The 56,113-nt window shown below is 51.4% G+C and carries 60 protein-coding genes, 4 tRNA genes and 1 other annotated feature (1 of these 65 cut by a window edge); of the genes, 19 read left to right on the top strand and 45 right to left on the bottom strand.

Annotated elements, in window-relative coordinates; all coding sequences use genetic code 11:
* Positions 1-500 precede the first annotated feature (500 nt).
* From clpB to rluD, 3 genes are all read right to left on the bottom strand, one after another.
* The gene (gene clpB / locus ACOZIO_RS15690; RefSeq protein ID WP_421595487.1) at positions 501-3,074 is read right to left on the bottom strand and encodes an ATP-dependent chaperone ClpB; all 2,574 of its coding nucleotides are present in this window, start codon (positions 3,072-3,074) and stop codon (positions 501-503) included.
* A gap of 130 nt (positions 3,075-3,204) precedes the next feature.
* Complete coding sequence (gene yfiH / locus ACOZIO_RS15695; protein ID WP_129991572.1) at positions 3,205-3,942, bottom strand: purine nucleoside phosphorylase YfiH; 738 nt, start codon at positions 3,940-3,942, stop codon at positions 3,205-3,207.
* Entirely contained in the window at positions 3,942-4,919 is a 978-nt protein-coding gene (gene rluD, locus ACOZIO_RS15700; protein ID WP_129954620.1) for a 23S rRNA pseudouridine(1911/1915/1917) synthase RluD, read from the bottom strand. Before rluD ends, yfiH begins: the two co-directional genes overlap by 1 nt.
* Before the next feature lie 130 nt (positions 4,920-5,049).
* Here rluD and bamD point away from each other — a divergent pair, with 130 nt between their 5' ends.
* From bamD to pheA, 4 genes are all read left to right on the top strand, one after another.
* On the top strand, positions 5,050-5,784 hold the full coding sequence (gene bamD, locus ACOZIO_RS15705) for an outer membrane protein assembly factor BamD (RefSeq protein WP_013574066.1): 735 nt from the start codon (positions 5,050-5,052) through the stop codon (positions 5,782-5,784).
* A gap of 282 nt (positions 5,785-6,066) precedes the next feature.
* Positions 6,067-6,411, top strand: a complete 345-nt coding sequence (gene raiA, locus ACOZIO_RS15710) for a ribosome-associated translation inhibitor RaiA (RefSeq protein ID WP_421595488.1) — start codon at positions 6,067-6,069, stop codon at positions 6,409-6,411.
* A gap of 134 nt (positions 6,412-6,545) precedes the next feature.
* Positions 6,546-6,670, top strand: a sequence feature (Phe leader region).
* Positions 6,547-6,594, top strand: coding sequence for a hypothetical protein (locus ACOZIO_RS15715; RefSeq protein ID WP_369794779.1), 48 nt, complete (start codon positions 6,547-6,549; stop codon positions 6,592-6,594). (Overlaps the previous feature by 48 nt.)
* A gap of 53 nt (positions 6,671-6,723) precedes the next feature.
* Positions 6,724-7,878, top strand: coding sequence for a bifunctional chorismate mutase/prephenate dehydratase (gene pheA / locus ACOZIO_RS15720; protein WP_129954618.1), 1,155 nt, complete (start codon positions 6,724-6,726; stop codon positions 7,876-7,878).
* 60 nt (positions 7,879-7,938) lie between these two features.
* On the opposite strand, the gene tyrA is transcribed toward pheA, so the two are convergent.
* The 3 genes from tyrA to ACOZIO_RS15735 form a co-directional block, all read right to left on the bottom strand.
* Positions 7,939-9,060, bottom strand: a complete 1,122-nt coding sequence (tyrA, locus tag ACOZIO_RS15725; RefSeq protein WP_129954617.1) for a bifunctional chorismate mutase/prephenate dehydrogenase — start codon at positions 9,058-9,060, stop codon at positions 7,939-7,941.
* Positions 9,061-9,066: 6 nt separating this feature from the next.
* Positions 9,067-10,143 (bottom strand): 3-deoxy-7-phosphoheptulonate synthase, encoded by a 1,077-nt coding sequence (locus ACOZIO_RS15730; protein ID WP_129954616.1) that lies wholly within the window; start codon positions 10,141-10,143, stop codon positions 9,067-9,069.
* A 290-nt stretch (positions 10,144-10,433) separates the two neighbouring features.
* A complete protein-coding gene (locus ACOZIO_RS15735) occupies positions 10,434-11,024 on the bottom strand; it encodes a helix-turn-helix domain-containing protein (protein WP_129954615.1) in 591 nt (196 codons plus the stop codon).
* Between the two features lie 132 nt (positions 11,025-11,156).
* Here ACOZIO_RS15735 and ACOZIO_RS15740 point away from each other — a divergent pair, with 132 nt between their 5' ends.
* From ACOZIO_RS15740 to ACOZIO_RS15780, 9 genes are all read left to right on the top strand, one after another.
* The gene (locus ACOZIO_RS15740; RefSeq protein WP_421595489.1) at positions 11,157-11,435 is read left to right on the top strand and encodes a hypothetical protein; all 279 of its coding nucleotides are present in this window, start codon (positions 11,157-11,159) and stop codon (positions 11,433-11,435) included.
* Entirely contained in the window at positions 11,432-11,653 is a 222-nt protein-coding gene (locus ACOZIO_RS15745) for a TraR/DksA C4-type zinc finger protein (RefSeq protein ID WP_129954613.1), read from the top strand. The genes ACOZIO_RS15740 and ACOZIO_RS15745 overlap by 4 nt, the downstream gene beginning before the upstream one ends.
* A 647-nt stretch (positions 11,654-12,300) precedes the next feature.
* Complete coding sequence (locus tag ACOZIO_RS15750) at positions 12,301-12,495, top strand: hypothetical protein (RefSeq protein ID WP_129991574.1); 195 nt, start codon at positions 12,301-12,303, stop codon at positions 12,493-12,495.
* 211 nt (positions 12,496-12,706) lie between these two features.
* Positions 12,707-12,910 carry a tail protein X gene (locus tag ACOZIO_RS15755; RefSeq protein WP_217220884.1) on the top strand — a complete coding sequence of 68 codons (204 nt, stop codon included), beginning with the start codon at positions 12,707-12,709 and terminating at the stop codon, positions 12,908-12,910.
* Positions 12,901-13,122, top strand: coding sequence for an HP1 family phage holin (locus tag ACOZIO_RS15760; RefSeq protein ID WP_015695945.1), 222 nt, complete (start codon positions 12,901-12,903; stop codon positions 13,120-13,122). The genes ACOZIO_RS15755 and ACOZIO_RS15760 overlap by 10 nt, the downstream gene beginning before the upstream one ends.
* Positions 13,103-13,612, top strand: a complete 510-nt coding sequence (locus ACOZIO_RS15765; RefSeq protein WP_217138223.1) for a lysozyme — start codon at positions 13,103-13,105, stop codon at positions 13,610-13,612. Before ACOZIO_RS15760 ends, ACOZIO_RS15765 begins: the two co-directional genes overlap by 20 nt.
* Complete coding sequence (lysB, locus tag ACOZIO_RS15770; RefSeq protein WP_377427571.1) at positions 13,613-14,038, top strand: Rz-like lysis system protein LysB; 426 nt, start codon at positions 13,613-13,615, stop codon at positions 14,036-14,038.
* Positions 13,929-14,171, top strand: a complete 243-nt coding sequence (gene lysC, locus ACOZIO_RS15775) for an Rz1-like lysis system protein LysC (RefSeq protein ID WP_421595528.1) — start codon at positions 13,929-13,931, stop codon at positions 14,169-14,171. The genes lysB and lysC overlap by 110 nt, the downstream gene beginning before the upstream one ends.
* A 168-nt stretch (positions 14,172-14,339) precedes the next feature.
* The gene (locus tag ACOZIO_RS15780) at positions 14,340-14,519 is read left to right on the top strand and encodes an ogr/Delta-like zinc finger family protein (protein WP_129954609.1); all 180 of its coding nucleotides are present in this window, start codon (positions 14,340-14,342) and stop codon (positions 14,517-14,519) included.
* Between the two features lie 91 nt (positions 14,520-14,610).
* Here the strand turns inward: ACOZIO_RS15780 and rplS are convergent, their stop codons facing one another.
* The 5 genes from rplS to ffh all read right to left on the bottom strand — a co-directional run bounded on the left by rplS (position 14,611) and on the right by ffh (position 18,203).
* On the bottom strand, positions 14,611-14,958 hold the full coding sequence (gene rplS, locus ACOZIO_RS15785; protein ID WP_013574038.1) for a 50S ribosomal protein L19: 348 nt from the start codon (positions 14,956-14,958) through the stop codon (positions 14,611-14,613).
* A gap of 48 nt (positions 14,959-15,006) precedes the next feature.
* Positions 15,007-15,780, bottom strand: coding sequence for a tRNA (guanosine(37)-N1)-methyltransferase TrmD (gene trmD / locus ACOZIO_RS15790; RefSeq protein WP_013574037.1), 774 nt, complete (start codon positions 15,778-15,780; stop codon positions 15,007-15,009).
* 67 nt (positions 15,781-15,847) lie between these two features.
* Complete coding sequence (gene rimM, locus ACOZIO_RS15795; protein ID WP_129954608.1) at positions 15,848-16,396, bottom strand: ribosome maturation factor RimM; 549 nt, start codon at positions 16,394-16,396, stop codon at positions 15,848-15,850.
* Positions 16,397-16,414: 18 nt separating this feature from the next.
* On the bottom strand, positions 16,415-16,663 hold the full coding sequence (gene rpsP / locus ACOZIO_RS15800) for a 30S ribosomal protein S16 (RefSeq protein WP_015689395.1): 249 nt from the start codon (positions 16,661-16,663) through the stop codon (positions 16,415-16,417).
* Between the two features lie 178 nt (positions 16,664-16,841).
* Positions 16,842-18,203, bottom strand: coding sequence for a signal recognition particle protein (ffh, locus tag ACOZIO_RS15805; protein WP_129954607.1), 1,362 nt, complete (start codon positions 18,201-18,203; stop codon positions 16,842-16,844).
* A gap of 164 nt (positions 18,204-18,367) precedes the next feature.
* On the opposite strand from ffh, the gene ACOZIO_RS15810 reads away from it, so the two are divergent.
* Positions 18,368-19,159 carry a cytochrome C assembly family protein gene (locus ACOZIO_RS15810; protein WP_129954606.1) on the top strand — a complete coding sequence of 264 codons (792 nt, stop codon included), beginning with the start codon at positions 18,368-18,370 and terminating at the stop codon, positions 19,157-19,159.
* A 16-nt stretch (positions 19,160-19,175) separates the two neighbouring features.
* Positions 19,176-20,465, top strand: a complete 1,290-nt coding sequence (locus ACOZIO_RS15815; protein ID WP_129954605.1) for an HlyC/CorC family transporter — start codon at positions 19,176-19,178, stop codon at positions 20,463-20,465.
* A 69-nt stretch (positions 20,466-20,534) separates the two neighbouring features.
* Here the strand turns inward: ACOZIO_RS15815 and luxS are convergent, their stop codons facing one another.
* From luxS to ACOZIO_RS15855, 8 genes are all read right to left on the bottom strand, one after another.
* A complete protein-coding gene (gene luxS / locus ACOZIO_RS15820) occupies positions 20,535-21,050 on the bottom strand; it encodes an S-ribosylhomocysteine lyase (protein WP_129991587.1) in 516 nt (171 codons plus the stop codon).
* Between the two features lie 157 nt (positions 21,051-21,207).
* A complete protein-coding gene (gene gshA, locus ACOZIO_RS15825; protein ID WP_129954603.1) occupies positions 21,208-22,779 on the bottom strand; it encodes a glutamate--cysteine ligase in 1,572 nt (523 codons plus the stop codon).
* An 85-nt stretch (positions 22,780-22,864) separates the two neighbouring features.
* Positions 22,865-23,293, bottom strand: a complete 429-nt coding sequence (locus ACOZIO_RS15830; RefSeq protein WP_129954602.1) for a YqaA family protein — start codon at positions 23,291-23,293, stop codon at positions 22,865-22,867.
* Positions 23,290-23,856, bottom strand: coding sequence for a fructose-1-phosphate/6-phosphogluconate phosphatase (yqaB, locus tag ACOZIO_RS15835; protein ID WP_129954601.1), 567 nt, complete (start codon positions 23,854-23,856; stop codon positions 23,290-23,292). The genes ACOZIO_RS15830 and yqaB overlap by 4 nt, the downstream gene beginning before the upstream one ends.
* Before the next feature lie 320 nt (positions 23,857-24,176).
* Positions 24,177-24,253, bottom strand: a tRNA-Arg gene (locus tag ACOZIO_RS15840).
* A 181-nt stretch (positions 24,254-24,434) separates the two neighbouring features.
* Positions 24,435-24,511: transfer RNA gene (locus ACOZIO_RS15845), tRNA-Arg, on the bottom strand.
* A gap of 109 nt (positions 24,512-24,620) precedes the next feature.
* A tRNA-Arg gene (locus tag ACOZIO_RS15850) sits at positions 24,621-24,697 on the bottom strand.
* 8 nt (positions 24,698-24,705) lie between these two features.
* Positions 24,706-24,798, bottom strand: a tRNA-Ser gene (locus ACOZIO_RS15855).
* A gap of 149 nt (positions 24,799-24,947) precedes the next feature.
* On the opposite strand from ACOZIO_RS15855, the gene ACOZIO_RS15860 reads away from it, so the two are divergent.
* Entirely contained in the window at positions 24,948-25,070 is a 123-nt protein-coding gene (locus ACOZIO_RS15860) for a hypothetical protein (protein ID WP_255466753.1), read from the top strand.
* A 53-nt stretch (positions 25,071-25,123) separates the two neighbouring features.
* Here the strand turns inward: ACOZIO_RS15860 and csrA are convergent, their stop codons facing one another.
* The 6 genes from csrA to mltB all read right to left on the bottom strand — a co-directional run bounded on the left by csrA (position 25,124) and on the right by mltB (position 32,073).
* On the bottom strand, positions 25,124-25,309 hold the full coding sequence (csrA, locus tag ACOZIO_RS15865) for a carbon storage regulator CsrA (protein WP_000906486.1): 186 nt from the start codon (positions 25,307-25,309) through the stop codon (positions 25,124-25,126).
* A gap of 256 nt (positions 25,310-25,565) precedes the next feature.
* Positions 25,566-28,193 carry an alanine--tRNA ligase gene (alaS, locus tag ACOZIO_RS15870; protein ID WP_129954600.1) on the bottom strand — a complete coding sequence of 876 codons (2,628 nt, stop codon included), beginning with the start codon at positions 28,191-28,193 and terminating at the stop codon, positions 25,566-25,568.
* A 138-nt stretch (positions 28,194-28,331) separates the two neighbouring features.
* Positions 28,332-28,889 carry a recombination regulator RecX gene (recX, locus tag ACOZIO_RS15875; RefSeq protein ID WP_421595529.1) on the bottom strand — a complete coding sequence of 186 codons (558 nt, stop codon included), beginning with the start codon at positions 28,887-28,889 and terminating at the stop codon, positions 28,332-28,334.
* Between the two features lie 251 nt (positions 28,890-29,140).
* Positions 29,141-30,205: a recombinase RecA gene (gene recA, locus ACOZIO_RS15880; RefSeq protein ID WP_129991589.1), complete on the bottom strand. Its 1,065-nt coding sequence runs from the start codon at positions 30,203-30,205 to the stop codon at positions 29,141-29,143.
* Positions 30,206-30,312: 107 nt separating this feature from the next.
* On the bottom strand, positions 30,313-30,807 hold the full coding sequence (pncC, locus tag ACOZIO_RS15885; RefSeq protein ID WP_129954598.1) for a nicotinamide-nucleotide amidase: 495 nt from the start codon (positions 30,805-30,807) through the stop codon (positions 30,313-30,315).
* A 162-nt stretch (positions 30,808-30,969) separates the two neighbouring features.
* Positions 30,970-32,073: a lytic murein transglycosylase B gene (mltB, locus tag ACOZIO_RS15890; protein ID WP_129954597.1), complete on the bottom strand. Its 1,104-nt coding sequence runs from the start codon at positions 32,071-32,073 to the stop codon at positions 30,970-30,972.
* 261 nt (positions 32,074-32,334) lie between these two features.
* Between mltB and mutS the strand changes: the two genes are divergently transcribed.
* Positions 32,335-34,881, top strand: coding sequence for a DNA mismatch repair protein MutS (gene mutS / locus ACOZIO_RS15895; RefSeq protein WP_421595530.1), 2,547 nt, complete (start codon positions 32,335-32,337; stop codon positions 34,879-34,881).
* 111 nt (positions 34,882-34,992) lie between these two features.
* Here the strand turns inward: mutS and rpoS are convergent, their stop codons facing one another.
* The 13 genes from rpoS to cysG all read right to left on the bottom strand — a co-directional run bounded on the left by rpoS (position 34,993) and on the right by cysG (position 46,258).
* Positions 34,993-35,979 carry an RNA polymerase sigma factor RpoS gene (gene rpoS / locus ACOZIO_RS15900; RefSeq protein ID WP_013574019.1) on the bottom strand — a complete coding sequence of 329 codons (987 nt, stop codon included), beginning with the start codon at positions 35,977-35,979 and terminating at the stop codon, positions 34,993-34,995.
* 51 nt (positions 35,980-36,030) lie between these two features.
* Positions 36,031-37,053, bottom strand: a complete 1,023-nt coding sequence (gene nlpD / locus ACOZIO_RS15905) for a murein hydrolase activator NlpD (protein WP_421595490.1) — start codon at positions 37,051-37,053, stop codon at positions 36,031-36,033.
* Between the two features lie 242 nt (positions 37,054-37,295).
* Positions 37,296-37,922, bottom strand: a complete 627-nt coding sequence (locus ACOZIO_RS15910) for a protein-L-isoaspartate(D-aspartate) O-methyltransferase (RefSeq protein ID WP_129954595.1) — start codon at positions 37,920-37,922, stop codon at positions 37,296-37,298.
* On the bottom strand, positions 37,912-38,676 hold the full coding sequence (gene surE / locus ACOZIO_RS15915) for a 5'/3'-nucleotidase SurE (RefSeq protein ID WP_165383757.1): 765 nt from the start codon (positions 38,674-38,676) through the stop codon (positions 37,912-37,914). The genes ACOZIO_RS15910 and surE overlap by 11 nt, the downstream gene beginning before the upstream one ends.
* Positions 38,657-39,703: a tRNA pseudouridine(13) synthase TruD gene (gene truD / locus ACOZIO_RS15920; protein WP_165383759.1), complete on the bottom strand. Its 1,047-nt coding sequence runs from the start codon at positions 39,701-39,703 to the stop codon at positions 38,657-38,659. Before truD ends, surE begins: the two co-directional genes overlap by 20 nt.
* Positions 39,704-39,725: 22 nt before the next feature.
* A complete protein-coding gene (gene ispF / locus ACOZIO_RS15925) occupies positions 39,726-40,199 on the bottom strand; it encodes a 2-C-methyl-D-erythritol 2,4-cyclodiphosphate synthase (protein ID WP_129954593.1) in 474 nt (157 codons plus the stop codon).
* Entirely contained in the window at positions 40,199-40,918 is a 720-nt protein-coding gene (gene ispD, locus ACOZIO_RS15930) for a 2-C-methyl-D-erythritol 4-phosphate cytidylyltransferase (RefSeq protein WP_129991591.1), read from the bottom strand. Before ispD ends, ispF begins: the two co-directional genes overlap by 1 nt.
* A gap of 2 nt (positions 40,919-40,920) precedes the next feature.
* A complete protein-coding gene (gene ftsB / locus ACOZIO_RS15935) occupies positions 40,921-41,241 on the bottom strand; it encodes a cell division protein FtsB (RefSeq protein WP_013574012.1) in 321 nt (106 codons plus the stop codon).
* A gap of 167 nt (positions 41,242-41,408) precedes the next feature.
* Entirely contained in the window at positions 41,409-41,789 is a 381-nt protein-coding gene (locus ACOZIO_RS15940; protein ID WP_129954589.1) for a DUF3561 family protein, read from the bottom strand.
* 59 nt (positions 41,790-41,848) lie between these two features.
* Positions 41,849-42,472: an adenylyl-sulfate kinase gene (cysC, locus tag ACOZIO_RS15945; RefSeq protein WP_129954587.1), complete on the bottom strand. Its 624-nt coding sequence runs from the start codon at positions 42,470-42,472 to the stop codon at positions 41,849-41,851.
* 1 nt (position 42,473) lies between these two features.
* Entirely contained in the window at positions 42,474-43,901 is a 1,428-nt protein-coding gene (gene cysN, locus ACOZIO_RS15950; protein WP_129954585.1) for a sulfate adenylyltransferase subunit CysN, read from the bottom strand.
* Between the two features lie 13 nt (positions 43,902-43,914).
* Positions 43,915-44,823 (bottom strand): sulfate adenylyltransferase subunit CysD, encoded by a 909-nt coding sequence (cysD, locus tag ACOZIO_RS15955; RefSeq protein WP_101078459.1) that lies wholly within the window; start codon positions 44,821-44,823, stop codon positions 43,915-43,917.
* 10 nt (positions 44,824-44,833) lie between these two features.
* Positions 44,834-46,258 carry a siroheme synthase CysG gene (gene cysG, locus ACOZIO_RS15960; protein WP_421595491.1) on the bottom strand — a complete coding sequence of 475 codons (1,425 nt, stop codon included), beginning with the start codon at positions 46,256-46,258 and terminating at the stop codon, positions 44,834-44,836.
* Between the two features lie 251 nt (positions 46,259-46,509).
* Between cysG and ACOZIO_RS15965 the strand changes: the two genes are divergently transcribed.
* Positions 46,510-47,547, top strand: coding sequence for an aminopeptidase (locus tag ACOZIO_RS15965; RefSeq protein ID WP_129991594.1), 1,038 nt, complete (start codon positions 46,510-46,512; stop codon positions 47,545-47,547).
* 159 nt (positions 47,548-47,706) lie between these two features.
* Here the strand turns inward: ACOZIO_RS15965 and ACOZIO_RS15970 are convergent, their stop codons facing one another.
* The 4 genes from ACOZIO_RS15970 to ACOZIO_RS15985 form a co-directional block, all read right to left on the bottom strand.
* Complete coding sequence (locus ACOZIO_RS15970; protein ID WP_129954579.1) at positions 47,707-48,444, bottom strand: phosphoadenylyl-sulfate reductase; 738 nt, start codon at positions 48,442-48,444, stop codon at positions 47,707-47,709.
* A 24-nt stretch (positions 48,445-48,468) separates the two neighbouring features.
* Positions 48,469-50,205 carry an assimilatory sulfite reductase (NADPH) hemoprotein subunit gene (gene cysI / locus ACOZIO_RS15975; protein WP_129954634.1) on the bottom strand — a complete coding sequence of 579 codons (1,737 nt, stop codon included), beginning with the start codon at positions 50,203-50,205 and terminating at the stop codon, positions 48,469-48,471.
* Between the two features lie 145 nt (positions 50,206-50,350).
* A complete protein-coding gene (gene cysJ / locus ACOZIO_RS15980) occupies positions 50,351-52,153 on the bottom strand; it encodes an NADPH-dependent assimilatory sulfite reductase flavoprotein subunit (protein ID WP_421595492.1) in 1,803 nt (600 codons plus the stop codon).
* Positions 52,154-52,487: 334 nt separating this feature from the next.
* On the bottom strand, positions 52,488-53,483 hold the full coding sequence (locus ACOZIO_RS15985) for a hypothetical protein (RefSeq protein WP_129991596.1): 996 nt from the start codon (positions 53,481-53,483) through the stop codon (positions 52,488-52,490).
* A 168-nt stretch (positions 53,484-53,651) separates the two neighbouring features.
* Here ACOZIO_RS15985 and queD point away from each other — a divergent pair, with 168 nt between their 5' ends.
* Complete coding sequence (gene queD, locus ACOZIO_RS15990) at positions 53,652-54,011, top strand: 6-carboxytetrahydropterin synthase QueD (RefSeq protein WP_113877448.1); 360 nt, start codon at positions 53,652-53,654, stop codon at positions 54,009-54,011.
* A gap of 130 nt (positions 54,012-54,141) precedes the next feature.
* Here queD and queE read toward each other — a convergent pair whose 3' ends face one another.
* The 3 genes from queE to ACOZIO_RS16005 all read right to left on the bottom strand — a co-directional run.
* On the bottom strand, positions 54,142-54,813 hold the full coding sequence (queE, locus tag ACOZIO_RS15995) for a 7-carboxy-7-deazaguanine synthase QueE (RefSeq protein ID WP_217233984.1): 672 nt from the start codon (positions 54,811-54,813) through the stop codon (positions 54,142-54,144).
* 97 nt (positions 54,814-54,910) lie between these two features.
* Positions 54,911-55,600, bottom strand: a complete 690-nt coding sequence (locus ACOZIO_RS16000; protein ID WP_217138302.1) for an N-acetylmannosamine-6-phosphate 2-epimerase — start codon at positions 55,598-55,600, stop codon at positions 54,911-54,913.
* A gap of 8 nt (positions 55,601-55,608) precedes the next feature.
* On the bottom strand, positions 55,609-56,113 hold the final stretch of the coding sequence (locus tag ACOZIO_RS16005; RefSeq protein ID WP_217138232.1) for a PTS transporter subunit EIIC. It continues 1,049 nt past the right edge of the window; 505 of the gene's 1,554 nt are visible here — the last part of the coding sequence; its start codon lies off the right edge, out of view — the gene reads right to left on this strand; its stop codon occupies positions 55,609-55,611.

Genomic DNA, 56,113 nt, shown 5'->3' on the forward strand with positions numbered 1-56,113 from the left:
CAAACTCTTCAATTAAAAGTTCGATTTGCTTAAACATGTTAAGCGGTGCTCAGAGATTACTTCGTAATAATTCAACTAAATGAATTACTGCTTGGTCACTCTAAGACTTGATATTTTTTGCCACCGAGGTGGCTGATATCGTCTTGTGAGTGCCCACACAGATTGTCTGATAAATTGTTAAAGAGCAGTGAGTTACGCGCTTTCGCTTGCTAACTCGAGGTGGCGTATATTACGCTTTCCTCATTCAGTGTCAACCGTTTATTTCATCCGGTTGCCGCTGTTTTTAATCTTTCCGACCCGGTTACTTCGTGATGTTGTTCACGTTGTTCCCTGTCGATGGAGCGGCATTATAGGGAGTTCTCAGCAGGCCGCAAGGGCTAATTTCACTTTTTTTATCAAATGTTCATAAATCCATCAAACGAATTAATAACGAACAAGAAATGTATAAAAAACGGGCCCCGGATTGCTCCGGAGCCCGTTTAAGACCGCGACTTATCTATTTACTGTCTTGCGATGATGTGATCATTTTCCACATCGACAGTAATTGGCTTACCTGGGATCAGCTTGCCGGACAAGATTTGCTGAGCCAGCGGGTTCTCAATCTCTTGCTGGATAGCACGCTTCAATGGACGCGCACCATAAACCGGGTCAAATCCGGTATTACCCAGCAATTCAAGCGCCGCATCGGTCAGCGTTGCCGAGTAGCCATGTTCTTCCAGACGTTTATACAAACGCTCCAACTGAATCTTCGCGATATTTTTAATATGCGCATGGCCCAGCGGATGGAACACAACGACTTCATCTATACGGTTGATGAATTCCGGACGGAAGCTGTGTGTAACCACTTCCATGACCGATTCTTTCATCTGTGCATAGCTCGCCTCGCCAAAGTGCTGCTGAATAATGTCAGAGCCCAGGTTAGAGGTCATAATGACTACCGTATTACGGAAATCGACCGTTCTGCCCTGCCCGTCCGTTAAGCGACCGTCATCTAACACCTGTAATAAGATGTTGAACACATCCGGGTGCGCCTTCTCTACTTCATCTAATAAAATGACAGAGTAAGGACGGCGACGAACCGCTTCTGTCAGATAGCCACCTTCCTCATAACCGACATAACCCGGAGGCGCACCGACCAGACGTGAAACTGAGTGTTTCTCCATAAACTCCGACATATCGATGCGAACCATCGCGTCATCACTGTTAAACAGGAATGTTGCCAGCGCCTTACACAGCTCGGTTTTACCTACACCCGTCGGCCCCAGGAACAAGAATGACCCGATCGGGCGGTTTGGATCTGACAGCCCTGCGCGACTACGACGAATCGCATTTGATACCGCTTCCACCGCTTCATTCTGGCCGATCACACGGTTATGCAGCTCTTCTTCCATACGCAACAGTTTTTCACGTTCACTTTCAAGCATCCGCGCCACCGGAATACCGGTCCAGCGCGCCAGCACATCGGCAATTTCCACATCTGTCACGCGGTTGCGCAGCAGTTTCATGGTCTTACCTTCCGCCTGGGTCGCTGCAGCCAGTTGTTTTTCAAGCTCAGGAATTTTCCCGTACTGCAATTCTGACATACGTCCCAGGTCGCCAACACGCCGGGCCTGCTCAAGCGTAATCTTCGCCTGCTCCAGCTCGGCTTTAATATTCTGGGTGCCGGTCAGTGACGCTTTCTCAGCTTTCCACTCTTCTTCCAGCTCAGAATATTCACGCTCTTTCTGGCTCAGTTCAGCTTCCAGCATTTCCAGACGTTTCACACTGGCATCATCAGACTCTTTTTTCAGCGCCTGCTGTTCCAGTTTGAGCTGGATAATACGGCGATCCAGACGGTCCAGAGATTCAGGTTTGGAATCCATTTGCATACGAATGCTGGATGCCGCTTCATCTATAAGGTCAATCGCTTTATCCGGTAACTGACGGTCGGAAATGTAACGGTGCGACAATGTCGCCGCCGCAACGATGGCCGGGTCAGTAATCTGCACATGGTGGTGCAGCTCATAGCGTTCTTTCAGACCACGCAAAATAGCAATGGTATCTTCGACAGAAGGCTCAGCAACAAACACTTTCTGGAACCGACGCTCTAACGCCGCATCTTTTTCGATAAACTGACGATACTCATTTAATGTCGTCGCGCCCACACAGTGAAGTTCACCCCGCGCCAACGCCGGTTTAAGCATATTCCCGGCATCCATTGCGCCATCGGCTTTACCGGCACCAACCATGGTGTGCAACTCATCGATAAACAGAATGACATTACCTTCCTGTTTAGCGAGATCGCTCAGAACACCTTTCAGTCGTTCTTCAAATTCCCCGCGATATTTAGCACCGGCCACCAGCGCGCCCATATCTAATGAAAGCACACGTTTATTTTTCAGACCTTCCGGCACTTCACCATTAATGATGCGTTGTGCCAGCCCTTCTGCAATCGCGGTTTTACCGACACCAGGCTCACCAATCAGTACCGGGTTATTTTTGGTACGACGTTGCAGAACCTGAATGGTCCGGCGAATTTCTTCATCACGACCAATGACCGGATCCAGTTTGCCCTGCTCGGCACGTTCGGTCAGATCGATAGTGAATTTTTTCAATGCCTGACGTTGATCTTCGGCATTCTGATCATCCACTTTCTCACCCCCACGCATTTGATCGATGGCAGTTGTCATTTTATCGGCCGTTGCACCGCAGGCTTTTAACATATCCGTTAAAGAGCCACGGTCTTTCATCACGGCCAGAACAAACAGTTCTGAAGAGATAAAGGTATCGGCACGTTGTTGTGCCAATTTGTCACAAAGATTTAAAACACGTACCAGCTCATGGGATGGTTGAACATCGCCGCCGGTACCTTCAACTTGCGGCAAACGCCCCAAAGCCTGATCAACGTCCGTGCGCAGTTTCTGGGTATCTACCCCGGCCGCCGTTAATAAAGGACGCACGGTTCCGCCCTCCTGAGTGAGTAATGCGCTCATCAGGTGAACAGGTTCGATAAATTGATTGTCACGCCCGAGCGCGAGTGACTGGGCATCCGCGAGGGCAAGCTGGAATTTGCTGGTAAGACGATCCAGACGCATAACACCTCCAATACTGAACAAAATTGCTACTGGAGATTAAATGAGGTCAACCCTCACGTTTTCAAGGTTATCTTGGCAGTATATTCAGAGGACTGCTGTTATGCGCGATGGATCGTCTTGATTCGATAGGTTATATCAGCCAAATTAAACTTGCCAGCCGTCCGGTTACGCCGTCGCGCCGGTAAGAGTAAAATTTACGGCTGTCAGTGACTGTGCAATGTTCGCCGCCGTAGATAGCTGTGATGCCAGCCGACTGTAAGCGCAGCCGTGCGAGCAGGTAAATGTCAGCCATAAATTTCGCGCCAACGGGTCTAAAAGCCGCAGATGTCGCACCGTTCACAGCCATAAAGGCTTCGCGAACTTCTCCACCGACCTCAAAATGCGAAGGGCCGATTGCCGGTCCCATCCATGCCATGATGTCTTTGGAAGCGGCGTCAAAACAGGCTACCGTATTTTCTAATATCCCCGCACACAAACCACGCCAACCGGCATGGGCTGCTGCCACTTCATCACCGTTCATGCTGCAGAACAGCACCGGCAAGCAGTCAGCTGTCATTGCTGCGCAAACAACACCTGGTTCGCGGGTATAAGCCGCATCAGCAATTAAAGAAGGACTGCGGGGAATATGCGCCGTTAAACGAACAACGTCGGTACCATGAACCTGCTCCAGCCAATGTGGTGAAGCTGGCAGCCCGCCGAGTTCGACTATACGCTGACGGTTCAAAGCGACATGTTCAGGGGAGTCTCCGACATGATCGCCAAGATTAAGCGCCCCGTAAGGAGGCAAACTGACACCGCCCTCCCGGGTCGTCGCACATGACCGCACCGTTGCCGGTTGCGGCCACTGAGGCTTGATAAGTGCGCACATTACCAGTTCATCTGATCCTTGAACTCTTCGGTATCTGCTTTAAGCGCACTGATCAGGTCAACCATATCCTGGGGAAGTGGCGCATGCCATTCCATCTGAATACCGGTGACCGGATGATAAAGGCGCAGCATGGTAGCGTGAAGAGCCTGACGATCGAATCCGCGCAACATATTAATAAACGATTCCGAGGCACCTTTAGGCAGTCTCGGGCGGCCGCCATAAAGCTGATCGCCTAACAGAGGATGGTTAATGTGCGCCATATGCACACGGATCTGGTGGGTACGTCCGGACTCCAGACGCAAGCGCAGACGCGTATGAGCACGGAAATGCTCCATAATGCGATAGTGTGTCGTCGCCGGTTTACCTGTCGGATGGACCGCCATATGTGTACGTTTGGTGGAATGGCGCGCAATCGGCTCATTCACTGTGCCGCCTGCCGTCATTGTACCAATCGCCACGGCTTCATATTCGCGGGTAATTTCGCGAGCCTGAAGTGCAGTCACCAGATGCGTTTGTGCGGGCACAGACTTCGCGACCACCATCAGGCCGGTAGTATCTTTATCCAGGCGGTGCACAATGCCGCAGCGCGGCACATCAATAATTGCCGGGTAATAATGCAGCAACGCATTCAGTACTGTGCCATCAGGATTTCCTGCGCCCGGATGAACAACCAGATCGCGAGGTTTATTGATGACTAAAATATCAGTATCTTCATACACGATATCTAAAGCGATATCTTGTGGCAGCCAACGCGCTTCTTCTTCAATTTGCGCATCGATTGCGATAGCCTCGCCACCCAACACTTTTTCTTTTGGTTTGGTCACTTTTTTGCCATTGACCGTGACCCTGTCTTCAAGGATCCAATCTTTTATACGAGATCTTGAATAATCAGGGAACAATTCGGCCAAAGCCTGATCTAACCGTTGACCGAGTTGAGATTCGGCCACCGTTGCGGTGAGTTGTACTTGTTGTGCCATATGCAGCTTCTTGGTTAACGTTGGGTTTTCACGGCGATGCCGTTTAAAATAATGTGCTATTGTAGCTGGTCTTTGTCGGGAGCTTAACGGACAGTCTCCCAGAATAACACCTGAGGATAATCAAAACGTCATGACGCGTGTGAAATATCTGGTGGCAGCAGCCACGTTGAGCCTGGCGCTGGTCGGTTGCTCCAGTTCCAAAGAAACGGTTCCCGATAACCCGCCTAACGTCCTTTATGCTACTGCCCAGCAAAAGCTGCAGGACGGTAACTTTAAAGGCGCTATTGCGCAATTAGAAGCGCTCGATAACCGCTATCCGTTTGGGCCTTACTCGCAGCAAGTTCAGTTAGATCTGATTTATGCCTATTACAAGTCTGCTGACTTGCCTATGGCTCAGGCTTCTATTGATCGCTTTATGCGTCTGAACCCAACACATCCGAATATTGACTACGTCATGTATATGCGTGGTTTAACGGATATGGCGTTGGATGACAGTGCACTGCAAGGATTTTTCGGTGTTGATCGTTCAGACCGTGATCCACAGCATGCACGTGCAGCATTCCGTGATTTCAGCCAGCTGATCCACACGTATCCAAACAGCCAGTACGCCACTGACGCGACTAAACGTTTGGTATTCCTGAAAGATCGTTTGGCGAAGTACGAGCTGTCAGTGGTGCAATACTACACTAAACGCGGTGCTTACGTCGCTGTCGTTAACCGTGTAGAGCAAATGCTGAAAGATTATCCGGATACTAAAGCAACGCATGATGCGCTGCCGTTGATGGAAAACGCCTACCGCGAACTGCAGCTGAACACTCAGGCTGATAAAGTCGCGAAAATTATTGCGGCTAACAGTGCAGCGTAATTTTACATGTCCGTAGACAAACGGTAGCTGAGGCTGCCGTTTTTTTTTGGCTTTTTTCTAGGGGGAAACGCAGAAAAACAGGAAAGAATAACGCACTTATCCTATCAATCATGCCTGCTCCTGAATGAAGTCTCAAGGTCTTTCCGGCCATTAATTACCCTGTATCACATAAACGCCAAAGTTGACAAAAAGTGACAAAAAACCGTGAGTTTGGGGACGCATTTCGTAAAAAAGGCTGGTATGTTGGATTCATCGGAGACGGAAAGAAGAGAGGTAAGTTATATGACAGTCAACATTACCAGTAAACAAATGGACATCACCACCGCGATTCGTGAACACATCGAAGGCCGTCTGAAAAAACTGGATAAATGGCAAACTCAGCTCATTAACCCGCACATAATCCTGTCTAAAGAACCTCAGGGATTTGTCGCCGATGCGACCATCAGTACCCCAAACGGGAAACTGGTTGCCAGCGCCACGCACGATGATATGTACTCTGCGATTAACGAAATGACGACCAAACTTGAGCGACAACTCAACAAAGCGCAGCATAAGGGTGAGGCTCGCCGTGCAGAATCCGGCGTCAAAGAACTCAATCTGGAACCGGTGCAGGAAGAAGAGGAATAACCGGGTTATCCGACATGTCAGTAACAACGCGCTCCGAGGAGCGCGTTTTTTGTGTCTGAAGGAAATGTTATTGACACAAGGAAAAGCCTGCGGTTACTTTAAGACTCTGCTCAAACTCATGGAAACAAGGCATACATGAATACCCGTCTGTTTTTCTTCGCATTCTTTTTTACCTTCCCCTGATTGGGAGGCGTTTCGTCGCGAAAGAATGAATGCGAAGACGAACAATAAAGCCTCCTGAAAAGGGGGCTTTTTTTATGCCTGCGTTTTACACATTTTGCTGAAAGAAAGAACATTTAAAAGGGTAACAACATGACCGAGAACTCATTACTGGCACTGCGTGAACGTATCAGCGCATTAGACCTGAAACTGCTGGCTCTGCTGGCGGAACGACGTACGATGGCAATTGAAGTCGCGCAATCCAAAATGCACTCTCACCGCCCTATCCGCGATAAAGAACGTGAAGCAGACCTGATTAACACACTGATTCAGGAAGGAAAAAAGCAGGGACTTGACGGGCATTACATCACCCGTGTTTATCAGCTGATCATTGAAGATTCCGTTCTCACGCAGCAGGCGCTCCTGCAGCAACATTTGAACAAAACCCCTTCTGACTCAGCACGCATCGCTTTCCTCGGTCCGAAAGGTTCATATTCTCATCTTGCCGCGCGTCAGTTTGCCGCCCGTCATTTCGACCAGTTCATCGAATGTGGTTGCCAGAAATTTCAGGACATCTTCTCTCAGGTAGAAACCGGTCAGGCCGATTACGCAGTATTACCGATTGAAAATACCAGTTCAGGCTCAATCAATGACGTTTACGATCTGCTGCAACACACCAGCTTGTCAATTGTAGGTGAACTGACTAATCCTATTAACCATTGTGTACTGGTCGCGACTGACACTGATTTGTCGCAGATTCAGACGGTCTATAGCCATCCGCAACCCTTCCAGCAATGCAGCCAGTTCATTAACCGCTTCCCTCACTGGAAAATTGAATACTGTGAAAGTACTGCAGCAGCGATGGAAAAAGTGGCGGCAGCCAGTTCTCCCCACGTGGCCGCACTGGGCAGCGAAGCCGGTGGTGCGTTGTATAAGTTGCAGGTACTGGAACATAATCTGGCGAATCAGCAGGAAAATATCACCCGCTTCATTATCCTGGCGCGCAAAGCCATTGAAGTGACGGATCAGGTTCCGGCTAAAACCACACTGATTATGGCAACCGGCCAGCAAGCGGGGGCGCTGGTGAACGCACTTCTGGTGTTGCGCGACCAGGGCATTATCATGACCAAACTGGAATCACGCCCGATTAACGGCAATCCGTGGGAAGAGATGTTTTATATCGATGTGCAGGCGAACCTGCGTTCAGAAGAGATGAAAAAGGCGCTGAAAGATCTGGCACCTATCACCCGCTCGCTGAAAGTTCTCGGCTGTTATCCAAGCGAAAACGTCGTCTCCGTCGATCTGTAATGGCGCAAACAAAAAGGGCGCTGCACCAAGCAACGCCCTTTTGTTCACCTGCTTATGAAATTACTTGCGATTGTCGTTTGCCTGGCGCAGTAACGCACCACTTTCTTTCAGGAAACGCGGCGCATAATCGCCAAACCAGTGCTCAACCTGTCTGAATTTATCGATAAATGCTTGTTTATCGCCGCTTTCCAGCAGAGCAAGGGCATCACCAAAACGCTGATAGTAACGTTTGATCAGCGCCAGATTGCTTTCTGACGACATAATGATGTCAGCGTAAAGCTGAGGATCCTGCGCAAATAGCCGTCCGACCATCGCCAGTTCGAGACGATAAATCGGTGAAGACAATGCCAGTAACTGTTCGATTTGCACATTCTCTTCTGATAAATGCATGCCGTACGCAAAGGTCGCGAAATGGCGCAGCGCCTGAATAAAAGCCATGTTCTGGTCATGTTCGACGGCGCTGATTTTATGCAACCGCGCGCCCCAGACCTGCAACTGCTCCAGCAACCACTGATAGGCCTGAGGTTCGCGGCCGTCACAGTACACCACCACCTGTTTTGCCAGGCTGCTGACGTCCGGACCAAACATCGGATGCAAACCAAGAACCGGCCCTTCATGCACCGCCAGCATCGCCTGCAACGGACGGTTTTTCACCGACGCCAGATCCACCAAAATGCAATCTTCAGGTAGTTTAGGCAGTCGGGCAATGACCTCTTCGGTCAGGTGGATGGGTACACTGACAATCACCATACCGGCATCAGCCAGCAGCGTCTCTGCCTGCGGCCAGTCTTCCTGTTCCAGCACCTTTACCTGATAGCCGGAAAGCTCCAGAAGACGGGTGAATAAACGCCCCATCTGCCCGTTTCCGCCGATAATCACCACCGGGCGCAGTGCCGGATGCAGCGTTTTGAAGCCTTTGTCGTTTTCGCTTGAGTAGGACTCACGCATCACGCGGCGCAATACATCTTCAATCAGATCGGGCGGAACACCGAGGTTCTGCGCTTCCTGACGGCGTGAAGCCAGCATTGCCGCTTCCCGTTCAGGCACATAAATCGGCAAACCATAACGGCTTTTGACTTCCCCGACTTCTGCCACCAGCGCCAGACGCCGTGATAAGAGATCTAACAACGCTTTATCTACGTCATCGATCTGATCGCGCAACGCGTTAAGTTCTGCCACCATAAAAACTTACTCTCCTGCGATTCGTGTCGCCAGCGCGTCGCCCAGTTCCTGATGCATCCTGCGCAGCAGGCTTTCCGTCGTTTCCCAGTTAATGCAGGCATCCGTGACAGACACACCGTATTTCATTTCTGAACGCGGTTGTTCAGAAGACTGGCTGCCTTCATTCAGATGACTTTCCAGCATCAGCCCCGTGATAGAACGGTTGCCGGCTTTAATCTGGTCGATGACGGACTGAGCCACAACAGGCTGGCGACGATAGTCTTTGTTTGAGTTACCGTGACTGCAATCTATCATCAAGGAAGGACGGAGTCCCGCATCGGCCATCTGTTTTTCACAAGCCTGCACATCAAGTTCGCTGTAGTTTGGCGTTTTGCCGCCGCGTAAAATAACATGTCCGTCCGGGTTGCCCTGAGTCTGCAGCAAACAAACCTGACCAGCCTGATTGATCCCCACAAAGCGGTGCGCCATTTCTGCCGCACGCATCGCATTGATCGCTGTGCCCAGGCTGCCGTCAGTCCCATTCTTGAAGCCCACCGGCATTGACAAACCAGACGCCATTTCCCGGTGTGTTTGCGATTCTGTGGTACGCGCACCGATCGCTGACCAGCTGAACAGATCGCCTAAGTATTGCGGGCTGTTGGGATCCAGCGCTTCTGTCGCCAGCGGCAACCCCATGCCGACCAGTTGCAGCAGTAAATCACGGGCAATGTGCAGACCCGCTTCCACATCAAACGTCCCATCCATGTGCGGATCGTTAATCAACCCTTTCCAGCCAACAGTCGTGCGCGGTTTTTCAAAGTACACGCGCATGACGATGTACAAACGATCACTCAGTTCCGCCGCCAGGGTTTTCAGGTGACGTGCGTAATCCAGCGCTGCATCAACATCATGAATCGAACACGGGCCACATACCACCAGAAGACGAGGATCACGACCATGGACGATATCCGCGATGGTTTTACGAGCTTCGGAAATACTGTTTTCATCACTGACACTCAAAGGAAAACGGTTTTTCAGCTCTTCAGGAGTGATAAGGATTTGTTCAGCAGTGATGTGAACATTATTCAGGGCATCTTTTTGCATGATCGTGTTCCGTTATAAGGAAAAGGGGTTGCCACGGCGGCATCTGCGGACAACATTAACACAGCGCGTAAACTTAGCAAGCCTTACTTGTAAACATAAAATTACCAATTGACGGCAATAAGACATTTTATGGAAAGTTTTATTTACATAAAGGGCGTCAGGATCGAAATGACTGTACCGTAATTGTTACATACGATTTATCCGCAGAGGCCGTAATCATTAAGAGAGGAGGAGTGAGGACGAGATTGGGAATAGCCTCAGCAACGCAGATGTTGCTGAGGAAGAGAAATCTACAGGTTACGATCCAGAGTAATAAACACCTGCCCTAAAGCAGTCACTTCATCAACACCGCATTCGAAATGACTTTCCTGACGGCTCACCTTCAGGCGGTTACCTGGAATGCGGGCCACATCGTAAACATCCAGGTCACCATCGATATCCAGCAGCCAGCGGCCATTGCCGGGATGCGTACTGCCCAGATCGATAATCCACGAATGGTTGCCCTTCACTATATACGCAGGCTGTGCCAGCGAATCGTCCAGCAGCGACGGGTCAACAGCCCAGAGGCCTTCTTCCTCAAGCGTGCCGCCACGCAATCTTAATTTTTTAAGCTGGTGGATTTCACCTGATACCCCGGCAGCTGAAGCATTGGCATCTTGCATCGTACCTTTGCCCGTTGCCAGCCAGCGCAACGAGACACCGGTATCCAGCGCACAGGCGACGACAACATCACCGGGGAAATAATCCCTTCTTACCCAAGTACTTATCGTGCCAGATGACAATCCATACAGATCCCCCAGTTCCTTCTGCATGCTAAAGCCGTAAGCCTGAAGCATACGCGTCAGAACAGCTTTTCCACCTTCAAGTTCATCTAATTGCATCTGGCGAAAACTCCTGAATCTGTAAATATCATCTTGACAACTCGCAAATGCAAGCTTAGATTGATTATGTAATGTACCGACAGACGACCATGATACCAAATTTACGGCGTCGTGGAGAAATAAGGAGATGCGATGTTTTTAGGAACGGAGCAGCAGCGCCAGGCTGGCCTGCGCCATATCGCTCATCTGAAAGAAACCTATTTCCCCCGGAATAAAAGTCGGGTTGAGGTTATTTTTGATCAGGCCCCTGAAAAATGGAAAACCACATTATGTTTTCATGCTGGCTTTAAACAACATCATACTTTTCTGACCTATTCACAATTAAGTGACGAAGAGCAATTGAAAATTACTCAGGCTTTATTATCCCTTCACCATTTCATGACGATATTTACAGGAGAATTTTATTCATGACCGACTGGATAGATGAATCACAGGAATACCAACTGAGAGTACTTGAAGCGCAAATATCAAAGGCAACCCGCACACAGCCTGAACCGTCGGCCTTGTTCTGTGTGGATTGCGAAGCTTCCATCCCGGAACAACGCAGGAACATCATCTCAGGTGTACAGCGATGTATTGAATGTCAGGAAATTGAAGAACTCAAAAGAAAGAATTACCGGCCAGTATAAACAGCTGAATTAACACCATTCAAATTAATCAACTCACTGGGAATAATATTATTTCCGGAAGGCTTCCCATATTTCATTTTTGGAAAAGCCAGTATGACAGATAATATCACAGACAGAACAATTGCTTTACCGCCGCCCGCGCTTAACCGGAGAGCCGGGCAAGGTTTTCCGGGCGGCTGGTGGTGGAGTTGCCCCGCGTGCCGCGCTCAGCAGTCCGCTGGAAAAGCCCCTGACTCGTGATTTTTGTCAGCGCCAGCAAATGGCCCTTTCTCAGCTGGCAACGCTGCCCCGTTGCCTGCGAACACTTTTATATCAGCGACATATCTTTTTGCTGAAAACAAAAGGGGTCGCGCTGCGTTTCATTTCCTGGTGACAGTTTTCACACAACGCTTGTGGCCGCGTATTAAACAGGTCAACGCGAGAAACAATCTGAATCGTCAAATCTCGCAAAAGCTACTCATGGAAGAAGAAACGTTTAACCGCCTCCCGACCTTAATGATGACGGTCTGAATTGATACAAAAACCACGCCAATAAAAATTCATGCATAAATTCAATGAATTATAAATTTTGAAATACCCTGACTGTTGACGTATTACATCAATTAAAGAATACTGTATATAAACACAGTATCTGGCGAGGGGAGAAAATGGAAAACCTGACTAAACAACAGCTAACGTTGTCCAGGATACAATTGATCGCAGACATTTCGCAGACGGCGCAATGCAATCCAAAAGAATTTCTGGTCGTGATGTCACTGATCTCAGAGCTGGCCAGCCAGGCGCTGACTGACGAAAATCAGGACGCTGTGTATTGCAACGGGAGCGCTGACGACACCCACTGATTGCCAGACTCCGCAGCGGTAGTCATCAACATTGCTGGCGCTTGCCCGACCGGTTTCCCTCCGGAGTAAGCGCCCCGCCCTCTCCCTGTCTTCACTGCCTGCTTATCTGTTGTGCCAGCCGTTTCACACCCCTCTCAGATTGTCTCCCGGCGTGCTATTACGCAGACTGAACTCACCCCCTGACGATTTCATTCACTTGCGGAGAAAACCCATGAAAATCTATGCACAACAGGGCGATACCCTCGATTCCCTATGCTGGCGCTATTACAACCGCACGGTGTCCGTCGTCGAAAAAGTGTATGCCGCCAATACTGGCATCGCGGATTTAGGCCCGTTATTACCCCATGGCACAGCCGTCGATATGCCAGACATAGCAGAACAACCCGTACAGGAGGTTCTCAAATTATGGGACTGAATACAGAACGCATCAGTTCAGGCTGTGCCTATTTTATAGCCACCTCGCTGACCTGGCTTGCCAGTCTGACCTCGCAAGATGTTGCCTTTCTGATCGGCTCAGCAGTGGGTGTCGGCACGTTTTTGATCAACTGGTACTACCGGCGCAAAAGCTACCAGTTGCTGGCACGTAAAAGCCTGAGCAAAGACGACTATGAAAACCTCAACTCTTAAACGCTGCAGCGTTGCCGTCGTGTTAGGGCTGATGGCGGCATTGCCGGGCTACCTGTCATTGCAGGTGTCGGAAGAAGGATTGCGGCTGATCACCGACTTTGAAGGCTGTCAGCTGCAACCCTATCAGTGCAGCGCCGGGGTATGGACCAGCGGTATTGGCCATACGGCAGGCGTTAAACCGGCACGGGAAATAACTGAACATCAGGCCGCTGAAAACCTGCTGGCCGATATTCAGCAAACCGAGCGTGCCATCAAAAAATGCATGCCGGTCACGATGCCTCAACCGGTTTTTGATGCTGTGGTGTCCTTCAGTTTTAACGTCGGTACCGGTGCCGCGTGTAGATCAACACTGGCGTTTTTCATCAACAAATGGCAATGGCGACAAGCCTGTGATCAGCTGCCACGGTGGGTTTTCGTCAATGGCGAACGCAACCGGGGTCTGGAACGCAGGCGAAACGCCGAACGTGCCCTCTGCCTGAAAGGAATATGAATGCGCATATTTCTGGCCGTTCTGGCCGCAATGACTTTGCTGGTTGCCATGTTGATACTTTCCAACCGCTCATTACAGCACGACCTCGATAAGAGCCGTCAGCAACGTGACGCCCTGAGCACACAGTTACATCAACGGGAGCAGTTGATCATCCTGTTAAACCAACAAATGCGTCAGCGTGAACAGGCTGAACTGTCATTACGCAAAAACCTGAGCGCCGCTCAACAGGTGATGCAAGCCCGTGAACAACAAAGGCTGAGGAGCCTCTATGAAAATTCGCAAACCCGTCAGTGGGCTGATAACGGGTTGCCTGCTGATATTAGCCGGCTGCACCAGCGCCCCGCCTTCAGCTCCGCCAGCGATTATTTACGTTGGCTGTCCGGCAGTGAGTTCCTGCCCGATACCGGCCAGTCATCCCACCACTAACCAGGACCTGAGTGCCGATATTCTTCAGCTGGAATCTGCGCTGATGGATTGCGGCTTACAAATTGAAGCCATCAAAACGTGTCAGGAGGCACAACATGCAAAAACCGATTCAGTTGCAACAACGGCTCATTGATTCAGCTCTGCACGAAATCAATGAGAAAGGTTTTGCTACCATGTTGACTCTGAAGCTTTATGTTGCAGATATGACTTGTTAATCTTCAATTTCATAATATTGACTTGCTTTTGCAAGTTATGAGTTTCATAATGACCTCATCACTTACCTGTCATGCCGGAGGTTTTTATGATGCATTGTCCGCTTTGTGGAAAGGTCGCCCATACACGTTCAAGCCGTTATCTGAGTGAATCAACAAAAGAACGCTATCATCAGTGCCAGAATATTGAATGCAGTTGCACGTTTGCTACGCATGAATCGGTCGCCAGGGTTATCTCAAAGCCGGGTAGCCAGCCTTCTGCTGCGTAGTCAATATGTGGTCATTGATGCAAAAAAAGGGGTTAGCCGATGGCTAACCCCTTGTTCTATATTAACTAGTAGATGTCGCGTTAGCGATACCTTAGTTAAGACGCTCTTTAATACGAGCAGACTTACCAGTACGCTCACGCAGGTAGTACAGTTTAGCTTTACGAACGGCGCCACGGCGTTTAACAGTAATGCTGTCGATTACCGGGGAGTGAGTCTGGAATACACGCTCAACACCTTCGCCGTTAGAAATTTTGCGAACAGTGAATGCAGAGTGCAGACCGCGGTTACGAATAGCGATAACCACGCCCTCGAATGCCTGCAGACGCTTTTTAGAACCTTCAACGACCCATACCTTAATCTCCAGAGAATCACCTGGACGGAATGCAGGTACGTCTTGCTTCATCTGCTCTTGTTCGATTTGTTTAATGATATTGCTCATAATATGTCTCTTACCCTAGGTAAACTGATATATCGGGACGGCCTCGCGTTATGCTTTGGCGTTCCCTTCATAGTTTTGTTGACTAAGCCGATGTTCCTTTTGGAACTCTCTTAGCAACACCTCTTGCTCGTCAGTCAGAGCTAGGTTTTCCAGAAGTTCAGGTCTTCTAAGCCAGGTTCGACCCAGCGACTGTTTCAGGCGCCAGCGACGTATATCAGCATGATTTCCCGACAGTAAAACTGGCGGTACCTCCATGCCTTCCAACACTTCAGGGCGGGTATAATGGGGACAATCCAACAATCCGTCAGCGAAAGAATCTTCTTCTGCTGAAGCCTGACGACCCAGAACACCCGGTATAAAACGGGAAACTGAATCAATCAGAGTCATTGCCGGCAACTCTCCACCGCTAAGAACATAATCGCCAATTGACCATTCTTCATCAATTTCGGTTTTGATTATGCGCTCATCGATCCCTTCATAACGGCCACAAACCAGAATAATTTTCTGATGAGCCGCCAGTTCGCAAACACCGGTTTGATCCAGCTTGCGCCCCTGAGGTGAAAGATAAATCACTTTCACACCTTCGCCTGCCGCTGCTTTTGCTGCATGAATGGCCTCCCGTAAGGGTTGCACCATCATCAGCATTCCGGGACCACCGCCGTAAGGGCGCTCATCCACGGTACGATGTCGATCGTATGCGAAATCACGTGGACTCCAGCAATTTACGCTCAACAGGCCATTCTTAACTGCCCGGCCAGTTACCCCGTAATCCGTAATTGCGCGGAACATTTCAGGAAACAGGCTAATTATACCGATCCACATAGCCTACCCCTTCCAAATGTTTGACCGCTCAACCAGACCTTGTTTACATGAGTAAACACTACGGAGGTCAAAAACCAGGATCCCAATCTACTTCAACAGTGCGAGTAGTGAGATCGACTTTCTTGATAACCTGCCCATCGAGGAACGGAATCAACCGCTCCTTGAGTCCGAAGGCATCTTTCAGGTTGGCTTTAACTACCATCACATCGTTAGAACCGGTTTCCATCATATCGATGATTTTGCCCAGTTCGTAACCGGAAGTTGTCACTACCTGGCAACCAAAAAGGTCTTTCCAGTAGTAGTCACCGTCTTCCAGTGGAGGCAGTTGCTTTGAATCGACAACAATTTCGCAATTGGTCAGAAGATTCGCCGCATCCCGATCATCAACGCCTTTGACTTTGATAATCAGGTCCTGAGTATGGCGTTTCCAGCCTTCCAGCTCGACAACTTGCCATTTACCGGCACGCTGGATAAACCAGGGCTGGTAGTCAAAGATGCTTTCAGCGTCTTCGGTGGATGAAAACACTCTGAGCCAACCACGAATGCCGTATGTTGAACCCATTTTGCCAAGGACTAACGGCTCAGCGGGTACCACTGGATTGGATTGCTTGCTCATTGCCACCACCGCGACAGATTAAGCTGCTTTCTTAGCGTCTTTGATCAGCGCAGAAACGCGATCAGAAACGGTAGCACCCAGACCAACCCAATGGGCAACACGGTCCAGATCCATACGCAGTGCTTCAGCCTGGCCAGAAGCCAATGGGTTGAAGAAACCTACGCGTTCGATGAAACGACCGTCACGAGCGTTGCGGCTGTCGGTCACTACTACTTGATAAAACGGACGCTTTTTTGCGCCGCCACGTGCTAAACGAATTGTTACCATAACATCCTCTTTAGTTAATAAAACAACCAGACCCCATCGGGGAACGGGGTCTGGTTGCAATATAAAAAGCCCGAAAATTTTACTCATTTTGGCGCAAAAAGCAATCTAAAGCGTAGAAACCTTAGCCACCATTTTGCATGAGCCGCCTATATGGCTGATATATAGGCAGTGACGTCGATTAACGGCCAGGGAAACCCGGTGGCATCATACCTTTCATGCCACGCATCATTTTCGCCATGCCGCCACTCTTCATTTTCTTCATCATGCGCTGCATATCGTCGAACTGCTTAAGTAAGCGGTTGACGTCCTGCACCTGCATGCCGGAACCCATCGCGATACGACGCTTACGGGAACCTTTAATAATCTCTGGCTTAGCGCGCTCTTTCAGCGTCATCGAATTGATGATCGCTTCCATCCGCACCAGCACTTTGTCATCCATCTGGGATTTGACGTTATCCGGCAACTGCCCCACACCCGGCAGTTTGCTCATCATACTCGCCATGCCACCCATATTACGCATTTGCTTGAGCTGCTCGAGGAAATCGGTCAGGTCAAAGCCGTCGCCTTTTTTGAGTTTGCTGGCCAGTTTTTCTGCCTGCGCGCGGTCAACTTTACTCTCAATGTCTTCGATAAGAGAGAGAACGTCGCCCATGCCCAGAATACGGGAGGCAATACGATCCGGATGGAACGGCTCCAGTGCATCGGTTTTTTCACCCATACCCAGGAATTTGATCGGTTTGCCGGTGATATGACGAATCGACAGCGCAGCACCGCCACGGGCATCACCATCCACTTTCGTCAGGATCACACCGGTCAGCGGCAGCGCTTCGTTAAACGCTTTTGCGGTATTCGCAGCATCCTGACCGGTCATGGCATCGACAACAAACAAGGTTTCCACCGGATTAATCGCGGCATGTACCTGTTTGATTTCGTCCATCATCGCTTCGTCGACGTGTAAACGGCCGGCAGTATCGACAATCAACACGTCGTAGAATTTCAGTTTCGCCTGCTGCAGAGCACGGTTAACGATATCAACCGGTTTTTCCTGCGCGTCAGACGCGAAGAAATCCACTTCAACTTGTTGTGCCAGGGTTTCCAGCTGCTTGATCGCCGCAGGGCGATAAACGTCGGCGGACACGACCAGTACTTTTTTCTTTTTCTTTTCTTTCAGGAACTTCGCCAGTTTACCGACGCTGGTTGTTTTACCGGCACCTTGTAAACCTGCCATCAGCACCACAGCCGGAGGCTGTGCCGCTAAGTTGAGTTCGGTGTTAGCCTCACCCATCGCGGTTTCCAGTTCTTTCTGGACAATTTTGACGAATTCCTGACCCGGCGTCAGACTCTTATTGACCTCATGGCCAACAGCGCTTTCCTTCACCCGGTTGATGAAGTCACGCACGACCGGCAGCGCAACGTCCGCTTCCAGTAACGCCATACGCACTTCACGTAATGTCTCTTTGATATTCTCTTCGGTCAGCCGCCCGCGGCCGCTGATATTGCGCAGTGTGCGCGACAATCGATCGCTTAAATTCTCAAACATCGTCTCTTGCTCAACGTAATGACAGGCCGCTTTTGCGACGTAATTGCGGGATTATAACACGAAGTGCGGACGATCTCTGCTTTGGCATCTCAGATAGGTTGGAGCGTGACGCGGGTAACGTTATACTGCGGTTCTCATTCACTTTTCGATGCAACCGAAACGCTATGTCAGTTTTTGCTCTCGTCGCCATGTTGGCCTATCTGTTCAGCCTTGCACTGATTATTCCGAGCATCATCCGGAAGAACAGCGCATACCGGCGCTTAGCACTGATGTCTGTTGTGGTGGCACTGGTTTGCCACGCCGTGGCGTTGCAGCAGCGTATTTTTGATGTCAGCACCGGCCAGAACCTCAGCCTGGTCAATATCGGCTCGGTAGTCAGTTTAATCATCGGAACGGTAATGACCATCGTCGCCTCGCGCAATCGCGGCTGGTTCGTTTTGCCTATTGTTTACAGTTTTTCGCTGATCAATCTGGCGTTCGTGACGTTTCTTCCGGGTGAGTTCATCACGCACCTTGAGGAAAGCAAAGGCTTACTGGTACATATCGGCCTGGCATTGTTCTCTTATGCTACGCTGATGATTGCCGCTCTTTATGCGTTGCAGCTGGCATGGCTGGATTATCAGCTGAAGAATAAACGCCTGACGTTTACGGCTGATATGCCGCCGCTGATGAGTATTGAACGCAAACTTTTTCACATCACCCAGATTGGCGTGATTTTACTGACACTGACGCTGTGCACCGGATTACTGTATCTGAACAACCTGTTCAGCCCGGAGAATATCGACAAGGCCGTCTTATCGATACTGGCATGGTTCGTTTATATCGTCCTGCTGTGGGGCCATTATCACGAAGGCTGGCGTGGCCGTCGCGTGGTATGGTTCAGCATGGCGGGCGCCATCCTATTGACCCTTGCCTATTTTGGCAGTCGCCTGATCCAGCAAATCATGGTTCATTAATTAAAAGGAATACCCGTTGGAGCACGTCTCAACAACAACCCTGATCATCACATTGATCATCATGGTGGTGGTTTCGGCTTATTTTTCAGCCTCCGAAACCGGTATGATGACACTCAACCGTTACCGGTTACGTCACCTGGCTAAACAAGGTAACCGCGCGGCGCGGCGCGTCGAAAAGCTGTTAAAACGCCCGGATCAGCTGATAAGCCTGGTACTTATCGGCAACAATCTGGTCAACATCCTTGCTTCCGCTCTGGCAACCATTGTGGGTATCCGTCTGTACGGCGATGCGGGTGTGGCAATTGCCACGGGCGTCCTGACATTTGTCGTTCTGCTGTTTGCAGAAGTGCTGCCTAAAACATTTGCCGCACTGAATCCTGAACGTATCGCCTTCCCGAGCAGCATTTTGTTGCGTCCGCTGCAGACCATTATGATGCCGCTGGTGTGGATCCTTAACAGTCTCTCGCGTTTGCTGATGAGAATGTTCGGCATCAAAACCACCACCAGCCTCAGTGATGCCGTCAGTAAAGAAGAACTGCGTACCATCGTGAACGAGTCTCGCTCCAATATCTCGCGCCGAAATCAGGACATGCTGCTTTCCGTGCTTGATCTGGAGAAAGTCTCTGTTGATGACATCATGGTGCCGCGCAATGAAATCGTTGGTATTGATATCAACGACGACTGGAAGTCGATTATTCGTCAGCTTACTCACTCGCCTCATGGCCGTATTGTGCTTTATCGGGACTCACTCGACGACGCAATTGGGATGTTGCGTTTGCGCGAAGCTTATCGCCTGATGACCGAGAAAAAAGAGTTTACCAAAGAAAATCTGCTGCGCGCCGCTGATGAGATTTACTACATTCCGGAAGGCACCCCGCTGAACATTCAGTTGGTAAAATTCCAGCGGAATAAAAAGAAAGTGGGCATCGTGGTTGATGAATACGGTGATATTCAGGGGCTGGTCACGGTTGAGGATATCCTCGAAGAAATCGTCGGCGATTTCACAACCTCAATGTCACCGACGCTGGCTGAAGAAGTCACGCCACAAAGCGATGGCTCAGTGCTGATTGAAGGCAGTGCGAACGTGCGGGAACTGAATAAAGCCTTTAACTGGCATCTTCCCGCCGAAGAAGCAAGAACGATCAACGGCATGCTGCTGGAAGTACTGGAAGAGATCCCGACAATCGGAACCAGCCTGCGCATTGAAGATTATGAAGTTGAGATCCTGGATGTACAGGACAACATGATTAAACAGGTGCAGGTCCGGCCGTTACAACCGTTGCAAAGCACTGTAAACCAGCACTAACTTTCTGAATTTCAGACATAAAAAAGACGCGAACTTCGCGTCTTTTTTGTCATCAACACGAACTAAAAACTAGATGTGCAGTTCAGACAATTTCTCTTTTGGCAGAGCCAGATCATCGTTACGGTTCACGACAACATCATGATCGATAATGTGTTGTGCGATTTCCTGGGCTTCCTGCAGGGAATGCATTTCGTAAGTCCCGCACTGGTATTCATTCAGCTCTGGGATCTGGCGCTGTTCTTTCACTTTCAGAACGTCAGCCATTGCTGCTTTCCAGGCGTCAGCAACCCGTTGCTCTTCCGGCACACCGATCAGGCTCATGTAAAAACCGGTACGGCAACCCATCGGAGAAATATCAATGATTTCCACACCGTTACCGTTCAGATGATTACGCATGAAACCCGCAAACAGGTGCTCAAGCGTATGGATACCACGTTCCGGCATCACTTCAATGTTCGGGCGGCAGAAACGCAGATCGAACACAGTGATGGTATCCCCGTGCGGGGTATTCATGGTTTTTGCGACGCGAACAGCAGGTGCTGCCATACGGGTATGGTCTACGGTAAAGCTATCCAACAGTGGCATATCGTCACCTCTCCTAAATAAATTAATTTTTTTTGCGAACTCAGGAAACCTTTTCCCAGCATGCGGGTCTTAATTAGTGAAAGACGCGCATTTGTTATCATCATCCCTGTAAACAGAGATGTTTATTTGGCCACATTAATTGTGGCCTTTTTCTTTTCTACTTATCACTACTGCCTGCATTTGCAGCCAGGTATTCTTCAAAGCTTAGCTTATCACTGGCTTCCAGGTTGCGCTGACGCTGCCATGAACCATCCTGCTCAGCCAGCAGGGCACTTTCATCCAACACTTCCAGCGGTTCACTCACCAGCATCTGCCGATATTTTTCCGCCAAGTCCAGCCCGAGGTTACCGAGGCCCTGCTGTTTCAGATCTTTGAGGATGCGGGCAGAATAAGTCAGTTCAGGATCATCAAACGCAGCAGCTAACTCTTTACAGACATCCTGGTAAAGATGATCACCGTTTTGATTATCCATGACCTGAGCCACCCGATTCAGATCAGCAAACAATGCTTTGCCGACGCTGGCTAATGGCTGACGTTCATCGTTACACCCAATACCAATTGTCTGACCCGGTTTACGCCCTTCAAGGATGACGCGGTTCCAGTTTTTGCGCGTACAAAGCAACTCATCACTGTTCATTTCCGGCGCATCGGCTAAAGCACACCATACCAAAAACAGATCCAGGAAACGCGCCTGGGTTGCATCGATACCGACTGGCGAGAACGGATTAACGTCCAGCGAACGGACTTCAATGTATTCAATCCCGCTGCGCATCAGCGCATCCGAAGGGGTTTCACCCGATTTGGTGACGCGCTTAGGCCGGATTGGCGCATAAAGTTCGTTCTCAATCTGTAACACATTGGTGTTCAGCTGGAGATACTTGCCGTCCTTTTTCACCCCCATTTCCGCATATTCAGCAGACGGTGTGCGGATCGCTTTCTTCACACCCTGAACATAGGTGTTCAGATCATTAAAAGTGATACCCAGATTGCTCTGCGACTTATTCGTATACCCTAAATCACTCAGGCGCAACGATGTCGCATAAGGCAGATAACACAAACCGCCTTCGGTATATTCAAAAGGCAGATCCGTTACACGGCCTTTCAGGAATGAGGAACAGATTGCAGGCGACGCACCAAACAGATACGGGATCACCCAACCAAAACGGTAATAGTTTCGGATGAGTTTGAAATAACCTGCAGAGATGGCCTCTTTCCCGCTTTCGGTATCGGTAACACCCAACCGCTCCTGCCAAAACGTCATTGGCAACGAAAAATTGTAATGGATGCCGGAAATTACCTGCATCAGTGCGCCATAGCGATTTTTCAGGCCTTCGCGATAAAGCGTCTTGAAACGCCCGACATTCGAGGCGCCATATTGTGCCAGTTCAATATCCTGCCCTGATTCGATAAAGCACGGCATGCTGAACGGCCACATACGCTCGTCACCAAGCTCACGGGCCACGTGACGATGAATATCACGCAGAAACGCCATCAGATGTTCAATATTGTCATCGACGGGCGTAATGAATTCTAATAAGGCTTCAGCAAAATCGGTGGTGATCCAGCGATGCGTCAGAGCTGAACCTAAAGATTCCGGGTGACCCGTCGTCGCTAATGAACCATCAGGATTAACCCGAAGCGTTTCACGCTCGATACCACGACGAATACCTTTTAATGCCTGAGGGTGGGCTTCCAGCCAGGAAAGCGCCTGAGATACATCCGGGATCAAATTGACCTCCCGTTCGGTGAAACCATTAATTTGCAAGCATACTGAATCTGCATAGATGTGACCATAATTGATAGCTGATGCCAATCTAACCGAACCATGAGAGCCCCTCCAGCGTTACAAAAGTCAAAAGTATGTAACGCACCGCTTTTCCGATAAACATGAAAAAGACTACAGGCCCCCACGGCATTCGCAGCCAACCTGCTAATACACACAACACATCACCCATCACCGGTAACCAACTTAGCAATAATGCCGGGGGTCCGAAGCGCTTCAGCCAGCCTTGTGCAATATTGAGTCCACGCTGAGGCTTAAGCTGTGGCAGAAAGCGTCCGATGATGACGTTGGTTATGCCGCCTAAGGTATTGCCAACAGATGCAGACAAAACCAGTGCAGCTGGCATTGCGCTGCCAGCTGACAATAAAGCCACTAATAAAACTTCTGAATTTCCAGGCAGTAATGTGGCGCTTAAAAAGCTGCTGCCGAATAAGGAAGCCAGCGCCAGGGCGCTACTCACAGCTTACGTACGTCCACAAAATCCATATTGGCGCGTTTTGCTGCCTCAATACCGAAATCTGCATCTTCAAAGACGACACATTTTTCAGGAGGCACGCCGATCAGCTCCGCACAGCGCAAAAACGTGTCCGGTGCCGGTTTGTGGTTCTTCACATCGTTGGCACCCACAATCGCATCAAAGTAATCGCGCAATCCTAAATGTCGTAACAATGCATCCGCCATCCAGTGCTCGCTGCCCGTTCCTACCGCCATTGGCCGGCGCCCATGATAGGATTTGACGACATCAATTAGCGGTAAAGGCCGCACGGTATCGAGTAACATTTCCTGCACTGCAGCCGTTTTCTCAGCTGCAAGAAGATGGGGATCCATCTCAACATTATTACTGTCTATAACAAACCTGGCGATGTGCCAGGTCGGAGAACCATTCAGAGCAACCATGGATGCGACATCAAACTGCATATTGTATTTGGTCAATACCTGATGCCATGCCTTACGGTGCGTAGGTTCGGTATCCAATATGGTGCCATCCATATCAAATATTAGCCCTTCGTATCGATCGTACATCGGGATGCTCCGTGATCACGAAAAAACTGGAAAACTACTTTATCGCAAAGTCTGTAGAAAGTCGCATTTTGTCCACGTACACAGCACATACGAACACGTCAGAAAGGCCAGAAAAATGAAAAAAAAGAGGGAGAAACAGCTGCGAAATGTAAAAAGCAAAAAACCCGCCGAAGCGGGTTTTCTAATCTGGTGCACCGAGGAAGATTACTCGGCAGGGCCTCGCTCTGCGGGCCGTTGCTAAAGCAACGTTATTTTCCTTCGTGCTACCTTCATGCCGGAGGACTCTATACGAAAGCCGTCGCTCAAACATGTTTAGAATATGGTGCACCCAGGAAGATTCGAACTTCCGACCGCTCGGTTCGTAGCCGAGTACTCTATCCAGCTGAGCTATGGGTGCAGGGGGGTAATACTGATTTTTTTTCGGGAAATACTTAGAGAAAGAATGGTGCACCCAGGAAGATTACTCGGCTATCGCCTCGCCCTGCGGGCCGTTGCTTCAGCAACGTTATCTTCCTTCGTGCTATCTGCATGTTGAGGACAATGTAAAATCTTATCATCGCTTCAACATACACAAAATATGGTGCACCCAGGAAGATTCGAACTTCCGACCGCTCGGTTCGTAGCCGAGTACTCTATCCAGCTGAGCTATGGGTGCATTTTGATTCTTACTGCAGATTTACCTGACCATTTTCCTTAATGCATCCGCTTTTGCGTTTGCCCGTCACGCTCATTTGATTGCAAATCAACATACGCTCAGGAAAGTATGGTGCACCCAGGAAGATTCGAACTTCCGACCGCTCGGTTCGTAGCCGAGTACTCTATCCAGCTGAGCTATGGGTGCATTTTAAATGGCGGTGAGGCGGGGATTCGAACCCCGGATGCAGCTTTTGACCGCATACTCCCTTAGCAGGGGAGCGCCTTCAGCCTCTCGGCCACCTCACCATACGCCTCTTTCGAGTGTGCTGACTAACTTTGTTCAAGCTCATCGGCACTGCGTGGCGCACATATTACTTTCTGGCCCTTATAAGTCAAACCCTTTTTTCCTAACAATCACCCGTTTGGACATTTCACGCGCAACCTGAGCAGTTTGAATGCAAAAAATGACCGTGAACGCGAAAAAAACGCCTTCATTTTCAGGAAAAGACAACACGGGAGATAAAACACAGGAAGAAATTAAAAAAGAAAATGCAGGGAAACGAAGGAGGGATAAGTGATAAGGCACATAAAAGAGGTTCAGCGCCTCGCCATTAGCGAGACGCCTCGTAAATCAGTAACTCGACTGTTGAGACTTTTCAGCCTGAATACGCTGATAAATCTCTTCACGGTGAACAGAGACCTCTTTCGGCGCATTCACACCAATGCGCACCTGATTACCTTTAACACCTAAAACGGTAACAGTAACCTCATCGCCAATCATGAGGGTTTCACCAACTCGGCGAGTTAGAATAAGCATTCTTTGCTCCTTGAATAATTAAAAGAGTCGGGTCTCTCAGTTTCCCGGCCATTATCGATCATAAGCGGGTAAAACGTAAGCCATGACCCCTACATAAAATGTAAGCAGCCTGCAACTTCAGCCATGTGTACTTTAAGTTTAGCCGATATCATCATTGTCGCGACTTTAATCGCGAAGCTTACAGCGCCATTAAGACTGAAAACGCCATACAGCACAATAGATTATGGCGTTTTCATGGTTAGCTATTTATTTCTTATTACAGCTTAGCTTCAACCCAGGCTTCAACCGTCGCCAGAGCGGCAGGTAATGCCTGCACATCACTGCCGCCTGCCTGAGCCATATCTGGACGACCGCCGCCCTTTCCACCGACCTGCTGTGCCACAGAAGCAATCAGCTCACCGGCTTTAACACGATCGGTCAGATCTTTCGTGACACCAGCAATCAGGCTGACTTTATCATCAGCAATGGTTGCCAGAACGATAATTACTGATCCCAGCTGATTTTTCAGGTCATCAACCATCGTACGCAGAATTTTAGGCTCTACGTTATCCAGTTGACGAACCAACAGCTTAACCCCTTTCACTTCTTTCGCCTGGCTGGACAGTGAGGCACTTTCCTGCGCGGCTTGCTGACCTTTCACCTGCTGAAGTTCTTTTTCCAGTACACGTGAACGTTCAATCAAAGAACGGATTTTATCGGTGATGCTGTTCACATCGCCTTTCACCAAATGCGCCACATCCTGGAGCAAATCGCTTTGCTGATGCAGTGCATTAATCGCGTTTTCACCGGTAATCCCTTCAATACGACGAACACCAGCTGCAGTACCGGATTCACTCTGAATACGGAACAAACCGATATCGCCAGTACGGCTGGCGTGCGTACCGCCACACAATTCGGTAGAGAAATCCCCCATGCTCAGTACACGAACGCTGTCTTCATACTTCTCACCAAACAGCGCCATTGCCCCTTTTTCTTTCGCTTCGTCCAGATCCATGATGGTGGTCTGGATAGGCAAATTGCGACGGATCTGAGCATTCACCAGATCTTCTACCTGACGGATTTCTTCTGGTTTCATTGCTTCAAAATGCGAGAAGTCGAAACGCAGATAGTTATCGTTAACCAGAGAGCCTTTCTGAGCCACATGCTTGCCCAGCACCTGACGCAGCGCAGCATGCAGCAAGTGCGTTGCAGAGTGGTTCAGACGGATGCGGTCACGGCGTGCGGCATCAACTTCTGCTTCGACACTGTCGCCGACACTCAGTTTACCCGCGTTCAGTGCGCCCTGATGGCCGATCGCTTTACCATATTTCTGGGTATCAGAAACAGAGAAGATGCCAGCAGCCGTTTTCAGAACGCCTTTATCACCCACCTGGCCACCAGACTCACCGTAAAACGGCGTATCATCCAGAACCACAATAGCATTAACGCCAGCCTGAATATCATTCACGGGCTGACCATCGACAAACAACGCCACGACTTTGGAATGGCGCTGCAGATGTTCGTAACCGGAGAACTGAGTGACGCCATCAACACGCACCATGCTGTTATAGTCCGCGCTGAAACCACTGGACTCACGCGCACGGCGGCGTTGAACGTCCATCGCTTTTTCGAAACCGGCCTCATCCACTTTCAGATTACGCTCCCGGCATACGTCAGCAGTCAGATCCAGCGGGAAACCAAAGGTGTCATACAAACGGAAAGCAATTTCGCCGTCCAGAGTGTCGCCTTCCAATGCGGACAATTCTTCGTCCAGCAACGCCAGTCCACGTTCCAGGGTACGGGCAAACTGTTCTTCTTCGGTTTTCAGCAGTTGCTCAACCATCGCCTGCTGTTCTTTCAGTTCCGTCGCAGCCGGACCCATAACTTCAATCAGCGGAGCAACCAGTTTGTAGAAGAAAGTGTCCTTCGCGCCCAGCATATTGCCGTGACGGATTGCACGACGAATGATACGACGCAGCACATAGCCACGGTTTTCATTCGATGGGATCACACCGTCCGCAATCAGGAATGCACATGAACGGATATGATCAGCAATAACGCGCAGTGATTTGTTGGTCAGATCGGTCGCGCCAGTGACGTCTGCCACTGCCGCGATCAGTTTCTGGAACAGGTCGATATCGTAGTTGGAGTTCACATGCTGCATAACCGCCGTGATACGCTCAAGCCCCATCCCGGTATCTACAGATGGTTTTGGCAGAGGCAACATCGTGCCGTCAGCCTGACGGTTGAACTGCATGAACACCAGGTTCCAGATTTCTATATAACGGTCGCCATCTTCTTCAGCAGAACCCGGAGGGCCGCCCCAGATGTGATCGCCATGATCGTAGAATATCTCAGTACAAGGGCCGCACGGACCGGTATCGCCCATCTGCCAGAAGTTATCAGAAGCGAATGCACCGCCTTTATTATCGCCAATGCGGATAATACGTTCTTTTGGAACGCCGACTTCTTTCTCCCAGATGTCGAAAGCTTCGTCATCAGTCTCATAGACGGTGACCCACAGCTTCTCTTTCGGCAGGTTGAACCACTTTTCGCCGGTCAGTAATTCCCAGGCGTAGTTGATGGCATCGTGCTTAAAGTAATCACCGAAGCTGAAGTTACCCAGCATCTCGAAGAAGGTATGATGACGTGCGGTATAGCCGACATTTTCGAGGTCATTATGCTTACCGCCCGCACGTACACAACGCTGAGACGTGGTGGCGCGGTTGTAATCGCGCTTATCCAGACCGAGGAAAACGTCTTTAAATTGGTTCATCCCGGCATTGGTAAACAACAGTGTCGGATCGTTTGTCGGGACAAGCGAACTGCTTGAAACAATGTTGTGTCCCTTACTATGGAAGAAATCGAGAAACGCTTGACGGATCTCAGCGGTGCTCTTGCTCATAAATGTCCCGGAATCATGCTGGAAGAACGGCTCTTGAGCCGGATAACGCTGTATATGACAGCAATCTGTACAGCTCACGAACGAAAAAGTGCGGATAAGATAAAATTTCTGCGCGGGGAAGTAAAATACCGTATGCGGTCAATCGTCAAAATCGCGATAAATAGACTGTATTTCTTCCTGAAAGAAGCCCCGATAGAGTAAATAACGCAGAACTTTCGATTTTTCCTTCCAGTCGGTCGGTAAATTTTCACCAAATTTCCTGACTGCCAAATCCCGTGCCAGAACACACCAGTCAACATCAGTGTTTTCCAGCGCCACGGTGATGATTTCTTTATCGACACCTTTTTGCAGTAATTCCGAACGAATGCGCACCGCACCGTAACCTTTGTGACTGCGACCAGAGATATAGCGGCTGGCAAATTTGGCATCATCGAGCCAGTGATGTTGATAGCAGTAATCAATCACCGCCTGCACATGTTCTTCCGAAATGGCTTCTGGCACAGGCCGTGGCTCAGGTTTACCTCTCACCGCTTCTTCGTCAGCAAATGCATTTTGCTCCGGCTTTTTACGCGATAACCCACTGTTTTTCTTATTCTGAGGTTTAACAAAAGGCATCGGTGGAGTGAGCAATTTACGACGCAACTCGGCTTCACCGTGATCACGCTGAGAAAGCAAACGCATAGCGCGGTTCATCATCGTGTTGATTTTAGCCGCATCACCCTCTTTTTTTGGGGGCTCAAACAGCGTGGACTCACTGTTCTGCGCCACTTCTTCCAGCAGTTTTTTCAGGTCGATAATTTTTTCATTGGGCGCTTTTTCATCGTGCATAAGGTTTCCCCTGATATGCAAAATGCCAGTCTGGAAACCAGACTGGCATTTTAACGACTTCTGAAAGTCACGGATAACTATCCCCTGCCTTCAAATGTCTCTGTCAGACAACCGCGAAATTAAAATTCTTCGCTGGTTTCCATATTGTCGTCAGCATCTTCAGCAATGGTCGCAGCACTCAGCTCACCGGTACCGCTCAGCAACATATCACGCAGTTTTTTGTCCAGCTCTGCAGCGACTTTCGGGTTTTCTTTAAGGTAGTTGCAAGAGTTTGCTTTACCCTGACCAATCTTCTCACCGTTGTAGCTGTACCAGGCACCGGCTTTCTCGATCAGTTTGTGCTTCACGCCCAGGTCGATCAGTTCGCCGTTGATATTGATACCTTCTCCGTACATGATCTGGAATTCAGCTTGCTTAAATGGCGCTGCGATTTTGTTCTTTACAACTTTCACACGCGTTTCGCTACCGACAACCACATCACCTTCTTTGATAGCACCAATACGACGGATATCCAGACGTACAGAGGCGTAGAATTTCAGGGCATTACCGCCGGTAGTCGTTTCCGGGTTACCGAACATTACGCCGATTTTCATACGGATCTGGTTGATGAAGATCAGCAGGGTGTTGGCGTTTTTCAGGTTACCGGCAAGCTTACGCATTGCCTGGCTCATCATACGTGCTGCAAGGCCCATATGAGAGTCACCAATTTCGCCTTCGATTTCAGCTTTTGGTGTCAGTGCTGCCACGGAGTCAACGATGATAACGTCAACTGCACCTGAACGGGTCAGCGCATCACAGATTTCGAGCGCCTGCTCTCCGGTATCTGGCTGTGAACACAGCAGGTTATCAATATCTACACCCAGTTTTTTAGCGTAGATAGGGTCCAGCGCATGTTCTGCATCGATGAACGCACAGGTTTTGCCTTCACGCTGTGCAGCCGCGATAACCTGCAAGGTCAGTGTGGTTTTACCGGACGATTCAGGACCATAAATTTCAACAATACGGCCCATTGGCAAGCCGCCAGCACCTAACGCGATATCCAGAGACAAAGAGCCGGTAGAGATCGTTTCGACGTCCATGGAGCGATCTTCCCCCAGACGCATGATGGAGCCTTTACCGAATTGCTTTTCGATCTGGCCCAGTGCTGCAGCTAACGCTTTTTGCTTGTTCTCATCAATAGCCATTTTTACTCCTCGTCTGATACAGGGGAACATCCCGCCTGCATCATTGAATATAATTTATGTACAGGTAATTGGCAGTAATTATACTGTATGCTCATACAGTATCAAGACTAATTTTTAATAAACTCATCCAATGCTGTTTGTAGCGAAAAAACAGCGGCTTGCAAACGCACCGCTTCGCGATCGCCGGAAAAATGCTGTTTAACCATCAGAACATGCCCGTTTTTACCGGCAAAACCAAACCAAACAGTGCCGACAGGTTTTTCTTCGGAACCGCCATCAGGACCGGCAATACCGCTTACCGAAACGGCAACGTCCGCGCCCGCTGCGTGCAGAACACCCACTGCCATTTCATGCACCACCTGCTCACTCACCGCACCATATTGTTCAAGCGTGCTTTCGCGCACACCCAGCAATTCATGCTTGGCCGCATTGCTGTAAGTGACAAATCCGCGATCAAACCAGGCGGAACTGCCAGCAATATCCGTGATGGATTTAGCAATCAGCCCGCCAGTGCAGGATTCTGCGCATGTGATCCATAGTCCGTGTGCTTTAAGCGCAGCGCCGATTTCCACACTCAGCTCATGTAAACGTTTCTCGTCCATATTCCCTCCTGGCAGGTCATCTGAAACTGACCTGATGTTAGCATTTCTCTTCAGGTCTGTGAGTCATGTCGACGCGTTTTGCGCGATGTATTCAGAATTGGCATAAAAACAAAAAAGAAGGGCCGCGTTTTGCGGCCCCCATGAACAATTCCTGAACCGGCATTAACGTGCCGCTTTCACTGCCTCACCTAACTGCCATACCGCCATCGCATAATGAACGCTGTGGTTATAACGGGTAATAGTGTAAAAGTTCGGCAGTCCGTACCAGTACTGATAATTAGTGCCCATATCAAGGCGCAGCAGGCTGGCTTCCTGGTAGTTACCCAGTGAACCCAACGGGCTCAGCCCCGCCGCTTTCAACGTATATAACGGATACTTGGTTTTAAAGCCATTTTCAAGCAAGGGTGCCTGCCCCGCTGCCGGTACCGCAATCGGCGCGCCCTTCGTCCAGCCATGGGCCTTGAAATAATTGGCGACACTGCCGATGGCATCAATGGGATCCCACAGGTTAGCATGACCGTCGCCATTAAAATCGACGGCATAATCTTTATAAGACGAAGGCATAAACTGACCATAGCCCATCGCGCCCGCGAAAGAACCGCGCAGACTCAGGGGATCATCGCCTTCACGGCGCGACATCAACAGGAAGGTTTCCAGTTCGCCGGAAAAATACTCAGCCCGACGCGGATAGGCAAAGGATAAGGTCGCCAGCGCATCAATAATACGGGTTTTACCCATTACGCGCCCCCAGCGGGTTTCCACACCGATAATACCCACAATGATTTCCGGCGGCACGCCGTAAACCTGCTCTGCACGCTGTAACGCATCCTGATATTGATTCCAGAACACCACGCCATTTTGCACGTTATCCGGCGTAATGAATTTACTGCGGTAGCGATTCCACGCCCCGTTCGGCACGGTCGATGGCGGGCCGGAAGGTGCCTGCTGATCCATCAGTCTTAAGACAAAGGCCAGACGCTTAGTCTGCGACAGGACGTCATGCAGTTGCTGACGGTCAAATCCATGCTCGCGTACCATTTTGTCAACAAACTGGTTCATGGCCGGATCATAGGCGAAATCGCCGGTCTGGACGGCACCGGTATGCTCCGGCTGGAGCAGAAAGCCACCGTCAGGCACGGTACTCGCGCTGGCATTTCTTCCATCGGAAAAAGGATTTCGCGGACCTGCAGGCTGAGGTGCGCTTTTATGACTGCTACATGCAGAAAGTATAAGAACCAGGGGAAGAATGACTGCCAGATGGCGCATCGGATATCCGTAACCATGCAAAAAAGAGGTGCGGATATGGTAGAGCATTATCAAGGCCGAAAAAACTGAAAATCACCGTCTTTACACCACAGCAGAAAGGTTACATTTTCAGATAAGTTGCGTGACGTTACGCAAGTTCAGAACGCAGCGTAGTTTTTTGGCTCTACTCACGTTAGGATCCGTTGTAAAGTCGTTGCCCCAGGCGGTAAGAGCCAACAGGATGATTTAAAATTGAATCAACTCAATGAAAAACAAAACAATATGACCGGACTGGATGCCCACACCCCGATGATGCAGCAATACCTGCGTCTTAAAGCAGAGAACCCGGATGTTCTGCTGTTTTACCGTATGGGTGACTTCTACGAGCTGTTTTATGACGATGCGAAACGCGCATCGCAACTGATGGATATCTCCCTGACCAAACGCGGTGCATCTGCCGGTGAGCCGATCCCGATGGCAGGTGTGCCTTATCATGCAGTAGAAGGTTACCTGGCGAAGCTGGTCCAGCTCGGTGAATCCGTTGCGATTGCTGAACAAATTGGCGACCCGGCACTGAGTAAAGGGCCGGTTGAACGCAAAGTGGTACGCATCGTCACGCCAGGCACCGTCAGTGACGAAGCATTACTGAGCGAGCGTTACGATAACCTGCTGGCGGCGATCTGGCAGGACGGACGCGGGTTTGGTTACGCCACGCTGGATATCAGTTCCGGCCGTTTCCGCGTCGCACAGCCTGATGATCCGGAAACCATGGCGGCCGAATTACAGCGCACCAATCCGGCGGAGTTACTCTACCCGGAAAGCTTTGAAGCCATGTCGCTGATTTCTTCCCGCCGTGGCCTGCGCCGCCGTCCGATGTGGGAATTCGAGCTGGAAACTGCCAAACAGCAGCTGAACCTGCAATTTGGCACACGCGATTTAAGCGGCTTCGGCGTTGAGCAGGCCACTCAGGCACTGCGCGCTGCCGGTTGTCTGCTGCAATACGTTAAGGATACCCAGCGTACTGCCCTGCCGCATATCCGGGGCGTCACGATGGAACGCCAGCAGGACGGTATCATTATGGATGCGGCTACCCGCCGTAACCTGGAACTGACGCAAAATCTGGCCGGTGGTATAGAAAACACGCTGGCGGCCGTGCTCGATCAGGCTGTCACGCCGATGGGCAGCCGCATGCTCAAACGCTGGATCCACATGCCAAGCCGCGATATCAAATTGCTGACACATCGCCAGCAGGCGATCGGTGCATTGCAGGATCTCACGGCAGATCTGCAACCGGTACTGCGACAGGTCGGCGACCTCGAACGTATACTGGCACGGCTCGCATTGCGCAGCGCCCGCCCGCGTGACCTGGCTCGTATGCGTCATGCGATGCAGCAACTGCCGGAAATCCGGGAAATATTGCAGGAAACCGACGCCGCACATGTAAAAACACTGGTCGGACAAACCGGTGACTTCACCGAACTGGTGGAACTGCTCGAGCGCGCAATCATCGAAACGCCGCCGGTTCTGGTACGTGATGGCGGTGTAATCGCACCGGGCTACAATGCCGAGCTGGATGAATGGCGAGCCCTGGCAGACGGCGCGACCGATTATCTCGACAGATTAGAGATCCGCGAACGCGAGAAACTGGGGCTGGATACGCTGAAAGTCGGTTTCAACGGCGTGCATGGTTATTACATTCAGGTCAGCCGCGGTCAGAGCCATCTGGTGCCGATCCACTATGTCCGTCGCCAGACGCTCAAAAACGCTGAGCGCTACATCATTCCTGAGTTGAAAGAGTACGAAGACAAAGTGCTGACTTCAAAAGGCAAAGCCTTGTCTCTGGAAAAAGCGCTGTACGAAGAGCTGTTCGATCTACTGATGCCACACCTGTCCGCATTACAGCAAAGCGCCAGTGCACTGGCGGAACTGGATGTTCTGAGCAACCTGGCAGAACGTGCGTACACATTGAATTACGCCTGTCCGACGATGAGTGAAAAACCGGGCATTAATATTACCGGTGGCCGCCATCCTGTGGTTGAACAGGTACTGAGCGAACCGTTTATTTCCAACCCGCTGAATATGTCTCCGGCACGGCGCATGCTGATCATCACCGGTCCGAATATGGGCGGTAAAAGTACCTATATGCGTCAGGCGGCGCTGATCGTCCTGATGGCGCATATCGGCAGCTATGTGCCCGCAGAAGCCGCTGTTATCGGGCCTGTGGATCGCATTTTTACCCGTGTCGGTGCGGCGGACGATCTGGCTTCGGGGCGTTCTACCTTTATGGTGGAAATGACCGAAACCGCCAATATCCTCCATAACGCCACCGAAAACAGTCTGGTATTGATGGATGAAATCGGGAGAGGGACGTCAACGTATGATGGTTTGTCGCTGGCATGGGCATGTGCGGAAAATCTCGCCAGCCGTATTAAAGCCATGACGCTGTTCGCCACCCATTATTTCGAGCTGACTACCCTGCCGGAAAAAATGGAAGGCACGGTCAATGTTCATCTGGATGCTATTGAACACGGCGACACGATCGCCTTTATGCACAGCGTACAGGATGGCGCGGCCAGCAAGAGTTACGGTCTGGCCGTTGCGGCGCTGGCGGGTGTTCCGCGAGATGTGATTAAGCGTGCGCGTCAGAAACTGAAAGAGCTGGAAACGTTGTCCAACAACGCTGCAGCCAGCAAAGTCGATGGCCCGCAATTGGCATTACTGACGGAAGAAGTGTCTCCGGCGGTTGAAGCGCTGGAATCTCTCGATGCAGATTCTCTGTCGCCACGTCAGGCGCTGGAATGGATATATCGTCTGAAAGATATGGTGTAGATGTCCGCTGGTCAGAACAGGAAGCATAAAAAAACGGTGGGATTGACCCACCGTTTTTATGTGTTGTTCTTACAGGATAGAACATGATGCAACCACTGCCCGGCGAATAAGTTATTCGCGGAACAATGCTTCGATGCTCAGTCCCTGTCCCTGCAGGATTTCACGCAGGCGACGCAAACCTTCTACCTGAATCTGACGAACACGCTCACGTGTCAGGCCAATCTCGCGGCCTACATCTTCCAGCGTCGCTGCTTCATAGCCTAACAGGCCGAAACGGCGCGCCAGAACTTCACGCTGTTTTGCATTCAACTCGAATAACCACTTAACGATACTTTGTTTCATATCGTCATCTTGTGTGGTGTCTTCCGGGCCGTTGTCTTTCTCATCCGCCAGAATATCTAACAACGCTTTCTCTGAGTCCCCGCCCAACGGAGTATCCACAGAAGTAATGCGTTCATTCAGGCGCAACATACGGCTGACGTCATGTACCGGTTTGTCGAGCTGCTCAGCAATCTCTTCAGCACTCGGTTCATGGTCCAGTTTATGTGCAAGTTCACGTGCAGTACGCAGGTAAACGTTCAGTTCTTTAACGATGTGAATGGGCAAACGGATAGTACGGGTTTGATTCATGATCGCCCGTTCAATCGTCTGACGGATCCACCATGTTGCATAGGTAGAGAAACGGAAACCGCGCTCAGGATCAAATTTTTCAACCGCACGGATCAGACCCAGGTTACCTTCCTCGATCAGATCCAGCAGTGCCAGACCGCGATTACTGTAGCGGCGGGCAATTTTAACCACTAAACGCAGATTACTTTCAATCATACGGCGGCGGGAAGGAACATCTCCCCGCAACGCGCGTCGTGCAAAATAAACTTCCTCTTCTGCAGTAAGCAGAGGGGAATAACCGATTTCACCGAGGTACAGTTGAGTGGCGTCCAGCACTCGTTGGCTTACAGTCTGCGACAACAATTCTTCTTCAGCATCGTTGTCGGCAGTCTCTTCGACTATTGCTTTCTCGTCAAAGGCTTCAGCGCTGTTCTCATCGAAATCTACATCATCATGTAACTCGTTAACTTTCAGCGTATTCTGACTCATAAGCTGCTCCTACCCGTGGTCCCGAGGGCAGAATCGATGCTCTGCCCCGATTTATCGCTGCGGAAGATAACGCAGCGGGTTTACGGATTTCCCCTTGTAACGAATTTCAAAATGCAATCTTACTGAACTGGTTCCGGTGCTACCCATAGTCGCTATTTTTTGTCCCGCCTGCACTTCTTGTTGTTCCCGGACCAGCATTGTATCGTTATGTGCATAGGCGCTCAGGTAATCATCATTGTGTTTAATGATGATCAGATTACCGTAACCGCGAAGAGCATTACCCGCGTAAACCACACGCCCCGAGGCGGTTGCTACGACAGACTGTCCACGCGAACCAGCAATATCGATCCCCTTATTTCCCCCTTCAGAAGCAGAGAAATTATCGATAATTTTCCCGTCAGTCGGCCATTTCCAGGAGGAAACCGGACCGCCATTATTTGTTGAGGTGGCGACGGGAGTGCTGGCTACAGCAACAGGTGTTGTGGTGGTAGTAACTGCACCTGATGAAGGCAACATCCTGCCTACATTCTGTTTACCAGAAGAATCAGAATACGTGGTAGTTGGTTGAGATGCAACCACAGAACCTGTGAGCATGCCCCCGGTTGGAGCTTTCGGAACACCACCATTTGTGGCATCTGCGGCCGCTACCGTACCCCCGGTGCTCGCCGCAGAAGAAACGTTATTGATCTGGATTGTCTGGCCAACTTCAAGGCTGTATGGCGCAGGAATATTATTGCGTGCAGCCAGGTCGCGGAAGTCATTGCCCGTGATCCAGGCAATATAGAACAGGGTGTCGCCGCGCTTCACCTGGTAGGTGCTGCCGCTATAACTTCCTTTAGGGATCGAGTTATAGCTGCGGTTGTAAACAATATGTCCGCCGGGTCCGACGGCAGGTGCCATTTGCGGAGCAGAATTCAGAGTATTCTGACTACTATTGCCGCTGTTACCGCCGCCATTGACGCTGCTGATGGGTGCGGATGTCGTTGAATTGTTCGTACATCCCGCCATCCAGGCACTGATAAAAGTACACATTGCAATGCGGCTTAGTGTTTTTATTGGGCTTCCCGTGCTCATATTTCCCCCGTTACGGCAATCTCAGAATATCTCTTTAACCGCGCACACCGCGCCAGCTGGCGCTTTTCGTGTCACCGGACACGGTGCGGGCAGGCAACATACTCATTCAGGTCTTCGCCCGAATGCCGCAGTGCCATAAAAAACTGTAGTGGATGCTATCAACATCGCCAGTACAGCACCATATATCAGTTGTATTTAAATTTTAAGGAGTTAGTCCTGAAGGTACCGGCGTATGGCCGGTGTCAGGCGAGTTCGCCTTTCACCAGCGGGACAAAACGAACAGCTTCGATAGTCTCTGCAACAAACTCACCACCACGCCGGGTGACCCGTTGCAATGTCTGATTTTCTTCGCCCACTGGCAGAATTAATACACCGCCATCATCGAGTTGTTGTAACAGATCTTGAGGTATTTCAGGAGGTGCGGCGGTGACAATAATGGCATCAAACGGGCCACGCGAAGGCCAGCCCTGCCAGCCGTCACCATGACGGGTGGAAACATTATGCAAATCGAGTTGCTTGAGGCGTCTTTTCGCCTGCCATTGCAACCCTTTGATGCGCTCAACCGAGAAAACATGCTCAACCAGATGTGCCAGAATGGCCGTCTGATAGCCTGAACCGGTGCCAATTTCCAGCACGCGGGACGAGGGCGTAAGGCGCAATAACTCGGTCATTCTCGCCACGGTATAAGGCTGAGAAATGGTCTGACCGGACCCGATAGGCAACGCCGTGTTTTCGTAAGCTTTATGCTGAAAGGCCTCATCCACGAAACGCTCACGCGGCACAGACTCGATGGCATGCAACAGTTTTTCATCATGAATACCCTGCAGGCGCAGTTGTTCCAGCAGGTTGTACATCGGTTTATTCACCATTCGCGCTCACCCCGGCCTTTTCCAACCATGAGACCACGACATCCTGAGCCGCATAGGCGGTTAAATCCACCTGTAGTGGCGTCACTGAAACATAACCTTGCGCTACAGCAGCAAAATCAGTATCAGGTGCGATATCAAATTTATCTCCCGGCGGGCCTATCCAGTACAAGTCCTGACCCCGCGGGTCCTGCTGACAAAATACCTGCTCGGCCGGATGACGGCTACCGCAACGCGTCACCCTGATCCCTTTGACCTGCGAAAGTGGCAGATCCGGGACGTTAATGTTCAAAATCTTGCCGGTGCGCAAAGGCTCACGTGCCAGTGCCCTGAGGAGCCGGCAGGTGATGATTGCTGCCGTGTCATAATGCTGATGTCCGTCCAGCGACACCGCCAACGCAGGAAAGCCCAGATGGCGTCCTTCCATCGCGGCGGCAACCGTGCCGGAATAGATCACATCGTCGCCCAGATTTGGCCCTGCATTGATGCCAGAAACCACAATATCCGGCTTCGGGCGCATCAGCGTATTCACACCAAGGTACACACAGTCGGTCGGCGTACCGTTAATCACGGCGGTATCACCGTTAGGGTAAGACTGAATACGCAACGGGCCATCCAGCGTCAACGCATTAGATGCACCGCTGCGGTTACGATCAGGGGCCACCAGCTTCACATCAGCAAACTCACGCAGCGCGGACGCCAGCGCCTGTATGCCGGGAGCCAGTACGCCGTCGTCGTTACTCAGTAATATCCGCATCACTTTCATCCAGATTCATCAGTTCACGCACCACGCTGGTGGCATAACTGCCGGCCGGTAACCAGAATTTGAGTTCCAGAGTGACATCATCCCAGCGCTGCCACTGCATCTGCAACGGTTGCAACATGATGGCACGTCGTGCCGGTTCGACTCGCTCGCGCTTGAGCAGCGACAGTAAATCTCCCTGATCCTTGAGACAGGCCTGTTCATAAACTTCGGCATCTTCGAGTGTGCCCAGCGGGCCATCACCCGGTAAAGGTGCCGTGATCAGTAATTCACCGCTTTCAACACGCGGTAACAGCGACACGAACTCTTCGGCTTTCGCAACAAACCAGCTGCCACGGCCGCTGAGTTGCAGGGCATCGCCCAACATCGGCTCACGCACGTAACCTTCAGCCAGACGCTGGCTGGCAACAATGTTGAACATCGCGCTACGGCTGGCGGAAAGATAGAAACTGCGCTTCGCACGTTCTTTGGGACGGGCTTCGTTGGTTGCCCACCGTTTCGCCTGCACCAGATTATTGCCGCCACGGCCAAAACGCTGGGTACCGAAATAGTTCGGTACGCCCTGCCGGGTGATTTTTTCCAGACGCGCTTCAACATCAGCAATATTGCTTAACTGTCGCAGCACCAGTGTAAATGCGTTGCCTTTCAGCGTGCCGATACGCATCTTTTTACGATGGCGCGAGACGCGGACAACTTCGCAGCCTTCGAGGTCAAACTGGCTTAAATCAGGGTCAGCCTTACCCGGCAAATGCAGGCAAAACCATTGTTCCGTGACCGCATGACGATCCTTGAGACCGGCATAACTGACGTCGCGCGGATGCACTTTGGCGAAACGCGCCAGTTGCTCCGCGACGAATTGGGTATTGCAGCCATTTTTGCGGATCCGCACCAACAGATGTTCACCTTCACCGTCCGGCTCAAAACCCAGATCCTCTTCGACGATAAAGTCTTCTGGATTGGCTTTCAGCTGACCGCTGGCGACAGGCTCACCCAGTAACCAGGTGAGACGGGACATATCTATCATGCGGTAATCTTCCACAACATCATTCCTTAACCAGCAGGGCAACGGCTTCGCAGGCAATACCCTCGCCACGGCCGGTAAAGCCCAGTTGTTCGGTGGTCGTGGCTTTTACATTGACGTCATCCATATGACATTGCAGATCTTCGGCCAGAAACACACGCATCTGCGGGATGTGCGGAGCCATTTTCGGTGCCTGTGCAATGATAGTGATATCCAGATTGCCCAGCTTGTAGCCTTTTGCTCGGATACGGCGGTACGCTTCGCGCAGCAGTTCGCGACTGTCAGCACCTTTGAATGCAGGATCCGTATCCGGGAAAAGCTTGCCGATATCTCCCAGCGCAGCCGCGCCAAGCAGCGCGTCAGTTGCCGCGTGCAAGGCAACATCGCCATCTGAATGCGCCAGTAAACCCAGCGGATAAGGGATACGCACACCACCGATCACCAGCGGGCCTTCTCCGCCAAACTTATGGACATCAAAACCGTGACCGATACGCATTATGCGTTTTCCTCCTGGGATAAGCGGGTTAAATAGAATTCAGCCAGGGCCAGATCTTCTGGTCTGGTGACTTTGATATTATCGGCCCGTGCCGGGATCAGCAAAGGATGAAAACCGCAATATTCCATTGCAGAGGCTTCATCTGTGACCACCGCACCTTCATTGAGTGCACGGCGCAGGCAGGTTTTCAATAATTCGAGCGGAAAAAACTGCGGCGTCAGCGCATGCCACAGATCCTGACGATCCACTGTATGTGCAATTGCTGCCAGACCGGGTTCACCACGCTTCATGGTGTCACGCACCGGCGCGGCGAGGATCCCGCCGATTTTGCTGGTGGTGGCAATCGCCAGCAGATTATTAAGATCATCAGGATGCAGGCACGGGCGCGCAGCGTCATGCACCAGCACCCAGCCGTTATCTCCGGCAACATCCAGCCCGGCCATAACCGATTCAGCCCGTTCAGCACCGCCTGCCACCACGCGGATACGCGGATCGCTGGCAATGGGAAGTTGGGCGAACTGCGTGTCGTGCGGGCTAAGCGCCACGATAACCTGACGGACGCTGCCGCTTTGCAGCAGTGCATAAATTGAATGTTCTATCAGCGTTTTACCGCCGACAGAAAGGTATTGTTTGGGGCATTCGGCCTGCATACGGCTGCCAATACCGGCAGCCGGTAACACGGCGATGACCTCTGGAAGGGAAACTGCGGTATGGCTCATGGCTATTGATTCAGGTTGTTTTGCGAAACGGTGCTGCCCGGCGCACGTTTATTGTCAGGCACCAGACGATAGAAAGTCTCGCCGGGTTTAATCATGCCCAGTTCGTTGCGTGCACGTTCTTCGATCGCTTCCTGACCGCCGTTTAAATCGTCGATTTCTGCGAAAAGTTGATCATTACGTGATTTCAGTTTGCCGTTATTAACTTGTTGCACCTGAACGTCATCATTTACACGTACATAATCGTGAATACCATTCTTACCCAGCCACAGCGAATACTGTAGCCAGCCAAGTAAAATCAGTAATAGCAGTGTTAGTTTGCCCATCCCCGCCCCCTAAAAAAGCTGGACAATCATCCCACAACTTTCCCTCTGACTCCACTGTGGCAAGGTAATTGCCAGTGAGAATCAGACTTACGCACGCAATTATGGGTGAGAATGACACAATGGGTTACATCGTGAAGGGAATTTGCCGGGAAAACCGCCAGAAAAAATCACCAGCCAGACAAGAATGAGAAGACGGTCCAAAACATGCCAATCACACAGATGCCGCTGGCGGCCGAGGTTTTGAACCAGCCACCGCGAAAGAACATGCTTAACGCAATGCCTATCAGTACGGAAACGGGCATCAGCGCCAGGAAGAACGGCCAGGTGTAAAGCAGGAAAAAAAGGGTATTAGAACCATAAACCAGAAAAGGGATCGCAAACGCCAGCCAGTAGAAGACAAAACCGATAAACCCACCCTGCATGGAATAGGACGGTTCTTCGGTATCTGCACTGTCTGTTGTCGTGATCGGCGCACGTGTCCGGAGGCTGATCTCCCCGGTACGATCGACGCGGTTCCGGCTGACAAGTCTGCTCAATAACGCCTGCATAGTTGATCCCTGTATTTCAGTGTAAACCGGCACGCTCTGTGGCGTTTAGCCGGTAACATTCAGGGATTGATAATAGCGCGCTGGCGCATCACTTCTAATAATTGAGGCACCAATTGTGTTACCAATTGTTCACCATCAAGATGCACATCCGGGGTCTCCGGCGGCTGATATTCTGCGTCGATACCGGTGAAGTTTTTCAGTTCACCCGCACGGGCCTTTTTATATAAACCTTTCGGATCGCGTGCCTCACAGATAGCCAGCGGCGTATCCACAAATATCTCAACAAACTGACCGTTTTCCAGCAAATCACGCACCATGTCACGCTCGGCGCGGTGAGGTGAAATGAACGCCGTCAGCACGACCAGCCCGGCATCCACCATCAGTTTTGCCACCTCACCCACGCGACGAATATTTTCGCGCCTGTCGTCATCGGTAAAGCCCAGATCACGGCACAGCCCGTGGCGGACATTATCACCATCGAGCAGATAAGTGCTGACCCCCTGCCGGTGCAGCGCCTGCTCGAGCGCACCGGCCACGGTGGATTTCCCTGAGCCCGAAAGCCCGGTAAACCACAGCACCGCACCGCGATGACCCTGCTGCTTTTCACGATCCGCACGTGTCACCGCGTGCGGATGCCAGACAACGTTGTCATCTTTACGTAAAGCGCCATCCGGTGACACCATCTTATTTACCACCCAGTAAATCGCGTGCGCCCCAGTGCGGGAAGTGACGGCGAACCAGGCTGTTCAGTTCCAGCTCAAATGCGCTGTATTTATCCGACTCCTGATACACCTGTTCAATCGCCTCACGCACCAGACCGGCTCCGACAGTGACGTTGGTCAGACGATCGATAAAAATCATGCCGCCGGTCACCGCGTTGCTCTGATAGCTATCCAGCACCAGAGGTTCGTCGAAGGCCAGTTCCACCAGTCCGATACCATTAAGTGGCAGATTTTCAACCACACGCTGAGTCAGTGAGTTAATTTCAACCTGATATTCGATATTCTCAACACGCGCACGGGCTTTCTTACCCCCGACTTTAATGTCATAGCTTTGACCGACGCTCAGTGGCTGCTCAGCCATCCACACAACATCGACTTTGGCATGTTGTACCGGTTTAACCGTTTCTTGCGCATCAACCAGCGTGTCGCCACGGCTGATATCACGTTCATCGGCCAGCACCAGCGTAATGGCATCACCCGCCCAGGCTTCCTGTAAATCACCGTCGAAGGTCACAATGCGTGCCACGGTAGATTCCACACCCGATGGCAACACTTTCACCTTCTGGCCAACACGCACTGAACCCGATGCCAGCGTTCCCGCATAGCCGCGAAAATCGAGGTTCGGGCGGTTAACATACTGCACCGGGAAGCGCATCGGTTGCTGTTCACGGATGTTAATAACGTTGACCGTTTCCAGTACGTCGAGCAGAGTCGGGCCGGTGTACCAACTCATTTTATCTCCCGGCGTGGCGACGTTGTCGCCTTCCAGGGCAGAAAGCGGTACAAATTTGATGTCCAGATCGGTCGGCAGTTGCTGAGCGAAATCCAGATAATCCTGTTTGAATTGCTCGTAAACCGTTTCGCTGTAATCCACCAGATCCATTTTGTTAACGGCTACCACCAGATGACGGATCCCGAGCAATGTCGCAATAAAGCTGTGACGGCGGGTTTGATCCAGCACGCCTTTACGGGCGTCGATCAGCAGGATCGCCAGATCACAAGTCGATGCACCGGTCGCCATATTACGGGTGTACTGTTCGTGCCCCGGGGTATCGGCAATGATGAATTTACGTTTCTCGGTAGAGAAATAACGGTATGCCACATCAATGGTAATACCCTGCTCGCGTTCGGCCTGTAAGCCATCCACCAGCAGTGCCAGATCGAGTTTTTCACCCTGTGTTCCGTGACGTTTGCTGTCGTTATGTAGTGAAGATAACTGATCTTCGTAGATCTGACGGGTGTCATGCAGCAGACGTCCGATTAAGGTACTTTTGCCATCATCGACGCTGCCGCAGGTCAGGAAGCGCAGCAGGCTTTTGTGTTGCTGAGCGTGCAGGTAAGCTTCAACGCCGCCCTGCTCCGCGATTTGTTGTGCAATTGCGTTATTCATTAGCTGCGGCTCCTTAGAAATACCCTTGACGCTTTTTAAGTTCCATCGACCCGGCCTGATCACGGTCGATCGCGCGTCCCTGGCGTTCACTGGTGGTCGACACCAACATCTCTTCGATGATCTCCGGCAGCGTCTGAGCTTCGGATTCAACAGCCCCGGTCAGCGGCCAGCAACCCAATGTGCGGAAACGCACCATTTTCTTCTCGATCACTTCACCCGGTTGCAGATCGATACGATCGTCATCCACCATCAGTAACATACCGTCACGCTCCAGCACCGGACGTGGCGCGGCCAGATATAACGGAACAATCTCAATATTTTCCAGATAGATGTACTGCCAGATATCCAGCTCAGTCCAGTTGGAGAGCGGAAACACGCGGATGCTTTCACCTTTGTTAATCTGGCCGTTGTAGTTATGCCACAACTCAGGGCGCTGATTTTTGGGATCCCAGCGGTGGAAGCGGTCACGGAACGAATAGATACGTTCTTTGGCACGGGATTTTTCTTCGTCACGGCGTGCGCCGCCGAAAGCGGCATCAAAGCCGTATTTATTTAGCGCCTGCTTCAGACCTTCGGTTTTCATGATATCCGTATGTTTCGCGCTGCCGTGCACGAACGGGTTGATGCCCATCGCCACACCTTCCGGGTTTTTATGCACCAGCAGCTCAAAGCCGTAATTCTTCGCCGTGCGGTCGCGAAATTCATACATTTCGCGGAATTTCCAGCCGGTATCCACATGCAGCAGCGGGAAGGGCAAGGTTCCCGGGAAGAAGGCTTTGCGTGCCAGATGCAGCATCACCGAGGAATCTTTCCCGATGGAATACATCATCACCGGGTTGGCGAATTCAGCAGCCACTTCACGGATGATATGGATACTCTCCGCCTCCAGTTGCCGCAAATGAGTCAGTCGTTTTTCGTCCATAACAGATCCTTTAAGCCAAATTCACAACCGACGGGCGTTGGGTGCCGTCAGTCTCAGGATGATGCCCAAACCAGGCAAGTTGCTGATGAAGTGACACCACTTCACCAATCACCAGTAACGCCGGCGTCGGCGCCTGTTGAGCCAGATGTTCAAGATTATCGAGTGTTCCGGTCAGCACCTGCTGATCAGAACGCGTTCCCCGTCCGATGACCGCAACGGGTGTATGCGCTGCGCGACCATGAGCGATCAATTGCTGGCTGATTTCTGCCGCTTTAAGCGTGCCCATGTAAATCGCCAATGTCTGCTGGCCTTTCGCGAGAGTCTCCCACTGCACGCCGTTATTTTCCGGGCGGCAATGCCCTGTCACGAAGATCACGCTCTGTGCATAATCGCGGTGCGTCAGCGGGATCCCGGCATAAGCTGTCGCGCCGGCAGCAGCGGTTACGCCAGGCACAACCTGGAAAGGAATACCCGCCGCCTGCACTGCCTGTAATTCTTCGCCGCCGCGTCCAAAAATAAACGGATCACCGCCTTTGAGGCGCACGACTTTTTTCCCCTGCTGCGCCAGTTCGACCAGCAGACGGTTGGTTTCTTCCTGCGCAACAGAATGGCTGCCCGCACGTTTACCCACACAAATCTTGTCCGCATCGCGGCGCACTAAATCCAGCACTTCTTCGCTGACCAGGTGGTCGTAAAGCACCACATCAGCCTGCTGCATCACCTGCAGCCCGCGAAGGGTGAGCAATCCTGCATCACCGGGCCCGGCACCGACCAGCGTGACATGTCCGCTATGCGAGATGTCTTCCGCATTTTCTAACTGTTGTTGCAGTGCCCGTTCTGCTTCTGCGAGCTTTCCCGCAGAAGCGAGGCTGGCAAAGCGTCCGGCAAATGCATGCTCCCAAAAACGACGACGTGAACGCATGGAGCTGAACTGCGCTTTCACATTTTCACGCCAGCGTCCGGCGATATCGGCCATTTGCCCCAGGCTGTTCGGCAACAGAGTTTCCAGCTTCTCGCGCAGCATTCTGGCGAGTACCGGTGCTTTACCGCTGGAAGAAATCGCCACCACAATCGGCGAACGGTCGACAATCGAAGGGAAAATGAAAGAGCATTTCGGCTGATCGTCGACCACGTTAGCCAGCACATGTCGCAGATTAGCTTGCGCAAAAACTTCAGCATTCAGCGCAGCGTCGTCTGTAGCGGCAATCACCAGAAAGACATCGTCGAGCTGTTCCGGCAAAAATGCCTGTGCTGACCAGCTAATTTCGGCGGCCTGTCTGCGTTGTTCCAGCTCGGGAGAAAGTGCCTGTGCGACTATCCGTACTTGCGCACCCGCCCGCAGGAGAAGATCGATTTTGCGGGCAGCGACTTCGCCACCCCCAACAACCAGAACAGGGCGTTGTTTTAGGTCGGCAAATATTGGTAGATAGTCCACGAAAGCCTTAAATGATTATCAGGATTAATAAACAAACTATACGTGCAGGCAATAATTGATCTGAAATGACGAAAAAGAATGATTAGTTACTAAATGGAATATAGCCCGGCAAAAAGAGCGGTTTGGGATAACGGGAAATTGTCTAATCGCGCAGACAATCGCATACTGTATGCCCCAGAAAGACCGCCACACGCGGCCTGTTGTTTGATTGCCTTCCGGTCGTATTGACTGGCAAATAAGGATTTTTGGCTATGTTTTCTTTTTCACGCATGAAACAGACGCTGCTGGCGCTGAGCCTGAGCGGTGTCTGTATGGGTCATGCGATGGCGGCATCCGTCCCGCTTCCGGCGATGGGTATGATCGCCAGTCAGCAAATTCGCCATATCGCGACTTATTTCCCCGGGCGCATGGCCGGCAGCCCGGCAGAGCTGATCGCGGCGGATTATCTGAACCAGCAATTCAACAAATTAGGCTATAAGAGCGATTTACGTGGCTTCGATACCCGTTATCTTTACACCAGCAATACGGGGAAAAAGAACTGGCAAAATATTCACGCCACGTCGGTGATTGCCGCTCGTGCCGGTGAAGTACCACAACAAATCATCGTGATGGCGCATTTCGATACCTATGTGCCGCAAAGTGACAATGATACCAACCACAATCTCGGCGGCCTGACGTTGCAGGGTGTCGATGACAACGCCTCCGGCGTCGGTGTGATGCTTGAGCTGGCCGAACGCATGCAGGCCATCCCGACACACTATAGCCTGCGTTTCGTGGCACTGAGCGCGGAAGAAACCGGCGCTAAAGGTGCGGAAGACTTTGTAAACCGGATGAGCGCTGAAGAGAAGAAAAATACGCTGCTGGTGATCAACATGGATTCGCTGATCACCGGCGACCGGTTGTATTTCAATAGCGGCGAGAATACTTCAGTGGCTGTGGCGAAACTGACCCGGATTAAGGCGCTGAGTATTGCCCGCAGTCTGGGTATTCCGGCACAAAGCCATGAAGGCACACATTGCTGCGATGGCATAAAAGCGCTGGATGACGCGCACCTGCCGCTGCTGAATGTGACGGCGACTAACTTTGCGCTGGGTAAGAAAGACGGCGTGCAGCAACGTGCGATCACCCGCCACTTCCCGCTGGGCAACACCCGTTATCAGAGCCAGTTTGATAGTCTGCAATATCTCGATAAAGCGTTGCCGGGCCGCATTGAGAAGCGCTCGCGCGACACGGTAAAAGTGTTATTCCCGCTGCTGAAGGATCTGGCAAAACCGGCAAAACACGCCTGATTAACTAGGGGGAGTTGAGACGCTAATAACAGGAATCCCCTAAATAATTCGGGTTGCAGGCAGGCGGCAAGCGAAGAAGTCCCGATGAGCTGACATGAGTCAGTGATTCGGGCGACTGAACGCAGCCAACGCATCTGCAACCCGAAGTATGACGGGGATTTATTCGTGCAGGCCGCATTCGCGTTTGAGTCCGAAGAATCGCGTATCCTCTTCCTTCATCCCTTCTTCCCATTTTTTCGTCGTATGCGTGTCACCGACGGAAAGATAGCCCTGATCCCACAGCGGGTGATAGCTCAGGCCGTTGTCTTGCAGATAACGGAAAATCTGACGGTTATCCCAGTCAATAATTGGCAGGATTTTAAACACCCCACGTTGTACCGCCAGCACCGGCAGATGCGCACGGCTGCCGGATTGCTCACGACGCAGACCGGCGAACCAGGTCTGCACACCCAGCGTCTGAATCGCCCGATTCATTGGCTCGACTTTGTTGATGTGGTTGTATTTTTCGATACCCTCAACGCCCTGCTCCCACAGTTTGCCGTAACGCGCTTCCTGCCAGGCAGCCGAGTGTTCAGCGCGGAATACCTGCAGGTTCAGGTTTAGCTGTTCAGTTAACGTATCAATAAACTGATACGTCTCCGGAAACAGATAACCGGTATCGGTCAGGATCACCGGAATGTCCGGTTTTTGCTGAGTGACTAAATGCAGACAGACCGCCGCCTGAATGCCGAAGCTGGAAGACAGCGCGAATTCGCCGGGCATGTTTTCCAGCGCCCATTGCACACGCTCCTGCGCGGACAGTTTCTCCAGGCTGACGTTAATTTCCGCCAGCGCCATAGATTGTCCGGACTTCGGCATGTCATTCAGTTCAGCCAGAGTAAGATTCAGCAAACTCATATTGCCTCCAGTCGGTTATCGCGCTTAGTCATAAAAGTCGCGTGCCGGATCCAGCACCGGCTTAATGATCCCGGCGCGGATCACGAAGTCACCAAAGCCTTCACCGGTTTCGCGCTCTTTCGACCAGCGACCGACCAGTTCGTCAATGATGCTCAGGATCTCTGCATCAGAAATATTTTCACGATACATACGCGGAATACGTGTTCCGGCACGGTTACCGCCGAGGTGCAGGTTGTAACGGTTCAACGCCTTCCCTACCAGACCAATTTCCGCCAGCAGCGCACGGCCACAGCCGTTCGGACAACCGGTCACGCGCAGAACGATGTGTTCATCGCCCACACCGTGTCCGTGCATGATGCCTTCCACTTTGGTGACAAATTCAGGCAGGAAACGTTCCGCTTCCGCCATCGCCAGCGGACAGGTCGGATAAGACACACAGGCCATCGAGTTTTTACGTTGCTCAGTGACACTGTCGTCGATCAGGCCGTGATTACGTGCCAGAGTTTCGATCGCATCTTTGTCTTTTTCAGCCACACCGGCCACGATCAGATTCTGATTAGCAGTAAGCCTGAAATCCCCTTTATGGATCTTAGCAATTTCTGCCAGTCCGGTTTTCAGCGGCTTGCCCGGGTAATCGAGAATACGGCCATTTTCGATAAACAGCGTCAGATGCCATTGGTTGTCGATACCTTTTACCCAGCCGATACGGTCGCCGCGACCGGTGAATTCGTAAGGGCGGATATCAGCAAACTGAATACCGGCGCGTTTTTCAACTTCGGCTTTGAATACCGGTACGCCGACGCGTTCCAGCGTGTATTTGGTTTTGGCATTTTTACGGTTGGTGCGGTTACCCCAGTCACGTTGCGTGGTCACCACGGCTTCGGCCACGGCCAGCGTGTGCTCCAGCGGAATAAAGCCCAGTTCGCTGGCCGTACGCGCATAAGTGGCTTTATCACCATGGGCGATAGAAAGCCCGCCGCCGACCAGCACATTGAAACCGACCAGTTTACCGTTATCCGCAATCGCCACAAAGTTCAGGTCGTTGGCGTGCAAATCCACGTCATTTTGTGGCGGGATCACGACCGTTGTTTTGAACTTACGTGGCAGATAAGTCGCACCCAGAATCGGCTCTTCATCGGTGGTTTCAACTTTTTCCTGATCCAGCCATACTTCAGCGTAAGCACGGGTGCGCGGCAGCAGATGCTCGGAAATTTTCTTCGCCCACTGATACGCTTCCTGATGCAGTTCAGATTCCACCGGATTAGACGTACACAATACGTTACGGTTAACGTCATTGGCGGTCGCCAGCGCATCCAGTCCGAGTTTATTGAGCAACTGATGCACCGGTTTAACGTTCGGTTTCAGGATGCCGTGGAACTGGAATGTCTGACGGTTAGTAATACGGATGCTGCCATACAGCGTGCTGTCTTCGGCAAATTTGTCGATCCCCAGCCACTGCGCAGGTGTCATCACTCCGCCCGGCAAGCGGCAACGCAGCATCATGGCGTGGCGCGGTTCCAGTTTCTGTTCAGCGCGTTCAGCACGGATATCACGGTCATCCTGCTGATACATGCCGTGGAAGCGGATCAGCAGGAAGTTGTCACCGTTGAAGCCGCCGGTCAGGCCGTCTTTTAAATCATCGGCAATCGTCCCGCGCAGGAAATTACTTTCCTTCTTCAGACGTTCAGCGTCAGCCAGCGGGGCATCGACGATCAGCGGGCCGGGGCCAGGATTGAGTTCACTCCACAACTTATTGCTCATCATTTTTTCACTCATAACATTATGCCCAAAATCATTCGAGTTGCAGGTAGGAGGCAACTGAAGGAATCCCGATGAGCTGACTCAAGTCAGTGATTCGGGTGATTGAAGGAAGCCAACACCCCTGTAATTTGAAGGATGCAGGGCATTAGTACACATCACGCTGATAACGGCGATCAAGGCGCAATTCACTGAGATATTCGTCGGCCGTTTCCAGATCCATTTCGCCATATTGCGCAATGATTTCCAGTAATGCCTGCTCGACGTCCTTCGCCATACGGTTGGCATCGCCACAAACATACACATGCGCGCCTTCCTGCAACCATTGCCAGACTTCGGCTCCCTGCTCACGCAGTTTGTCCTGTACGTATACTTTTTCAGCCTGATCGCGTGACCATGCCAGGGAGATATTCGTCAGCAGGCCGTCCTTGACGTAACGTTGCCATTCAACCTGATAGAGAAAATCATCGGTAAAGTGCGGGTTACCGAAGAATAACCAGTTTTTGCCGGTAGCTCCGTCGTTATCTCGCTGCTGAATGAAAGCGCGGAACGGCGCAATACCGGTGCCCGGCCCGATCATAATGACCGGCTTTTCAGGATCCGCTGGCAGGCGGAAGTTGTCGTTATGCTCGATGAAAACTTTCACTTCGCCGTCTTCTTCCAGGCGATCGGCCAGGAAACCTGAAGCGCCACCGGAGCGTGAACGCCCGTCGATTTCGTAACGCACCACCCCCACCGTAATATGCACTTCTGTTTCGGTTTCAGCCTGCGAGGAGGCAATCGAATACAGGCGCGGTGTCAGCGGACGCAGTAAATCCACCAGTTGCTGTGCATCCAGCTCCGTCGGTGCGCGGCGGATCATGTCAGCAAACGGTACGGTCTGTGCGTATTGCTGAAGCGCAGGTTTATCGGCCAGTAAACCGGTCAGATCTTCGTCGCGGGACAGCGCGGCGTATTTTTCAATAATCGGTGTTGTGTTCTGGGTCAGTTCAATGTGATGTTGCAGGGCCTGTGAAAGCGGCAGTTTTTTATCGTTCACCTCAACGATTTCATCGCCTTTCAGCCACAGCAGTTCAACGATTTCCTGCACCAGTTGCGGATCGTTTTCAAACCAGATCCCCAGCGCATCGCCCGGCTGGTAACGCAGACCGGAATCGCCGAGATCAATTTCCAGATGACGAACGTCTTTGTCAGAATCGCGGCCGGTAATTTTCTGATTAACGGAAAGTGTCGCGGTCAGCGGCGCTTCTTTCGTATAAGGGCTGCTGTCGACCTGATTCACACTGCCTGCCAGCGTCGGAGCCGCCTGCGCCGCAGTGTCAGCCGGTACGCGCTGTTTGAGCACATCGACAATACGTTTACGCCAGTTTTCGGCGGCTTCTTTATATTCAACGTCAGCATCAACGCGGTCTAACAGGCGTTCTGCCCCCAGTTCGCCCAGACGGGTATCGAAGTCTTTACCCGCCTGACAGAAGAATTCATAAGAGGTATCACCCAGCGCAAACACCGCAAAGGCGGTGTCTTTCATGTTTGGCGCTTTTTTGGATTGCAGGAATTTATGCAGCGCGACCGCTTCTTCCGCCTGCTCGCCTTCGCCCTGAGTAGAGGCCACAATCAGCAGCAGCTTTTCCTGGCCGATTTGTTTGAATTTATAGTCACCGGCATTCACCAGATTAACGTTAATTTTCGCGGCGATCAGGTCATCACGCAGTTGCTCGGCAACACGGCGGGCGTTACCCGTTTGCGAGGCGGAAATCAGGGTTACCGACGCGGCAGTCTGTGCCGGAGAAGGCGCTGCAACCGCGCCCGGTTGCTGATTCACCCTGCCCCAGAAATATCCGGACAGCCAGGCCATCTGAGTCGGTGAGTAATCACCAATCGCCGATTGAAGGCGGGCCATTTGCTCGGGGGTCAGCGGGAGCAGTGAAGTTGGAGGAGCCTGAGTCGTCATCGCGGTACGAATTCCCTTATGCAAAAGCAAGTCATCAATCCGGCCCCCTGCGCCTTTTACAGTGTGTTTTCGCGCGGGAAAGACCTTTCAGAGGATGTAGGTTAACGAGGCGGATAATAACAATTAAAGAAGTGATGGAAATAATAAATAACCAAAATGACTAAGAGGATTTAGAGGTAAGATCTATCTGAAAAAGTGGTAAGCGGCGATTTTTATCATACTGAAATCGCTAAAAATTTTCTTCGCTGTTCTCAGGCTCTCTGCAAAGTGCCGGATACATAAAGAAAAACCCCGCCGGAGCGGGGTGATGAATTTTTTTCAGGATTGAAGACTTTTAAAGATGGAAAGCATTGTGCTGCTCAAACCACGCAAACTGACCTGCGGCAAATACCGACATTTTACTGCCGCTGTGACCGATGTCTGACAAATCCATAAAGTGCCAGTTAAACGGCGTGTTGTTCTGTTCAGCGCGTTGCTGGGACGTGGTGAAATAACTCTCGGCGCGTTCCAGCCGGTTAGTGCCTTGCGCCATCGCCTGCTTGGATTTACGCAGCAGATGATTCTCAGGATCATCGTCTTCAGCCCCGACGGCAATCAGCACCGGTTTGGCAAAATAATCATTAAGTTGCTGCTGACTGACCACTACCGGCGCTTCACGTAAACCGTAAGGCCAGCGCTGATCGGTATCCGGCAATGTCCACCAGCCCGCGGCGGCACAGACTGCAGCTTTGACATTCGGCTCAGGCAACAGCGTCAGCATACGGTGGACAAACTGGCAGCCCGCACTGTTACCAAACAAATAGTACTGTTTCTGGCGGGTGATGCCCTGTTTTTGCAGCGTCGTAAACAGATTATCGACAATACTGAACGCCCACTGCGATTTCGGCAGGCGACGATGCGTTTTGCTGTCCGTCAGGTTGCCCAGGTTATATCCCGCCGCACCGGGGAAATCCTGCTCGCTGAAATGTGGCACGATGACGCGCAAATGATATTGATCGGCGACGGTCATCCAGTCATTGCGATACGTGGCTGCATTACGGTCAACGCCGGTCATGACCATGACTACCGGCGTCGTCTCATCCGCACCGACCGGTTGATAGGTGAAAACGTCCAGCGGCTTTTTGCCCGGTGCCAGTGCGATATGCATCACCCCGGATCCTGGCGGGAAAATCAGAGGCGCTTTACTGACCGGAGTTTTGACAACCTGAGAGGTTTTCACCACCGGTTTAGCCGCAGCAGACGCGGGCTCCTGAGCAGGCACCGTGGTTTCTGCCCGTACACCGGCAGAGAACAACAGCGCCAGAACAGCGCAACGAAGCACAGTAATCATTCACTATCTCAACAGGTTAGTTTCTACTGGCTCACTGTAAGCCAGCAATGCGGGTAGAGTAAAGAGAGGAGAAGTCAGGATTTGGTGAAGAAAAGCGCAGTTAAGTCATGGCACGTAAGCGGGTATTCCGGTACTATGCCGCGTTTTTTCGAGCAACGAGACTGCCTTATGACCACCACATTGTTTAAAGATTTTCAGTTTGAAGCCGCCCACCATTTACCCCATGTGCCTGCCGGGCATAAGTGCGGAAGGCTACACGGCCACTCTTTCACCGTCCGTTTAGAAATCACCGGTGAAGTGGATCCGCATACTGGCTGGGTGATGGATTTCGCCGATCTGAAAGCTGCGTTTAATCCGACGCTGGATCGTCTCGATCACTATAATCTGAACGACATTCCGGGTTTAGAAAACCCGACCAGCGAAGTGCTGGCCGCGTGGATCTGGAACGAGATGAAACCTAAGCTGCCACTGCTCAGCGCCGTGCGCGTCAAAGAAACCTGCACAGCAGGCTGCGTTTATAAAGGCTAACGCAGGATACCCACAATCCTTCGTGCGATGTCCGCGCGGCAATTGAATGATTCCCCCGGCGCTGACAATCGTCAATGACTGGGGTGAATGAAAGCAGCCAGCGCAGAGGTAGTGCGAAGGATGCTGGGTATCAGGCGATATTTAAATATTTGTGCGTTTGCATCGACAGTCGCCAGTTCCTAGCAATACAGGTTGCGATGCAAAGTTTGGTGGCGTCTTCTTTTTGACTGATCGGCTGCAAGGCAATAATACGCGCTTTGCTGTCAGTCAGTGTTTCAAGCAAGGCATCCAGTGCGTCGATATCACGCTGACGCGCCACCGGATGTTTCACTTCATCTGCACGTTTCAGTGCCTGCGGCAGAATGTCGTACCCCCCGCGCATATTCACTTTCGGCGAAACGGTCACCCAGGTATTCACTGAACAACGCACTTCATGCGTGCCACTGGTTTCAATCTGGCAACTGAAACCGTTTTTTTCCAGCAATGACGTCAGTCCGGTGAGATCATAAATGCATGGCTCGCCGCCGGTGATCACCACATGGCGGGCGGTGTAACCTTGCTGTGTGATAACCTCAATCAATTGTTCTGAGGTAGCATTGCCCCAGGCATCACTTTCTTCGGTTTTGATCAGAATGCGCTGCATATCGACTTCCCGATCGGCAATTTTATCCCAGGTGTGTTTGGTGTCGCACCAGCTGCACCCTACAGGACAGCCTTGCAGGCGCACAAAAATCGCCGGCACACCGGTAAAATAGCCTTCCCCTTGCAGGGTTTCGAACATCTCATTAATCGGGTACTGCATCAGTTTCTCAGCCATCTCAAAAAAGTCAGCACGCATTATCGCAGATCACAGGCGCTGCGCCAAACAGAGGGCGCAGCGGGAGTGTCTGTAAAAATGTTTATCGGCCCGGAGAGTGAATAGCGTCAGTAAAGCGTTGCGTGATCTGCTGCGGGCGGGTGATTGCCCCCCCGACCACAACAGCATGCGCGCCAAGTGCTAAACATCGTGCCGCCATTTCAGGTGTTTCCACGTTTCCCTCGGCAATGACCGGCGTCCTGCACCGCGCCAGCACTTGTCGCAGGAAGGCGAAGTCGTCATGCCAGAGTTTATGACCCTGTGTCTCCTGAGTATAGCCATGCAATGTTGTGCCGATACAATCAAAACCTAAAGTCTGCGCGTTCAGCGCTTCTTCTAAGGTTGAGATATCCGCCATAAGCAATAGCGCCGGGAACTCCTCACGAATACGATGCACCAGCGCCGCAAGTTGCATGTCCCCCGGGCGCTGACGGGTAGTGGCATCCATCGCGATCATATCCGGTGCAACGGCCATCAGCTCGCGCACTTCCGCCAGGGTGGCGGTAATGTAGACATCGCTTGCCGGATAATCACGCTTAATGATGCCGATAACCGGCAGCGGCACAGTAGCGCGAATGGCTTTCACATCCGCGGCACTGTTAGCCCGGATCCCCGCTGCGCCGCCCTGCAGAGCGGCAAGCGCCATGCGGCTCATAATAAAATCGCTGTGCAGCGGTTCGTCATCCAGCGCCTGACAGGACACGATCAACTGTCCCCTGACGGTCGTTAACATTGACTGATTCATACTCCCAACATCTCCTCAATTTCATTTTTAATAATCGTGACATGCGGCCCGTAGATGACCTGAATACCGTTCCCGCGCATCAGCACGGCACGCGCACCGCTGGCCTTCAGCATCTTTTCATCCACTTTAGCGGCCTGACGGACGCTAATGCGTAAACGCGTTGCACAACAATCCAGCTCAGCGATGTTGGACGCGCCGCCAAGTGCTTCAATAATGATCCCGGCGCGATCGGTCACGACGTTGTCCTGCTGAATTTCAGCCTCATCACGCCCCGGCGTTTTCAAGTTGAAGCGCCTGATGAGATAGCGGAAAGAGAAGTAGTAAAGGGCAAACCACGGCACGCCAACCAGCGGGACATACATCCAGTGAGTTTTGCTTTCCCCCTGTAAGACCCCGAACAGAATGAAATCGATAAAGCCACCGGAAAAAGTCTGTCCGATGGTGATCTGCAAAATGTGGGCAATCATAAATGCCAGACCATCGAACACCGCGTGCAGGACA

This window comes from Rahnella sp. PD4 (assembly GCF_049199325.1).
Taxonomy (GTDB): domain Bacteria; phylum Pseudomonadota; class Gammaproteobacteria; order Enterobacterales; family Enterobacteriaceae; genus Rahnella; species Rahnella perminowiae.

Excerpts from the sequence above, each read along its gene's own strand:
- ffh (WP_129954607.1), bottom strand. The coding sequence starts at position 18,203 with ATGTTTGAGAATTTAAGCGATCGATTGTCGCGCACACTGCGCAATATC.
- ACOZIO_RS15760 (WP_015695945.1), top strand. The coding sequence starts at position 12,901 with ATGGGACTGAATACAGAACGCATCAGTTCAGGCTGTGCCTATTTTATA.
- queD (WP_113877448.1), top strand. The coding sequence starts at position 53,652 with ATGACCACCACATTGTTTAAAGATTTTCAGTTTGAAGCCGCCCACCAT.
- bamD (WP_013574066.1), top strand. The coding sequence starts at position 5,050 with ATGACGCGTGTGAAATATCTGGTGGCAGCAGCCACGTTGAGCCTGGCG.
- rpsP (WP_015689395.1), bottom strand. The coding sequence starts at position 16,663 with ATGGTAACAATTCGTTTAGCACGTGGCGGCGCAAAAAAGCGTCCGTTT.
- cysJ (WP_421595492.1), bottom strand. The coding sequence starts at position 52,153 with ATGACGACTCAGGCTCCTCCAACTTCACTGCTCCCGCTGACCCCCGAG.
- ACOZIO_RS15755 (WP_217220884.1), top strand. The coding sequence starts at position 12,707 with ATGAAAATCTATGCACAACAGGGCGATACCCTCGATTCCCTATGCTGG.
- trmD (WP_013574037.1), bottom strand. The coding sequence starts at position 15,780 with ATGTGGATCGGTATAATTAGCCTGTTTCCTGAAATGTTCCGCGCAATT.
- ftsB (WP_013574012.1), bottom strand. The coding sequence starts at position 41,241 with ATGGGCAAACTAACACTGCTATTACTGATTTTACTTGGCTGGCTACAG.
- yfiH (WP_129991572.1), bottom strand. The coding sequence starts at position 3,942 with ATGTGCGCACTTATCAAGCCTCAGTGGCCGCAACCGGCAACGGTGCGG.
- ACOZIO_RS15965 (WP_129991594.1), top strand. The coding sequence starts at position 46,510 with ATGTTTTCTTTTTCACGCATGAAACAGACGCTGCTGGCGCTGAGCCTG.
- ACOZIO_RS15910 (WP_129954595.1), bottom strand. The coding sequence starts at position 37,922 with ATGGTGAATAAACCGATGTACAACCTGCTGGAACAACTGCGCCTGCAG.
- cysN (WP_129954585.1), bottom strand. The coding sequence starts at position 43,901 with ATGAATAACGCAATTGCACAACAAATCGCGGAGCAGGGCGGCGTTGAA.
- pncC (WP_129954598.1), bottom strand. The coding sequence starts at position 30,807 with ATGGACGAGAAACGTTTACATGAGCTGAGTGTGGAAATCGGCGCTGCG.
- mutS (WP_421595530.1), top strand. The coding sequence starts at position 32,335 with ATGACCGGACTGGATGCCCACACCCCGATGATGCAGCAATACCTGCGT.
- ispD (WP_129991591.1), bottom strand. The coding sequence starts at position 40,918 with ATGAGCCATACCGCAGTTTCCCTTCCAGAGGTCATCGCCGTGTTACCG.
- pheA (WP_129954618.1), top strand. The coding sequence starts at position 6,724 with ATGACCGAGAACTCATTACTGGCACTGCGTGAACGTATCAGCGCATTA.
- cysD (WP_101078459.1), bottom strand. The coding sequence starts at position 44,823 with ATGGACGAAAAACGACTGACTCATTTGCGGCAACTGGAGGCGGAGAGT.
- mltB (WP_129954597.1), bottom strand. The coding sequence starts at position 32,073 with ATGCGCCATCTGGCAGTCATTCTTCCCCTGGTTCTTATACTTTCTGCA.
- cysI (WP_129954634.1), bottom strand. The coding sequence starts at position 50,205 with ATGAGCAATAAGTTGTGGAGTGAACTCAATCCTGGCCCCGGCCCGCTG.
- csrA (WP_000906486.1), bottom strand. The coding sequence starts at position 25,309 with ATGCTTATTCTAACTCGCCGAGTTGGTGAAACCCTCATGATTGGCGAT.
- ACOZIO_RS15730 (WP_129954616.1), bottom strand. The coding sequence starts at position 10,143 with ATGCAAAAAGATGCCCTGAATAATGTTCACATCACTGCTGAACAAATC.
- recA (WP_129991589.1), bottom strand. The coding sequence starts at position 30,205 with ATGGCTATTGATGAGAACAAGCAAAAAGCGTTAGCTGCAGCACTGGGC.
- raiA (WP_421595488.1), top strand. The coding sequence starts at position 6,067 with ATGACAGTCAACATTACCAGTAAACAAATGGACATCACCACCGCGATT.
- ACOZIO_RS15780 (WP_129954609.1), top strand. The coding sequence starts at position 14,340 with ATGATGCATTGTCCGCTTTGTGGAAAGGTCGCCCATACACGTTCAAGC.
- rplS (WP_013574038.1), bottom strand. The coding sequence starts at position 14,958 with ATGAGCAATATCATTAAACAAATCGAACAAGAGCAGATGAAGCAAGAC.
- ACOZIO_RS15735 (WP_129954615.1), bottom strand. The coding sequence starts at position 11,024 with ATGCAATTAGATGAACTTGAAGGTGGAAAAGCTGTTCTGACGCGTATG.
- alaS (WP_129954600.1), bottom strand. The coding sequence starts at position 28,193 with ATGAGCAAGAGCACCGCTGAGATCCGTCAAGCGTTTCTCGATTTCTTC.
- ACOZIO_RS15860 (WP_255466753.1), top strand. The coding sequence starts at position 24,948 with ATGCAAAAAATGACCGTGAACGCGAAAAAAACGCCTTCATTTTCAGGA.
- nlpD (WP_421595490.1), bottom strand. The coding sequence starts at position 37,053 with ATGAGCACGGGAAGCCCAATAAAAACACTAAGCCGCATTGCAATGTGT.
- luxS (WP_129991587.1), bottom strand. The coding sequence starts at position 21,050 with ATGCCACTGTTGGATAGCTTTACCGTAGACCATACCCGTATGGCAGCA.
- clpB (WP_421595487.1), bottom strand. The coding sequence starts at position 3,074 with ATGCGTCTGGATCGTCTTACCAGCAAATTCCAGCTTGCCCTCGCGGAT.
- surE (WP_165383757.1), bottom strand. The coding sequence starts at position 38,676 with ATGCGGATATTACTGAGTAACGACGACGGCGTACTGGCTCCCGGCATA.
- ACOZIO_RS16000 (WP_217138302.1), bottom strand. The coding sequence starts at position 55,600 with ATGTTAACGACCGTCAGGGGACAGTTGATCGTGTCCTGTCAGGCGCTG.
- yqaB (WP_129954601.1), bottom strand. The coding sequence starts at position 23,856 with ATGTACGATCGATACGAAGGGCTAATATTTGATATGGATGGCACCATA.
- ispF (WP_129954593.1), bottom strand. The coding sequence starts at position 40,199 with ATGCGTATCGGTCACGGTTTTGATGTCCATAAGTTTGGCGGAGAAGGC.
- recX (WP_421595529.1), bottom strand. The coding sequence starts at position 28,889 with ATGATGAACCGCGCTATGCGTTTGCTTTCTCAGCGTGATCACGGTGAA.
- rpoS (WP_013574019.1), bottom strand. The coding sequence starts at position 35,979 with ATGAGTCAGAATACGCTGAAAGTTAACGAGTTACATGATGATGTAGAT.
- ACOZIO_RS15985 (WP_129991596.1), bottom strand. The coding sequence starts at position 53,483 with ATGATTACTGTGCTTCGTTGCGCTGTTCTGGCGCTGTTGTTCTCTGCC.
- rimM (WP_129954608.1), bottom strand. The coding sequence starts at position 16,396 with ATGAGCAAGCAATCCAATCCAGTGGTACCCGCTGAGCCGTTAGTCCTT.
- ACOZIO_RS15740 (WP_421595489.1), top strand. The coding sequence starts at position 11,157 with ATGTTTTTAGGAACGGAGCAGCAGCGCCAGGCTGGCCTGCGCCATATC.
- ACOZIO_RS15745 (WP_129954613.1), top strand. The coding sequence starts at position 11,432 with ATGACCGACTGGATAGATGAATCACAGGAATACCAACTGAGAGTACTT.
- ACOZIO_RS15810 (WP_129954606.1), top strand. The coding sequence starts at position 18,368 with ATGTCAGTTTTTGCTCTCGTCGCCATGTTGGCCTATCTGTTCAGCCTT.
- cysC (WP_129954587.1), bottom strand. The coding sequence starts at position 42,472 with ATGGTGTCACCGGATGGCGCTTTACGTAAAGATGACAACGTTGTCTGG.
- lysB (WP_377427571.1), top strand. The coding sequence starts at position 13,613 with ATGCGCATATTTCTGGCCGTTCTGGCCGCAATGACTTTGCTGGTTGCC.
- tyrA (WP_129954617.1), bottom strand. The coding sequence starts at position 9,060 with ATGGTGGCAGAACTTAACGCGTTGCGCGATCAGATCGATGACGTAGAT.
- rluD (WP_129954620.1), bottom strand. The coding sequence starts at position 4,919 with ATGGCACAACAAGTACAACTCACCGCAACGGTGGCCGAATCTCAACTC.
- ACOZIO_RS15750 (WP_129991574.1), top strand. The coding sequence starts at position 12,301 with ATGGAAAACCTGACTAAACAACAGCTAACGTTGTCCAGGATACAATTG.
- ACOZIO_RS15940 (WP_129954589.1), bottom strand. The coding sequence starts at position 41,789 with ATGCAGGCGTTATTGAGCAGACTTGTCAGCCGGAACCGCGTCGATCGT.
- queE (WP_217233984.1), bottom strand. The coding sequence starts at position 54,813 with ATGCAGTACCCGATTAATGAGATGTTCGAAACCCTGCAAGGGGAAGGC.
- ACOZIO_RS15970 (WP_129954579.1), bottom strand. The coding sequence starts at position 48,444 with ATGAGTTTGCTGAATCTTACTCTGGCTGAACTGAATGACATGCCGAAG.
- ACOZIO_RS15765 (WP_217138223.1), top strand. The coding sequence starts at position 13,103 with ATGAAAACCTCAACTCTTAAACGCTGCAGCGTTGCCGTCGTGTTAGGG.